At 67.3% G+C, this 56636-nt stretch carries 50 protein-coding genes and 1 other RNA gene (1 of these 51 running past the window's edge); 39 read left to right on the top strand and 12 right to left on the bottom strand.

Going from position 1 to position 56636, the window contains the following annotated elements; translation table 11 throughout:
• Both QUV35_RS13415 and QUV35_RS13410 read left to right on the top strand, forming a co-directional pair.
• Positions 1-787 carry the 3' portion of a crotonase/enoyl-CoA hydratase family protein gene (locus QUV35_RS13415; RefSeq protein WP_300874837.1) on the top strand. It extends 5 nt beyond the left edge of the window, so the window shows 787 of its 792 coding nt (coding positions 6-792); its start codon lies beyond the left edge, outside the window; the stop codon is at positions 785-787.
• Between the two features lie 134 nt (positions 788-921).
• Positions 922-1662 carry a type 1 glutamine amidotransferase gene (locus QUV35_RS13410; RefSeq protein ID WP_300874834.1) on the top strand — a complete coding sequence of 247 codons (741 nt, stop codon included), beginning with the start codon at positions 922-924 and terminating at the stop codon, positions 1660-1662.
• 14 nt (positions 1663-1676) lie between these two features.
• Here the strand turns inward: QUV35_RS13410 and QUV35_RS13405 are convergent, their stop codons facing one another.
• Complete coding sequence (locus QUV35_RS13405) at positions 1677-2117, bottom strand: acyl-CoA thioesterase (protein WP_300874832.1); 441 nt, start codon at positions 2115-2117, stop codon at positions 1677-1679.
• Positions 2118-2151: 34 nt separating this feature from the next.
• Here QUV35_RS13405 and QUV35_RS13400 point away from each other — a divergent pair, with 34 nt between their 5' ends.
• Positions 2152-4158 carry an ABC transporter transmembrane domain-containing protein gene (locus QUV35_RS13400; protein WP_300874830.1) on the top strand — a complete coding sequence of 669 codons (2007 nt, stop codon included), beginning with the start codon at positions 2152-2154 and terminating at the stop codon, positions 4156-4158.
• 85 nt (positions 4159-4243) lie between these two features.
• On the opposite strand, the gene QUV35_RS13395 is transcribed toward QUV35_RS13400, so the two are convergent.
• Positions 4244-6229, bottom strand: a complete 1986-nt coding sequence (locus QUV35_RS13395) for an SDR family oxidoreductase (protein ID WP_300874828.1) — start codon at positions 6227-6229, stop codon at positions 4244-4246.
• 207 nt (positions 6230-6436) lie between these two features.
• Between QUV35_RS13395 and QUV35_RS13390 the strand changes: the two genes are divergently transcribed.
• From QUV35_RS13390 to htpX, 8 genes are all read left to right on the top strand, one after another.
• Positions 6437-7006, top strand: coding sequence for a phasin family protein (locus QUV35_RS13390; protein WP_300874825.1), 570 nt, complete (start codon positions 6437-6439; stop codon positions 7004-7006).
• Positions 7007-7211: 205 nt separating this feature from the next.
• A complete protein-coding gene (locus QUV35_RS13385) occupies positions 7212-8381 on the top strand; it encodes a patatin-like phospholipase family protein (RefSeq protein ID WP_300874823.1) in 1170 nt (389 codons plus the stop codon).
• A gap of 5 nt (positions 8382-8386) precedes the next feature.
• Positions 8387-9046: a TetR/AcrR family transcriptional regulator gene (locus QUV35_RS13380; protein ID WP_300874821.1), complete on the top strand. Its 660-nt coding sequence runs from the start codon at positions 8387-8389 to the stop codon at positions 9044-9046.
• Between the two features lie 16 nt (positions 9047-9062).
• Positions 9063-9836, top strand: coding sequence for a hypothetical protein (locus QUV35_RS13375; RefSeq protein WP_300874818.1), 774 nt, complete (start codon positions 9063-9065; stop codon positions 9834-9836).
• Between the two features lie 22 nt (positions 9837-9858).
• Positions 9859-10785 carry a LysR substrate-binding domain-containing protein gene (locus tag QUV35_RS13370; protein ID WP_300874815.1) on the top strand — a complete coding sequence of 309 codons (927 nt, stop codon included), beginning with the start codon at positions 9859-9861 and terminating at the stop codon, positions 10783-10785.
• A gap of 53 nt (positions 10786-10838) precedes the next feature.
• Positions 10839-11894: a dihydroorotase gene (pyrC, locus tag QUV35_RS13365; RefSeq protein ID WP_300874811.1), complete on the top strand. Its 1056-nt coding sequence runs from the start codon at positions 10839-10841 to the stop codon at positions 11892-11894.
• Positions 11894-12664 carry a DUF3025 domain-containing protein gene (locus QUV35_RS13360; protein WP_300874809.1) on the top strand — a complete coding sequence of 257 codons (771 nt, stop codon included), beginning with the start codon at positions 11894-11896 and terminating at the stop codon, positions 12662-12664. Before pyrC ends, QUV35_RS13360 begins: the two co-directional genes overlap by 1 nt.
• Positions 12665-12848: 184 nt before the next feature.
• Positions 12849-13718 carry a protease HtpX gene (gene htpX / locus QUV35_RS13355; RefSeq protein WP_300874787.1) on the top strand — a complete coding sequence of 290 codons (870 nt, stop codon included), beginning with the start codon at positions 12849-12851 and terminating at the stop codon, positions 13716-13718.
• Positions 13719-13893: 175 nt separating this feature from the next.
• On the opposite strand, the gene QUV35_RS13350 is transcribed toward htpX, so the two are convergent.
• Together QUV35_RS13350 and QUV35_RS13345 are read right to left on the bottom strand one after the other, a co-directional pair.
• The gene (locus tag QUV35_RS13350) at positions 13894-14640 is read right to left on the bottom strand and encodes a glycine zipper 2TM domain-containing protein (RefSeq protein WP_300874781.1); all 747 of its coding nucleotides are present in this window, start codon (positions 14638-14640) and stop codon (positions 13894-13896) included.
• Between the two features lie 75 nt (positions 14641-14715).
• On the bottom strand, positions 14716-16575 hold the full coding sequence (locus QUV35_RS13345; protein WP_300874779.1) for an NAD(P)/FAD-dependent oxidoreductase: 1860 nt from the start codon (positions 16573-16575) through the stop codon (positions 14716-14718).
• A gap of 108 nt (positions 16576-16683) precedes the next feature.
• Here QUV35_RS13345 and rnpB point away from each other — a divergent pair.
• Positions 16684-17073: RNase P RNA component class A (gene rnpB / locus QUV35_RS13340), an RNA gene on the top strand.
• A 3-nt stretch (positions 17074-17076) separates the two neighbouring features.
• Here rnpB and QUV35_RS13335 read toward each other — a convergent pair.
• On the bottom strand, positions 17077-17757 hold the full coding sequence (locus QUV35_RS13335) for a Crp/Fnr family transcriptional regulator (RefSeq protein ID WP_300874778.1): 681 nt from the start codon (positions 17755-17757) through the stop codon (positions 17077-17079).
• A gap of 327 nt (positions 17758-18084) precedes the next feature.
• Between QUV35_RS13335 and QUV35_RS13330 the strand changes: the two genes are divergently transcribed.
• Complete coding sequence (locus QUV35_RS13330) at positions 18085-18744, top strand: Crp/Fnr family transcriptional regulator (protein ID WP_300874777.1); 660 nt, start codon at positions 18085-18087, stop codon at positions 18742-18744.
• 22 nt (positions 18745-18766) lie between these two features.
• On the opposite strand, the gene QUV35_RS13325 is transcribed toward QUV35_RS13330, so the two are convergent.
• Positions 18767-20488, bottom strand: coding sequence for an MBL fold metallo-hydrolase (locus QUV35_RS13325; protein WP_300874776.1), 1722 nt, complete (start codon positions 20486-20488; stop codon positions 18767-18769).
• Positions 20489-20555: 67 nt separating this feature from the next.
• On the opposite strand from QUV35_RS13325, the gene dapF reads away from it, so the two are divergent.
• The 26 genes from dapF (at position 20556) to QUV35_RS13195 (ending at position 50391) form a co-directional block, all read left to right on the top strand.
• Positions 20556-21431 (top strand): diaminopimelate epimerase, encoded by an 876-nt coding sequence (dapF, locus tag QUV35_RS13320; protein WP_300874775.1) that lies wholly within the window; start codon positions 20556-20558, stop codon positions 21429-21431.
• 24 nt (positions 21432-21455) lie between these two features.
• Positions 21456-22136, top strand: coding sequence for a DUF484 family protein (locus tag QUV35_RS13315; RefSeq protein WP_300874774.1), 681 nt, complete (start codon positions 21456-21458; stop codon positions 22134-22136).
• 30 nt (positions 22137-22166) lie between these two features.
• Positions 22167-23120, top strand: a complete 954-nt coding sequence (locus QUV35_RS13310; RefSeq protein ID WP_300874773.1) for a tyrosine recombinase XerC — start codon at positions 22167-22169, stop codon at positions 23118-23120.
• 31 nt (positions 23121-23151) lie between these two features.
• Positions 23152-24336, top strand: coding sequence for a class I SAM-dependent methyltransferase (locus QUV35_RS13305; RefSeq protein ID WP_300874772.1), 1185 nt, complete (start codon positions 23152-23154; stop codon positions 24334-24336).
• Positions 24337-24413: 77 nt separating this feature from the next.
• Positions 24414-25484, top strand: coding sequence for a GTP-binding protein (locus QUV35_RS13300; RefSeq protein WP_300874770.1), 1071 nt, complete (start codon positions 24414-24416; stop codon positions 25482-25484).
• An 871-nt stretch (positions 25485-26355) separates the two neighbouring features.
• Positions 26356-26931, top strand: coding sequence for an RNA polymerase-binding protein DksA (gene dksA, locus QUV35_RS13295; protein WP_366945437.1), 576 nt, complete (start codon positions 26356-26358; stop codon positions 26929-26931).
• A 46-nt stretch (positions 26932-26977) separates the two neighbouring features.
• A complete protein-coding gene (locus QUV35_RS13290; RefSeq protein ID WP_300874768.1) occupies positions 26978-28825 on the top strand; it encodes an STAS domain-containing protein in 1848 nt (615 codons plus the stop codon).
• A gap of 86 nt (positions 28826-28911) precedes the next feature.
• Complete coding sequence (gene hslV, locus QUV35_RS13285) at positions 28912-29460, top strand: ATP-dependent protease subunit HslV (RefSeq protein WP_300874766.1); 549 nt, start codon at positions 28912-28914, stop codon at positions 29458-29460.
• Positions 29461-29467: 7 nt separating this feature from the next.
• Complete coding sequence (hslU, locus tag QUV35_RS13280) at positions 29468-30802, top strand: ATP-dependent protease ATPase subunit HslU (RefSeq protein WP_300874764.1); 1335 nt, start codon at positions 29468-29470, stop codon at positions 30800-30802.
• Between the two features lie 316 nt (positions 30803-31118).
• Positions 31119-31544: a division/cell wall cluster transcriptional repressor MraZ gene (mraZ, locus tag QUV35_RS13275; protein WP_300874865.1), complete on the top strand. Its 426-nt coding sequence runs from the start codon at positions 31119-31121 to the stop codon at positions 31542-31544.
• Positions 31545-31549: 5 nt separating this feature from the next.
• A complete protein-coding gene (rsmH, locus tag QUV35_RS13270; RefSeq protein ID WP_300874762.1) occupies positions 31550-32476 on the top strand; it encodes a 16S rRNA (cytosine(1402)-N(4))-methyltransferase RsmH in 927 nt (308 codons plus the stop codon).
• Positions 32477-32561: 85 nt separating this feature from the next.
• Positions 32562-32855, top strand: a complete 294-nt coding sequence (gene ftsL / locus QUV35_RS13265; protein WP_300874760.1) for a cell division protein FtsL — start codon at positions 32562-32564, stop codon at positions 32853-32855.
• Positions 32852-34585, top strand: coding sequence for a penicillin-binding protein 2 (locus tag QUV35_RS13260; RefSeq protein ID WP_300874758.1), 1734 nt, complete (start codon positions 32852-32854; stop codon positions 34583-34585). The genes ftsL and QUV35_RS13260 overlap by 4 nt, the downstream gene beginning before the upstream one ends.
• The gene (locus QUV35_RS13255; RefSeq protein ID WP_300874756.1) at positions 34585-36096 is read left to right on the top strand and encodes a UDP-N-acetylmuramoyl-L-alanyl-D-glutamate--2,6-diaminopimelate ligase; all 1512 of its coding nucleotides are present in this window, start codon (positions 34585-34587) and stop codon (positions 36094-36096) included. Before QUV35_RS13260 ends, QUV35_RS13255 begins: the two co-directional genes overlap by 1 nt.
• A complete protein-coding gene (gene murF / locus QUV35_RS13250; protein ID WP_300874753.1) occupies positions 36093-37511 on the top strand; it encodes a UDP-N-acetylmuramoyl-tripeptide--D-alanyl-D-alanine ligase in 1419 nt (472 codons plus the stop codon). The genes QUV35_RS13255 and murF overlap by 4 nt, the downstream gene beginning before the upstream one ends.
• On the top strand, positions 37501-38679 hold the full coding sequence (gene mraY, locus QUV35_RS13245; RefSeq protein WP_300874751.1) for a phospho-N-acetylmuramoyl-pentapeptide-transferase: 1179 nt from the start codon (positions 37501-37503) through the stop codon (positions 38677-38679). The genes murF and mraY overlap by 11 nt, the downstream gene beginning before the upstream one ends.
• A gap of 115 nt (positions 38680-38794) precedes the next feature.
• The gene (gene murD / locus QUV35_RS13240; protein ID WP_300874749.1) at positions 38795-40633 is read left to right on the top strand and encodes a UDP-N-acetylmuramoyl-L-alanine--D-glutamate ligase; all 1839 of its coding nucleotides are present in this window, start codon (positions 38795-38797) and stop codon (positions 40631-40633) included.
• A gap of 125 nt (positions 40634-40758) precedes the next feature.
• Positions 40759-41949, top strand: coding sequence for a putative lipid II flippase FtsW (gene ftsW / locus QUV35_RS13235; RefSeq protein WP_300874862.1), 1191 nt, complete (start codon positions 40759-40761; stop codon positions 41947-41949).
• Positions 41950-42034: 85 nt separating this feature from the next.
• A complete protein-coding gene (murG, locus tag QUV35_RS13230; RefSeq protein ID WP_300874747.1) occupies positions 42035-43111 on the top strand; it encodes an undecaprenyldiphospho-muramoylpentapeptide beta-N-acetylglucosaminyltransferase in 1077 nt (358 codons plus the stop codon).
• On the top strand, positions 43108-44517 hold the full coding sequence (gene murC / locus QUV35_RS13225) for a UDP-N-acetylmuramate--L-alanine ligase (protein WP_300874745.1): 1410 nt from the start codon (positions 43108-43110) through the stop codon (positions 44515-44517). Before murG ends, murC begins: the two co-directional genes overlap by 4 nt.
• A gap of 106 nt (positions 44518-44623) precedes the next feature.
• The gene (locus QUV35_RS13220; RefSeq protein WP_300874743.1) at positions 44624-45568 is read left to right on the top strand and encodes a D-alanine--D-alanine ligase; all 945 of its coding nucleotides are present in this window, start codon (positions 44624-44626) and stop codon (positions 45566-45568) included.
• Positions 45569-45583: 15 nt separating this feature from the next.
• On the top strand, positions 45584-46378 hold the full coding sequence (locus QUV35_RS13215; protein WP_300874741.1) for a cell division protein FtsQ/DivIB: 795 nt from the start codon (positions 45584-45586) through the stop codon (positions 46376-46378).
• A 13-nt stretch (positions 46379-46391) separates the two neighbouring features.
• Positions 46392-47621: a cell division protein FtsA gene (gene ftsA, locus QUV35_RS13210; protein WP_300874739.1), complete on the top strand. Its 1230-nt coding sequence runs from the start codon at positions 46392-46394 to the stop codon at positions 47619-47621.
• Between the two features lie 228 nt (positions 47622-47849).
• The gene (gene ftsZ / locus QUV35_RS13205; protein ID WP_300874737.1) at positions 47850-49058 is read left to right on the top strand and encodes a cell division protein FtsZ; all 1209 of its coding nucleotides are present in this window, start codon (positions 47850-47852) and stop codon (positions 49056-49058) included.
• A 224-nt stretch (positions 49059-49282) separates the two neighbouring features.
• Positions 49283-50206 carry a UDP-3-O-acyl-N-acetylglucosamine deacetylase gene (gene lpxC / locus QUV35_RS13200; RefSeq protein WP_300874735.1) on the top strand — a complete coding sequence of 308 codons (924 nt, stop codon included), beginning with the start codon at positions 49283-49285 and terminating at the stop codon, positions 50204-50206.
• 8 nt (positions 50207-50214) lie between these two features.
• On the top strand, positions 50215-50391 hold the full coding sequence (locus QUV35_RS13195) for a hypothetical protein (protein ID WP_300874733.1): 177 nt from the start codon (positions 50215-50217) through the stop codon (positions 50389-50391).
• Between the two features lie 107 nt (positions 50392-50498).
• Here QUV35_RS13195 and ruvC read toward each other — a convergent pair whose 3' ends face one another.
• From ruvC to QUV35_RS13165, 6 genes are all read right to left on the bottom strand, one after another.
• Positions 50499-51047: a crossover junction endodeoxyribonuclease RuvC gene (gene ruvC / locus QUV35_RS13190; protein WP_300874731.1), complete on the bottom strand. Its 549-nt coding sequence runs from the start codon at positions 51045-51047 to the stop codon at positions 50499-50501.
• Entirely contained in the window at positions 51044-52033 is a 990-nt protein-coding gene (locus QUV35_RS13185) for a phosphatidate cytidylyltransferase (protein WP_300874729.1), read from the bottom strand. Before QUV35_RS13185 ends, ruvC begins: the two co-directional genes overlap by 4 nt.
• Positions 52034-52211: 178 nt before the next feature.
• Entirely contained in the window at positions 52212-52829 is a 618-nt protein-coding gene (locus QUV35_RS13180) for a lysophospholipid acyltransferase family protein (RefSeq protein ID WP_300874727.1), read from the bottom strand.
• Positions 52826-53572 carry a monofunctional biosynthetic peptidoglycan transglycosylase gene (gene mtgA / locus QUV35_RS13175; protein WP_300874725.1) on the bottom strand — a complete coding sequence of 249 codons (747 nt, stop codon included), beginning with the start codon at positions 53570-53572 and terminating at the stop codon, positions 52826-52828. The genes QUV35_RS13180 and mtgA overlap by 4 nt, the downstream gene beginning before the upstream one ends.
• Positions 53573-54442: an energy transducer TonB gene (locus QUV35_RS13170; RefSeq protein ID WP_300874723.1), complete on the bottom strand. Its 870-nt coding sequence runs from the start codon at positions 54440-54442 to the stop codon at positions 53573-53575.
• A gap of 28 nt (positions 54443-54470) precedes the next feature.
• The gene (locus QUV35_RS13165; protein WP_300874721.1) at positions 54471-56552 is read right to left on the bottom strand and encodes a ribonuclease catalytic domain-containing protein; all 2082 of its coding nucleotides are present in this window, start codon (positions 56550-56552) and stop codon (positions 54471-54473) included.
• Positions 56553-56636 lie beyond the last annotated feature (84 nt).

Here is a 56636-nt window from a genome sequence, read left to right as displayed (position 1 = left end):
CGCCGTCACCACCGAACAGCAAGACGGCATCTGGATCGTCACCCTCGACCGCCCCGAGGTGCGCAACGCGGTGGACAGCCCGACCGCGCGCGCCCTGCACCAGGCCTTTCTGGCGTTCGAGGACGACGCCAGCGCCCGGGTGGCCGTGTTCCACGGCGCGCATGGCCACTTCTGCGCAGGTTGGGATCTTCAGTACGGCGCGAAGCTCGCCGCCCGGGGAGAAACCGGGGGCCTCGATCTCGACTTCGACGCGGGCGACCCGCGCGCCCTCGGCCCCATGGGCCCCTCGCGACTGCAACTCGGCAAACCGGTGATCGCTGCGGTCAGCGGCGCGGCCGTGGCCGGCGGCATGGAGCTCGCGCTGTGGTGCGACATGCGCGTGATGGAGGCAGACGCGTACTTCGGCGTGTACTGCCGCCGTTTCGGCGTGCCGCTGATCGACGGCGGCACGGTGCGACTGCCGCGCCTGATCGGCATGGGCCATGCCATGGACCTGATCCTCACCGGGCGCAAGGTGGAAGCGACCGAAGCGCTGCAGATGGGTCTGGCCAACCGCGTGGTGCCCACCGGGCAGGCACGCGAGGCCGCCATCGCGCTGGCGCGCCAGCTCGCGGCCTTTCCCCAGGCCACGATGCGCGCCGACCGCGAGAGCGCGCTGGCCCAGTGGGACCTGCCGCTGGGCGAAGCGCTGCGACAGGAATGGCAGCGCGGCAAGGCCCGCATTCCCGATGCGCTCGAAGGGGCCACGCGTTTTGCCGCCGGGCAGGGGCGACACGGCGAGTTCTGACCCGCTGGCCGACGAGGCGTCGGTGCGCGCCGCCACCGAGGCCTGCTTCGAGGCCGTGTTCGCGCTGCGGCCGGTGCCGCGCAGGTGTTGTCGACAGCCGCCTGAGCTCTGTTGCCCCTTCCTATGATGGCGGCATGACACCGAACGACTTCTCCGCCCCGGCCGACGTGCTGGTGCTGCAACACCTGCTGGAAGACGGCCCCGGATACCTGGGCCAGTGGCTGGGTGCCCAGGGCATTGCCTGGCACCTGCGCTGCGCCGAAACCGGCGAAGACTACCCGGCTTCGGTGCGCGGCTACCGCGCTCTGGCGGTGCTCGGTGGCGCCTGGAGCGCCGACGACGACCGCCCCACGCTGCGCCAGGCCGAGGCCCTGATCCTCGAGGCCGACGCGCTGGGCGTTCCCGTGATCGGCCATTGCCTGGGCGGCCAGCTCATGGCACGGGCCTTCGGCGGCCGGGTGGAGCGCCTGCCGCAGCCCGAGGTGGGCTGGTGGCCCATTCGCCGGACCGGCAGCGCCGCCGCCCGCGAATGGCTGGGCGAGGCCGAACAAGCCACGGTGTACCAATGGCACCAGGACGGCTTCACAACGCTGCCGCCGGGCGCCGAGCTGCTCGCATCGTCCGGTCCGTGCGCGCACCAGGCGTTTGCCCTGCGCCAGCACCTGGCCATGCAGTTCCACATCGAGATCACGCCGGCCAAGATCGATGAATGGATGGACCAACCCGGACCGGCCTACCCGGTGCATGTGTTGCTGCACCGGGACAGCGTGCAGGACCCGGCATCGATGCAGGCCGCCACACGGCAGCACCTGGGTGGCAGCGAAGCCATGGCCGATGGCATCTACCGGGCCTGGCGTTCGCGCTGGCCCGCCTGAGCGGCCCAGCGGCCTCAGCGGCCTGTGCGCGGCAGGTCCAGGTTGTCCTTCGGGATCGGGCGAGGCCGGCCTTCCATGTCGATCGCCACGTAGGTCAGGCTGGCTTCGGTCACCTTCACATACTGGCCCTGGGCCGAAAAGCGCTCGGCGAACACCTCCACCTGCACCGTGATCGAGGTGTTGCCCACGCGCGTGACGTGGGCGAAGAAGCTCAGGATGTCGCCCACGCGCACCGGCTGCTTGAAGATGAACTGGTTGACCGCCACCGTGGCCATGCGCCCGCGCACATAGCGCGCCGGCAGCACGGCACCGGCCAGGTCGACCTGGGCCATGACCCAGCCACCGAAGATGTCGCCATTGGCATTGCAGTCGGCCGGCATCGGAATGACCTTGAGCACCAGTTCCCTGTCGTGCGGCAGGGTGGTTTCGGGGTTCGGGCTTGTTTTGCTTGTCATGGTCACAATCTCCAGTTGCTCACGATTCTCACGCATGCGCCCAGACACCCCCTCCCCATCCGCCATTGCCTTGCCCGCCGCCCCCGGCGCGCCGGCCAGCAAACCACAGCGCTCCGACTGGGCCACGCTCAAACGCCTGCTGCCCTACCTGTGGCAATACAAGGTGCGGGTGGTGCTGGCGCTGGCCTTCATGGTGGCTGCCAAGATGGCCAACGTGAGCGTGCCGCTGCTGCTCAAGCAGCTGGTCGACGCCATGAGCATCAAGCCCGGCAGCGTGGAGGCCATGCTGGTGGTGCCGCTGGGCTTGCTGCTGGCCTACGGCGGCTTGCGTTTGTCGACCAGCATCTTCACCGAGCTGCGCGAACTGGTGTTTGCCAAGGCCACCGAAGGCGCCACGCGCAGCATCGCACTGCAGGTGTTCGGTCATCTGCACGCGCTCAGCCTGCGTTTTCACCTCGAACGCCAGACCGGCGGCATGACGCGCGACATCGAGCGCGGCACGCGCGGTGTCCAGTCGCTCATTTCGTACTCGCTCTACAGCATCATTCCCACCCTGATCGAGGTGACCATGGTGCTCGCGCTGCTGGGCACCCAGTTCGACATGGGCTATGTGTGGATCACGCTGGTGGCGCTGGTGCTCTACATCAGCTTCACCGTGGTGGTGACCGAATGGCGCACCAAGTTCCGCCGCGAGATGAACGAGCTGGAGTCGACCAGCCAGACGCGTGCCATCGACTCGCTGCTGAATTACGAGACGGTGAAGTACTTCAACAACGAAGCGTTCGAGGGCCGGCGCTACGACGAGGCGCTGGAGAAACTGCGCCGCGCCCGCATCAAGAGCCAGACCACGCTGTCCCTGCTCAACGCCGGGCAGCAGGTGGTGATTGCCGTGGCACTGGTGCTCATGCTCTACCGCGCCACGCAGGGCGTGGTGAGCGGCGAAATGACGCTGGGCGATCTGGTGATGGTCAACGCCTTCATGATCCAGCTCTACATTCCGCTGGGCTTTCTGGGGGTGCTGTACCGCGAGATCAAGCAGAGCCTGACCGACCTCGACAAGATGTTCGTGCTGCTGGAGAAGGAACGCGAGATTGCGGATTCACCCGGCGCCCCGCCACTGGCGCTGACCGGGCCGCCCGCAGTGAAGTTCGAGAACGTGCGTTTCTCCTACGAGCCGGCGCGCGAGATCCTGCACGGCGTCAGCTTCGAGATTCCACCCGGCAAGACAGTGGCGGTGGTCGGACCGTCGGGCTCGGGCAAGAGCACGCTGGCCAGGTTGCTGTACCGCTTTTACGACGTGACGAATGGTGAGCCCCCACGCTCCCCCGCTGCGCGAGATCCGCTGCCCCCCGAGGGGGCTGGCCCCGCCCTGGGGCGGCCCGACGGCTGGGCCGCTTCGCCCCCACGCTCCCCCGCTGCGCGAGGTCCGCTGCCCCCCGAGGGGGCTGAAGCCGGCTTGGGGCGGCCCGGCGCCGACTTCGGTCGCATCACCATCAACGGCCAGGACATCAGGGCGGTGACGCAATCCAGCGTGCGCCAGGCCATCGGCATCGTGCCGCAGGACACCGTGCTGTTCAACGACACCATCGAATACAACATCCTCTACGGCCGCCCCGAGGCCGGGCACGAGGCGGCGGTGCAGGCGGCGCAGGCGGCGCACATCCACAGCTTCATCGACAAACTCCCGCTGGGCTACCGCACCATGGTTGGCGAGCGCGGCCTCAAGCTCTCGGGCGGTGAAAAGCAGCGCGTGGCGATCGCCCGCACCCTGCTGAAGAACCCCCCGATCGTGATCTTCGACGAAGCCACCTCGGCGCTGGATTCGGCCAACGAACGCGCCATCCAGGCCGAGCTGAAATCGGCCGCCCGCAACAAGACCACGCTGGTGATCGCGCACCGGCTGTCCACGGTGGTGGACGCGCACGAGATCCTGGTGTTGGTGAATGGGGAGATCGTGGAGCGGGGGAACCACTCGGACCTGGTGGCCAGGGATGGGATTTATGCGGGCATGTGGGCTTTGCAGCAGAGCGGGACTGACTGATTCTTGTTGTTGCTGGTTGGCTCTGGTGGCTGGCCGGGTCTCGACCCGGCCAGCCACGAAAGAACGCACACAAGAAAAGAAGAGATCAGAAGTGAATGCCCCGCATCATCTGCTGCATCGCCACCGCCTCGGCCGACAACTGCGACTTGGCTCCCTTGTCGCCCTTGGCCGCCGACGAATCGGGGAACATGCGGAAGCTGGTGTTCATCACGATCTGTGCCACGCGCGGCACCATGGCGTGCAGCATCTGGCCGGTGATGCCCAGGCGGGTGGCGATGCGCACCGGTTTGAAGATGCAGGCCTGCGCGATCATGTCGGCGGCTTCTTCGGGTGAGAGCGTGGGCACGTTCTTGTAGATCTGCGTCGGCGCGATCATGGGTGTGCGCACCAGCGGCATGTTGATGGTGGTGAAGCTGATGCCCTGGTCGGCAAACTCGCTGCTCGCGCAGCGCGTCCAGGCGTCCAGTGCGGCCTTGCTGGCCACGTAGGCGCTGAAGCGCGGCGCGTTGGTGAGCACGCCGATGGAGCTGATGTTGACCACATGCCCCTTGCGCCTGGCCACCATGCCGGGCAGCAGGCCCATGGTCACGCGCAGGCAACCGAAGTAATTGAGCTGCATGGTGCGTTCGAAGTCGTGGAAGCGGTCGTAGCTGCCCTCGATGGCGCGGCGGATCGAGCGGCCGGCGTTGTTGATCAGGAAATCCACGCCGCCGTGGTTGGCGATCAGCACCTGCACGAAGCGGTCGGCGTCCGCCATGTCGGCGATGTCGGCCGGGTAGGCGATGAAGGTGTAACCCTTGTCTGTCGCTTCCTTGCAGGCTTCGTCGAGCTTGTCCTGGTCGCGTCCGCAGATGATGGTGGTGGCGCCGGCTTCGGCGAACTTGTGCGCTGCAGCCAGACCGATGCCCGAGCTGCCGCCGGTGACCAGCACCACCTTGCCCGCCACCGTGCCCTTGAGGCTGCGGTCGATGTGCAGGTCGGGGTCGAGGTGGCGCTCCCAGTAATCCCACAGGCGCCAGGCGTAGTCCTTGAAGTTGGGGCAGGCGATGCCGCTGCCCTTGAGGGCGGCCAGCGTCTCGCGGCAGTCGAAGCGCGTGGGGTAGTTGACGAAGGTCATCATCTCCTCGGGCAGGCCGAGGTCGTGCATGATGGCCTTGTAGACCCGCCGCACCGGCGCCAGCGCCATCAGTCCCTTCTTCACGCTCTTGGGAATGAAGCCCATCAGCGCCGCGTTGATGAACAGGTTCATCTTCGGCGCATGTGCGGCCTTGCTCAGGATGTCGAGCACGTCGCCGACGCGGTAGCCCATGGGGTCGACCAGGTGGAAACACGCACCGCTGCTGCGCTTGAGGTGGCTGATGTGGTCCAGCGCAGCCACCACGAAGTCCACCGGCACGATGTTGATGCGCCCGCCTTCGAGGCCCACGCTGGGCATCCACGGCGGCAGGATCTGGCGCAGGCGCTGGATCAGCTTGAAGAAGTAATAGGGCCCGTCGATCTTGTCCATTTCGCCGGTCTGGCTGTCGCCCACCACGGCCGCCGGCCGGTACACGCTCCACGGCACCTTGCATTCCTGGCGGACGATCTTCTCGCTCTCGTGCTTGGTCATGAAGTAGGGGTGGTCCAGACCCTCGGCCTCGTCGAACATGTCTTCGCGGAACACGCCTTCGTACAGGCCGGCGGCGGCGATCGATGACACATGGTGAAAGTGACCGGCCCCGATGGCCTTGGCAAACTCCACCGTGTTGCGCGTGCCGTCCACGTTGACCGCGATCTGGCTCTCGGCATCGGCTTCGAGGTCGTACACCGCCGCGAGGTGGTAGAAATGATCGATCTGGCCCTTGAGCGCTTTCGTCTCGTCGACCGAGACGCCCAGCTTCTTGCTGGTGAGGTCACCGAACACCGGCACGGCACGCGCCGCCGTCACCCCCCAGTGCTCGCGCAGCCCGGCCACCTTGCCCTCGCTCTCCTTGCGGATGAGGAAGTGCACCACCGCACCCTTGCGCTGGAGCAGCTTGCCCACCAGCCGCTTGCCGATGAAGCCGGTGGCACCGGTGACGAAGTAATGCATGGAGTTCTCCTGGATCAGATGGGGTGGAAGCGATGTGAAGTGCCTTGCATTCTTGTCCACGAAGCAGGTCGCTCCATTCCGCAAAAACCCGCGTACGCCGCGCCGGCATTAGTCTTGCGCCCCTACACAGAGCCCGCGGCCTCCCCTTACAGTGGGTGCACTCGGGCTCGCAGCCTGTCCATCCATTTCAATCCACAGGAGCATTCCATGGTCAAGAAGATCCAGAAGAGCAGCGGCGACAAGAAGACATCGGCCCAGGCTTTCAACTCCCCGCTGTCCGGTGCGATCAAGGATTCTGCCCAGCAGATCTGGCTGGCCGGTCTTGGGGCATTCTCCAAGGCACAGGAAGAGGGCGGCAAGGCCTTCGACACGTTGGTCAAGGAAGGCCTGTCGATCCAGCGCAAGACGCAGGCCGTGGCCGAAGAGCGCATCTCGGAGGCCACCAACAAGGTCAGCAACATGGCCACCGACATTTCTTCCAAGGCATCGGGCCAGTGGGACAAGCTGGAGTCGATCTTCGAAGAGCGCGTGGCCAAGGCGCTGAACAAACTGGGCGTGCCGTCGGCGCGCGACGTGGATGCGCTGATCAAGCGCATCGATGCGCTCAACCAGCATGTGCAGCAACTCGGCGGCAAGGCTCCCGCCAGGAGCGCTGCCCGCAAGGCAGCGCCGGCCGGGAAGGCGGCTGTCAAAGCCGCCCCCGCGAAAGCCGCCGTCAAGACCGCGCCGGCCAAGACCCCAGCCCGCAAGTCCACCCGCAAGGCCGCCGCGGCCTGAACACCGTGAGGCCTGAGGGCATCTCGCAAAGCAGGGGCCATCGAGCCCCTTTTTTGTGTCTGCTTCACATGCTGCAACGCAGCATGCCGGGCCACACCTGCGGTCTACACTCGAACGCATGAAGAGCCCGCGCAACATTACCCCCGCACCGTTTCCACGGACCGCGGGCAGCCGCGCAAACAAGGGGAAGCGGCCCCGCATCGCCTTGGCGCTGGCCGGAGGCGGGCCGCTCGGCGCAATCTACGAAATCGGTGCGTTGTGCGCCCTGGCCGACAGCCTCAAGGGTCTGGACCTCAACCATTGCGATCACTACGTCGGGGTGTCCGCCGGTGGCTTCATCGCGGCCGGGTTGGCCAACGGCATCAGCCCGCGCGCGCTGTGCGAAGCCTTCATCGAAGACCGCAACGGCACCGACAACTTCGACCCGGCCTGGCTGCTCAAGCCCGCCTGGGCCGAATTCGGCGGCCGGTTGCGACGCCTGCCCGGCCTGCTGGGCAGCGCGCTGTGGGCCTGGGGCGTGCAGGGCAAGGCCTTCACCAACGCGTTCGAGCGCCTCGGGGCGGCGCTGCCCACCGGTGTGCTCGACAACGAGGGCATCCACCACCAGATCGAGCGGCTGTTCAGCCAGCCGGGTCGCAGCAACGACTTCCGTCAGCTGCGCGCCCGCCTGACGCTGGTGGCCACCCAGCTCGACACCGGCGAAGCCGCGCCGTTCGGCAAGACCGGCTGGGACCATGTGCCGATCTCGCGTGCGATCCAGGCCAGCGCGGCATTGCCGGGCCTGTTTCCACCGGTGGAGATCGACGGTCAGCACTATGTCGACGGCGCGCTCAAGAAGACCTTGCACGCCACCGTGGCGCTGGACGATGGCGCGGAGTTGCTGCTGTGCCTGAACCCGCTGGTGCCGTTTCGCGCACATGCCATGGGCGAGCGCAACGAGCACATCCCCTCGCTGGTCGAGGGCGGCTTTCCGGCGGTGATGAGCCAGACCTTCCGCTCCATGATCCACTCGCGCCTCGAGCTGGGAATGAAGAACTACGAGCGCCTGTATCCGGGCTGCGACATCGTTCTCATCGAGCCCGACCAGCACGATGCCAAGCTGTTCACGGCCAACACCTTCAGCTACCGCCAGCGCCGCGAGATGGCCGAACACGCCTACCAGCAGACCCGGCAGATGCTGCGCGAGCGGCAGGCCGAGCTGGCGCCCAAGCTGGCGCGCCATGGCGTGAGCCTGGACCTGGCCTCGCTGCACAACCCCGATCTCAAGTTGGTGAACGAACCATCGGTGGCTGCCCAGACGGTGTTCGGCCGACAGCTGCACACCACCCTGGACGACCTGCAGCGCCAGCTGGGCAAGCCGGTCGTGAGCCGCTGAGCGCCATGGCCAGGAAAGCTCCGCGCCGCACCGCCGAGCGCATCCTCGAGGTCACCCTCGAGCTGTTCAACCGCTTCGGCGAGCCCAACGTGTCGACCACGCTGATCTCGGCCGAGCTGGGCATCAGCCCGGGCAACCTCTACTACCACTACCCGGCCAAGGACGAGCTGATCAACTCGCTGTTCGAGCGCTACGAGAAGGCGCTGGGCGAGTTGCTCGGCGCCAGCGAGGGTGTGCGCAATGTGGAGGACGCCTGGTTCTTCCTGCACTCGCTGTTCGAAATCATCTGGGAATACCGTTTTCTCTACCGCGACCTGAACGACCTGCTGTCGAAGAACCGCATGCTGGAGACCCATTTCCAGACCGTTCTCAAGGACAAGACGCGCGCCATCCGCAGCCTGCTCGCGGCCCTGAGCCGCAACAGCGCGGTGACCATCGATGCGCGCGAGGTCGAGCCGACCGCCGACAGCATGGTGGTGGTTCTGACCTACTGGCTGAGTTTCGAATACGTGCGCGACCCGCGCCACGCGCTGGAGCCGGACAACGCGCAGCAGGCCCTGATGCGGGGCGCCTGCCACGTGCTCAACCTGCTGGTGCCCTACCTCGAGAAGTCGCAGCGACAGCACCTGATACAGCTCACCTCGGCCTACGGGCCGGGCGCCTGAGCACCCGGAGACAACAATGGAAACGTGGACCCCTTTTCCCTGGACGGTGAACCCCCGGTTCGACGCTGCACTGCTGCAGCAACCGTGGGGCCGCCTGCACACGGGTGATGCCGAGCCCTGGCCCGAGCGCACCGATCTGCTGCAGGCCTGGATTCACTTTCACAACGGCGAATTCCAGCGCGCCGCGCGCGACGGCCTGGCGCTGGGTGACGCGGGCCTGAACGTGGCCAACAAGGCCACCTGCATCTACGCCAACTACCTCGAGCCGCGCGAAGACGTGCGCCAGCGGTTGTTGCTGGAAGCCGCCACGCGGGCCGAAGAACTGCAAAAGCGGCAGCCCGACAACGCCGGGGCCTGGTACTGGCAGGCCTACGCCCTGGCCAGATACAGCCAGTGCATCAGCGTGGCCAAGGCGCTCTCGCAAGGCCTGGGCGTGAAGATCCGGCAGGCGCTGGAGACCACCATCGCGCTGTCGCCACGCCATGCCGACGCACACCTCGCGCTGGCTGGCTACCACGCCGAAGTGATCGACAAGGTGGGCGCGCTGGTGGGCGGCATGACGCACGGCGCCAGCAAGGACGCGGGCCTGGCGCTCTACCAGAAGGCGCTGGCCCTCAACCCCGACTCGGCCATCGCGCTGTCTGAATACGCCAACGGCCTGATCATGCTGGAGGGCCAGAAGCGGATGGAGGAGGCGCGCCACCTGCAGGACCGGGCCGCGGCGGTGCAACCGCTGGATGCGATGGAGCAGCTGTATGTGGCCTCCATCCGCCTGGTTCTCGAAGGCTGACGCTCCACCATCTTCACGACCTATGGAAACCAAGTGGCTCGAGGACTTTGTCAGCCTGGCTGAAACCCGCAGCTTCAGCCGCTCCGCGCAATTGCGTCATGTCACGCAGCCCGCTTTCTCGCGGCGCATCCAGTCGCTGGAAGCCTGGGCCGGAACCGATCTCGTCGATCGCTCTTCCTACCCCACCCGACTGACCCCCGCCGGCAGGACGCTGTACGACCAGGCGCTGGAAATGCTGCAGGCCCTGCAAAGCACCCGGGCCATGCTGCGCGCCCACACCGCCGCCGCCCAGGACGTGATCGAGTTCGCGGTGCCGCACACGCTGGCGTTCACCTTCTTTCCCTCCTGGCTGTCCAGCCTGCGCGAGACCTGCGGTCCGATCAAGAGCCGCCTCATCGCCCTGAACGTGCACGACGCCGTGCTGCGGCTGGTCGAGGGCAGCTGTGACCTGCTGATCGCCTACCACCACGAGGCGCAACCGATCCAGCTCGACGCCAACCGCTACGAGATGCTGCCCCTGGGCCGCGAGCTGCTGGCGCCGTATGTGAAACCCAATGCCTCGGGTGGGCCCAGCTTTGCACTGCCGGGCCTGGTCAGCCAGCCGCAGCCGTACCTGGCCTATGCGCCCGGCGCCTACCTCGGCCGTGCGGTGGACCAGGTGCTCAAACAGAGCAGCACGCCGGTCCACCTCGACCGCATCTACGAAACCGACATGGCCGAAGGGCTGAAGGCGATGGCGCTGGAAGGCCACGGCATTGCCTTCCTGCCGGCCAGCGCGGTGCGCAACGAAGTCGCCGCGCGCAAGCTGGTGTCGGCTGGCGCCGGACTGGAGATCACGCTGGACATCCGCATCTACCGGGCCCGCCCGCTCGACGCGCAGAAAAACAAGCGCGCTGTGCAGACCTTCTGGAGCCGGCTGGGCGAAAGCCTGGACGCGGCACCCGCGTAAGGGCGCGCGGCTCGCTGGCGGCGCAGCCTGCTGCGGTTTGCGACAATCGGGGCATGAACGCACCAGCCCCTTCGCGCCCCGACGCCCTGACCCTCACCCGCCCCGACGACTGGCACCTGCACGTTCGCGATGGCGAGGCATTGGCCACCGTGGTTCCGCACACCGCCGCGCAGTTTGCCCGGGCGATCATCATGCCCAACCTCAAGCCGCCGGTGACCACCGCGCTTCAGGCGCTGGCCTACCGCGACCGCATCCGCGCGGCCGTGCCGCCCGGCATGCGTTTCGAGCCGCTGATGACGCTCTACCTCACCGACAACCTGCCCGCCGACGAGATCGCGCGCGCAAAAGACGCCGGTGTGGTCGCCCTCAAGCTCTACCCGGCCGGCGCCACCACCAACAGCGATGCCGGCGTGACCGACCTCCGCAAGACCTACAAGACCTTGGAGGCCATGCAGCGCGCCGGCCTGTTGCTGCTGGTGCACGGTGAAGTCACTTCACCCGACATCGACCTGTTCGACCGCGAAGCCGTCTTCATCGAGCAGCAGATGATTCCGCTGCGGCGCGACTTCCCGGAACTCAAGGTGGTGTTCGAACACATCACCACGAAAGAGGCCGCACAGTATGTGAACGAGGCCGATCGTTTCACCGCCGCCACGCTCACCGCGCACCACCTGCTGTTCAACCGCAATGCCATCTTCACCGGCGGCATTCGACCGCACTACTACTGCCTGCCGGTGCTCAAGCGCGAAACGCACCGTCAGGCCCTGCTGGCGGCGGCCACCGGCGGCAGCGACCGCTTCTTCCTGGGCACCGACAGCGCGCCCCACCCGGCCCACCTGAAGGAGCACGCCAGTGGCTGCGCCGGTTGTTACACCGCGCACGCCGCCATCGAGATGTACGCCGAAGCCTTCGACTCGGTCGGGGCGCTGCACCAGCTCGAAGCCTTTGCCAGCTTCAACGGGCCGGCTTTCTACGGCCTGCCGCGCAACAGCGGGACCATCACGTTGCGCCGCGAGAGCTGGACCACTCCCGAGAGCTTTCGCTTCGGCGAAGCCGACCTCAAGCCGCTGCGCGGTGGGGAGGCCTTGCCCTGGCGTCTGCAGGCCTGATGCGCCCGGGCGCCGAGCCGGACTGGTCCGAAGCCTGGTTCGCACCGGTGGCCGCTCAGGGGCGGGCGGTGCAGCGGATGCTGGCGGCTGGTCACAGCTTGCCGCAGGCACTCAACGCGCAGGCACCCGGCCCGGTGCACTTCGTGCCGCAGGCCGAACTGGCCGCCGGCCTGGCCTATGAACAGTTCATCTTCGACACCGGCCAGGTGCCCACCCGCGAAAACCTGCACGATTGCTTCAATGGCCTGTGCTGGCTGCGTTTTCCGCTCTCCAAGCAGTGCTTGAACCAGCTGCAGGCGGCGCAGATCGCAACGGCTGGCGTCGGTGCCGTGCGCGGCCCGGTGCGCGATGCGCTCACCCTGTTCGATGAAAATGCCGCGCTGTTGCAGGCGCCCGCGCCGCTGTGGGACGCCCTGGGTGAGCGCGACTGGCACCGGCTGTTCATCACGCTGCGCCCCATGTGGGCGCAGGCCCGGCTGGTGCTGTTCGGTCATGCCCTGATGGAAAAACTGGTGACGCCCTACAAATCGATCACCGCCCATGTGCTGCACACGCCGGTGCCGATGTCGATCGGGGACGACGCCGGCGCCTGGGATGCGTGGCTCGCCCGGCACCTGAGCGCGGCCCGGCTCGCCGCCAAGCCCTTCACCCCGCTGCCGGTGCTGGGTGTGCCGGGCTGGTGGGCCGCCAACGAGGAGCCCGGCTTCTACGCCGATGCGGCTGTGTTCCGCGCGCCCCGGCCGGTCCATCCGGCAAGCTGCAAGCCCTGAGGTGCGGTCCGCATGCCTTGATTTGTGACCTGCCAGCCCCATACTGGATTCTCGGTATCATCCGCCGGCGCCTGGGGCTGTGTTCGCCCGGAACGCCGCCGCAGAGGCGGGAACCCGCGAGACCTGCCCGGGTCTCAAGCGCAGTCCGGTCGCCCTTCGGCACCGCTGCACCACTGGAGAAAACATGAAACGCATCTTGCTGTTCGTTCTGACCAACTTTGCCGTCATGGCGGTCTTGTTGATCACCACCCGCATCCTGGGTGTGGACCGCTTCCTCACGGCGAACGGCCTGGACATGACGGCGCTGGCCGGGTTCTCGCTGGTGATCGGTTTTGGTGGTGCCATCATCTCGCTGCTCATCAGCAAGCCCATGGCCAAGTTCAGCACCGGCGCGCGCGTGATCAACCAGCCGCAGACGGCCGATGAAGCCTGGATCGTGGAGACTGTGCGCCGCTTCGCCGACAAGGCCGGCATCGGCATGCCCGAGGTGGCGATCTTCGAGGGCGCGCCCAACGCCTTTGCCACCGGCGCCTTCAAGAACTCGGCACTCGTGGCCGTGTCCACCGGCTTGCTGCAGAACATGACCAAGGAGGAAGTGGAAGCCGTGATCGGCCACGAGGTGGCGCACGTGGCCAACGGCGACATGGTCACCATGACGCTGATCCAGGGCGTGATGAACACCTTCGTGGTGTTCCTCAGCCGGGTGATCGGCTATGCGGTCGACAGCTTCCTGCGCAAGGGTGACAGCAACTCTTCGGGCCCGGGCATCGGCTACATGGTCACCACCATCGTGATGGACATCGTGCTGGGTTTCCTGGCCGCCATCATCGTGGCCTGGTTCAGCCGCCAGCGCGAGTTCCGCGCCGACGCGGGTGCCGCCGGCCTGATGGGTCGCAAGCAGCCCATGATCAACGCGCTGGCCCGCCTGGGCGGTCTCACGCCGGGTGAACTGCCCAAGACCATGCAGGCACTGGGCATCACCGGCGGTCTGGGCAAACTGTTCTCCACGCACCCGCCCATCGAGGAACGCATCGCGGCGCTGCAGAAAGGCTGAATCGGGTCGCCCATCCGCTTCGCCCTGGTCGCCATCCCCTGGCCGGGGGCGCCCTGGCGGCCCGTCCCGAGCTGGTCGAAGGGCGTTTTCGCAGGTGCCTTGACTGGCGGCACGCGCTCCGGCCACAAAAAGAAAGCGACCCTCGGGTCGCTTTCTTTTTGTGTGTTCGGTGGATTCAGCGGTGGCCGTCCCAGCGGTCGGTGCCCCGATGGCCATCGCGGTATTTGTAGCCGTCATGCCGTTTGTGCCCCGGGTGGTACGGACGGTGACCGTTGATGAAGATCACACCGGGCGAGACCTGGTAGCGCGGGTAGAACTGCGTGCCGATGGTGATGCGGGTGTTGGACGGGTAGTACCCGGTCTGCGGGCGGTAGACCGGCGCGTTGTAGTAAGTTGGCGGGGCGTATCCGGGAGGCGGGTAGGCGGCCGGCGGCGCAACCATGTCTGCCGGCGACACGTTGAGGCGGATGAACTGCCCCGGGTCCTGAGGCATCTGCACGTTGTACTGGCGCCCGGCGTATTCGTAGACCACGTTGTAGGCCACGGTGCGGTTTTCGTAGTGCGTCTGGGTGCTGCACTGGCGGTAGGTCTCGGTGTAGGGCTGGCCCGGGCCTTCGATGCGGTTGCCCAGAATGGCACCGCCGACCAGTCCGATCACGGTGGCAGCAGCCCGGCCGCTGCCATTGCCGATGGCGTTGCCGGCCGCACCGCCGGCGATCCCGCCGAGCAGGGCGCCTGCGCCCGAGGGCTGGCCCTGGAAGGTCACGCGCTCGTCGCTGCACACCTCCCGGGGCACGGCCACCTGCTGCACCACCGGCGTGCTGCTGATGACACGGCCTTGTTCTTCCTGCGCCTGGGCCAGGCCACTGCCGGCCAGGGCGAGCAGGCCGGTCAGCACGGGAACGAGAACGGGGGTTTTCATGGGAATCTCCTGAGGCAAGTGGCCCGAGTCTGCAACGGCGGCGTCAATCGGTGATGCACGGCGTGTAAAGAATCGTCACGCGACCGTGGTTTTTTCGACTTTCGCCGGGGGTTTTCGGGGCTCGAGCAGGTCCCGCACCAGCGCTTCGGCCACCTTCAGCCCGTCAACCCCGGCCGAGAGGATGCCGCCCGCATACCCCGCCCCTTCACCGGCCGGGTACAGGCCGCGGGTGTTCAGGCTCTGGAAGTCGTCGCCGCGGGTGATGCGCAGCGGTGCCGAGGTGCGTGTCTCCACGCCGGTGAGCACCGCATCGGCCATGTCGTAGCCGCGGATCTTGCGGCCGAACACCGGCAGGGCTTCACGCATGGCGGCGATCGCGTACTCGGGCAGGGCGGGCGCCAGATCTCCCAGCTTCACGCCCGGCTGGTAGGACGGCACCACCTCTCCCAACGCGGCTGAGGGGCGCTGCGCGAGGAAGTCGCCCACCAGCTGTCCCGGCGCTTCGTAGGTGCCGCCACCGAGCTGCCAGGCGCGGGCTTCCAGCGCGCGCTGCAGCACGATGCCGGCCAGCGGATGGGTTTTTCCGGCCATGGCGAGCTCGCTGGCCTGTGCGGCGTAGCGGCCGCCGTCCTGTTCGCCGAAGGCCGCTGCCCACAGCGGCCCGTCCTGGGGGAAGGACTGCGGGAAATCGGCCGGCTCGATGCCCACCACCAGGCCGGCGTTGGCGTTGCGTTCGTTGCGCGAGTACTGGCTCATGCCGTTGGTGACCACGCGGCCGGGTTCCGAGGTCGCCGCCACCACCATGCCACCCGGGCACATGCAGAAGCTGTAGACCGCACGGCCGTTGTTCGCGTGGTGCACCAGCTTGTAGTCGGCCGCACCCAGCAAGGGGTGGCCGGCGTGTCGCCCCCAGCGGGCGCGGTCGATCACGCCCTGCGGGTGTTCGATGCGAAAGCCCACCGAAAAGGCCTTGGCTTCCATGAAGACACCCGCGTCCCACAGCTGCGCGAAGGTGTCGCGCGAACTGTGCCCGAGCGCAAACACCACGTGCCGCACCGGCAGGTCGACGGTGTCGCCGGTGGCCAGGCGCCGCACCTGCAGCGACGCGATGCGCCGTTCGCCGCCGTCCCGGGTGACGCCGAGGCCGCACACATGGTGCTGAAAGCGGATCTCGCCGCCGAGCGCGATGATCTTCTCGCGCATGGCTTCAACCACCCGCACCAGCTTGAAGGTGCCGATGTGCGGGTGCGCGGTGTAGAGGATCTCGGGCGGCGCGCCGGCGTCGACGAACTCCCTCATGACCTTGCGTCCGAGGAAGCGCGGGTCCTTGATCTGGCTGTAGAGCTTGCCGTCGGAGAACAGTCCGGCGCCGCCTTCGCCGTATTGCACATTGCTCTCGGGGTTGAGCACGTGTTTGCGCCACAGGCCCCAGGTGTCCCGGGTGCGTTCGCGCACCGGTTTGCCGCGTTCCAGCACGATGGGCCTGAACCCCATCTGCGCCAGGGCCAGGGCGGTGAACAGCCCGCAGGGCCCCAGGCCCACCACCACCGGACGCTCGCTCTCCTCGTGCGGCCAGCCCGCGGGCGCGTGCCCGGGTGGGTGCCAGGCCATGTCGGGCGAGGGCTGGATGTGGGGCTTGCCGGCGTGCTGCGCCAGCAGGGAGGCCTCTTGTGCGGGATCGGCCAGCGTCACGTCGACGATGTACACCGCCAGCAGGTCGACCTTGCGCGCGTCGAAGCTGCGCTTGAAAACCTGCAGGCGTGCGATCTGCGAGGCGGGCACCACGAGTGCGGCTGCGGCCAGGCGCAGCAGCGCGTCCACCGGGTGCGGCGGGGGTTCACGGTCGCGGTCGGATTCGGTCGGCGCATCGGCCGCGCGGCGGTGCTCGGTGGGCACATCGGCCAGCGGCAGTTTGAGTTCGGAGATCCGGATCATGGCAAAGGGTGGCTTGTGGCGATCAGGCCATCCAGGGCAAAGCCGTGATTGTCCGACACCTTCGGGGTGGCCGGCGCCGGTGCGCGCGAAGCGGGATAATGCGCGGGTGAAGCGCGCCAGGCCGTCGCTGGCACTGGCCCGAAAGGGCACCCGAAAGGGGGTGCTGGAGGAACGTCCGGACTGCACAGGACAGCGTAGGAGGTAACACCTCTCCACCGACAGGCCGCAAGGCCCCAAGGTGAGGATCAGAGCAACAGAGACGAGCCGCTTGAGTGCGGGTGAAACGGGCAATCTCTACGCGCAGCAATACCAAATAGGCCAGTCTGAAGCGACGCGGTTCGCCGCGTCGCGAATCCTTGTGGTTCCGCAAGGCGAGCTGGCGGGTAGGTAGCACCGAGCCGGGTGGGCGACCCCCGGCCCAGATGAATGGCGGTCACATCCGGGTCTTCGCAAGAGGGTCCGGATGCACAGAATCCGGCGTAACGGCGCGCTTCACACTATTCACGCATGCGGCAGGCCGTTGCTCAGGGCCGGCCGCCGGGCCACCGCGCGCAGCCCGTCCATGTCCAGGATGTGGATGCGCCCACGCTGGTAGTCCACCAGGCCCATTTCCTTGAGCTCGACGGCGGCCAGCGTCACACCGGCGCGGCGCACGCCGAGCATGTCGGCGAGATGGGCGTGGGTGAGGAACAGATCGTCATGCCCGTTGCGGGCATGGCTCAGCAGGATCCAGTTCGCCAGGCGGGCCTTGATGTCGTGCGTCTGGGACGCCGCAGCCAGCGATGCCACCTCCTGCGACAAACCCCACAGGTAGATGGCGAACGCGCGCAACAGGTGGGCGCGGCGCGCAATCAGTCGCTGCATCGCCTCGCCGTCGGCACTGAAGGCGGTACCGCCGCGCTGCACATGCAGGGTGAGATTGCCCGAACCCATGCCCAGGGCGTGCTGGAGGCCCACGACGCCCTCATGACCGGTCAGGCCCACCGCCAGCCCGCTGCCGTCGGAGTGGCGAACCACGAGTGCCACGCAGGCGGTGGTCAGGAAATACACATGCCCGTTGGGCATGTGCGGGGCCGACAAGGTGTCGCCCGTGCGCAGTTCAACGGGCTTGCAGCGACGCTCGATCAGCCGCTGGTCTTCCGTGGCCAGCTGGGCCACGAGGCCATTGTGCTTGAGGGTCAATGAGTCTCCCGTTCAGGTTTCAGGGTTCAGCGTCGGCGGGAGTTCCGTGACCACAGGGCCGCTGCAAGTGTGAGCCTGTCCACGCGAAGTGTACGTGGCGAGCGGGCTGCGACCAGCAACTGGCTGAGGGATGCTTGCGCCATCCGCTGCGTTGTGCGAACGGCCATGGGCAAGTTGGGTGGCGGGGTTTTCCGCCATGTGTTCGGTATCGAACATTTCATCCGGTCTTTGGGCATACACTGTCTGCCGCCCGGTCATGTCGGCCCCGCACCCAAGCACGCCTGCGGGCGGGAGCACACATTGCCAGCCGATTCTCCTTCCAACCGAGTGCTTGCCACCCTGGCACAAGGTGGCCCGCTGCCCTGGCCAGAGCAGCTCGAACGGGTCGAACTGTTCGCGCGCCAGGAGCTGCATGCGCAAGGAGCCGGCGCCTCGCACGTCTATTTCCCGACCAGCGCCCTGGTGGTGTTGATCCAGACCCTGGCCGGCGGCGCCGAGGCACCGGTCGCACTCGTCGGCAACGACGGTCTGGTGGGCGTGGCGGCCTTCATGGGAACGGGGCTGGAAACCAACCGCGCCGTGGTCCTGCAGCCGGGGTGGGCCTGGCGGCTGCCCGCCAGCGCCGTGCACATCGGCGGACCGGATGGCGTGCCCCTGGTCAGGGCGGCGGTGGGCCATCTGCTGTCGCTCACCTCCCAGATCTCTCAGACGGCCTTCTGCCAGCAGCACCACAACATCGAGCAGCGCCTGGCGCGCTGGCTGCTCACTGCGCTGGACCGTTTGCCCGGCCAGGAGGTGGCCATCGATCTGCCGGAGCTGGCGCCCTTGCTGGGCGTGACGGCCGAAGTGCTGGCACCGGTGGCGAAGCGCCTGGGCGCCCAGGGCGCCCTGGTGTGCGAGCCAGGGCGCGTGGTGGTGCCCAACTGCAAACTGCTCCGCTCCTTCTCCTGCGGTTGCCAGGCCCACGCGCCGGGCATGGGGCACTGACCGCCACGGCCAGCGCCGGACCTCATTCGTTGAACCCACCCAGGCTCTGCAACCGGTCGACGTGCGCCATCAGGGAGCGCCTGGCGATCGGCCACAGCCGCTCCGGCACATCGTCGTAGGCCAGCCGGACCCAGTCGTCCAGGGTGCCCTCGGGAGTCGCCTGCATCGCGCGGGCCACCTTGGCTTCGCGTTGCAACCGGTGCGCCTTGAGCTTTGCAATGGCCACCAGTGCGCCGCCCTCGGCGGGCGCGCTCGCGTTGTCGGCGCTGGCCCGGAGATCGCCCAGCACGTAGCCGTGTGCCGGCAGGATGAAGTCGACGCCGTGTTGACGGCAGCGGTCGGCCAGCTTGTCGAGCGAGTCGAGGTAGGCGCCCATGCTGCCGTCGGGCGGATCGATCACGGTGGTGCTGCCGTTGAGGATGTGGTCGCCGGTGAACAGCAGGCCGTCTTCGACCAGCAGCAGACACAGGTGGTTGGCCGCATGGCCCGGTGTGTGAATCACCGCCAGCGTGTGGCAGACGGGGGTCTCGCCCGACGGTCCGGTCAACACCAGTTGCTCGCCATCGGCCAGCGCACGCTCGGGCACGAAACGGCTGTTTTCGCGGGCGGTGGGCAGGCTGGGCAGACCCAGGATGGGTGGTCGGCCAAGCCCCGCCGCCACACAAAGCGCCTGCAGCCGGGGTGCGCCGGGTGAGTGGTCGGGGTGCGAATGGGTGCAGACAATGGCCTGGATGCGACCACCGGCGGCGCGCCACAGCCGTTCGATGTGTGGTGCGTCGTCCGGGCCGGGGTCGATGACGATGTGGCCGGTGGCCGGATCACCCACCACATAGCTGTTGGTGCCCGGGCCGGTCATGAAGCCCGGGTTGGGGGCGGTCAGGCGCTGCACGTTCCTGAGCAGGTGCACGGGCTGCTCGTGTTGCCAGTCGAGACTGTGTGCGATCTGCCCGTCGGGGCACACCAGGGCGAGTTCTCCAAAGGGCGGCTCGTGCTCCATGTGGCGCGACTCACGTCCGGCCAGCACACCGGCCCGCGGGCAGCTGGTCCACAGCGGTTCATCGTTCACGGCGCAGGCGTCCAGCACCGCCTGGACGTTGGCAAACGCCTGCAAACGCTCCAGCGTGCGGATGGTCGGGAAAATGATGAAGAAGGCGCCGGCCTCGTGGCGCTCCAGCGCCTCGGCCGGACGCACCCACACCGGCTCGAACTGCTCGGCCTCGTCGGCCACCGGTTGCTGGGCCTCGGGCATGCGGGCCACCAGAAAGGGCACGTCGAAGCGGCGCGGCAGGTCACGATCGGTGATCCAGTGCGCCAGCACGAACACGCCGCAGGCGTCCAGCATGAGGCCGCTGGCCCGGCACTGCGCGGCAAACGGCGCCTGGCGATCGAGGGTGGCGATGTCGCTGTCGTCCACGGGCGAACCGTCGGCCCGGTGGGCCAGCAGCACGCCCAGCTCTTCAAAACTCTCGCGGATGGCGGCGATGGCCTGCGTGAGGTGCAGGTCGCCCTGGGTGGCGCGGCGCGTGGCGATGTCGTGCGACTGTGCGTCGGCTGCATCGATGCCACCGCCGGGAAACACATAGGCCCCGGGCGCGAAGCTCGCGGTCATGGAGCGCCGCGTCATCAGCACCTCGACGCCGGGGCGGTCGGGATCGGTGCTGTCGCGCAGCAGCAGAACGGTTGCCGCCGTGCGCAGGGCGGCTGGCGGGCGCTGGGGATGCAGGAGTTGTGTGTGTCTGACCATGACGGCATTTTGCGGGATGTCGTCCATCCGGTGGTGTCGGCCGCGGGTCAGCATTGATAATTGCACGATGCACATCCGATTCACCAAGATGCAGGGCGCGGGCAACGACTTCGTGGTGCTCGATGAAACGCGCGGGCGCCTTGGGCTCTCCACCGCCCAGTACCGATTCCTCGCCGACCGGCACTTCGGCGTGGGGGCCGACCAGATCCTCAGTGTGCGGGCGTCCAACGAACCCGACATCGACTTCGAGTACGCCATCCACAACGCCGACGGCGGCGAGGTGGAGCACTGCGGCAATGGCGCGCGCTGCTTTGTGCGCTTCGTGCACGACAAGGGTCTGAGCCAGCGCAATCCGCTGCGGGTGAAGGTGGCCAGGGGCGAGCTCGAATTGCACGCCCACCCGGACGGACGGGTGACGGTCGACATGGGGCCGCCGGTGTTTGCGCTGGAGCGGGTGCCCTTCAACTCCCACGGCCTGCAGGCCGAGGCCATGGGCCATTTCGAGCGCTGGCCGCTGGCCTTGCCCTATGCGGGCGATGTGCCGGTGGCGGTGCTGTCCATGGGCAATCCCCATGCCGTTCTGCTGGTGGACGACATCAGGACCGCACCGGTGCAGGCCTGGGGCCCCATGATCGAGCGCCATGAGCGCTTTCCCCAGCGGGTCAACGCCGGCTTTTTGCAGGTCGTGAGCCGGACCGAGGTGAAGCTGCGGGTGTTCGAGCGCGGCGCCGGCGAAACCCTGGCCTGCGGCACCGGCGCCTGTGCGGCCGTGGTGGCGGGCATCCGCCTGGGCCTGCTCGATGCGCGGGTGGACGTGCACACCCACGGCGGCTTGCTGAGCGTCGAATGGCAGGACAACCGCCGCCATGACGGCGCGGTCCTCATGACCGGACCGGCCACCACCGTGTTCGAAGGCGAGATCGACATACCCGACATGGGCTGAACCCAACCCCGAACCCACCGACCCATGAACACCAGCAACATCCCACCCATCACCGAAGACGACATCGCCAACTACCTGGCCAACACGCCCGATTTTTTCGAGCGCCACGCCAGTCTGCTCGCCGCCGTTCAACTCACCAGCCCGCACGGCCACCGGGCGGTGAGCCTGCAGGAGCGCCAGGCCGAGATGCTGCGCGAGAAGATCAAGGGGCTGGAACTCAAGGCCGCCGAGATGATCCGCAACGGCCACGAGAACACCACCATCGCCGACAAGCTGCAGCTGTGGACCCGCGCGCTGCTGCTCACCCGCGAGCCGGCCGAACTGCCGCTGGTGGCGGTGCGCGAAATCGCGAACCAGTTCATGGTGCCGCAGGTGGCGATCAAGGTCTGGGGTGTGTCGCCCGAGTACGAGCACCACGCCTTTGCGCAGGGAGCCAGCGACGATGTGCAGGCTTTTGCCTCCTCGCTCAGCCGTCCGTACTGCGGTGCCAACCCGGGGCTGGAAGCGGCGGGCTGGCTGGACGATCCTTCAAGTGCCGCGTCGCTGGCGCTCATCCCGCTGCGCGCCGGCATTGCGCCGCAGGCGTTCGGCCTGCTCGTGCTGGCGTCGGCCGACCCGCAGCGTTTCGCCAGCGACATGGGCACCGATTTCCTGGAACGCATCGGCGAGATCACCAGCGCGGCCTTGTCGCGCCTTCGGCCCTGAACGGGTCGTTCCGGCCGCGGAGATGAGCAGATGAACCTGTCCGCCAGCGCCGACGACGCCGCGCTGGTGCAGGCCTACCTGAACCATGTGAGGGTGGAGCGCCGCCTGGCCGAGCGCACGCTGGAGCTGTACACGCTCGACCTGCAACGGCTGTGCGCCCACGCCGCCGAGGCCCGCATCGGCCTCAGGGACATCCAGAACGCCCACATCCGCCGCTGGATCGCGAAGATGCACGGCGCGGGGCGCAGCGCGCGCGGCATCGCACTCATCCTCTCGGGCTGGCGCGGTCTCTATGTGTGGCTGGGCCGCCAGGGCCTGATCGGACACAACCCGGTGCAGGACGTGCGCGCGCCCAAGGCCGGCAAACCCCTGCCCAAGGCACTCGGCGTGGACGAAGCGGTGCAGCTGGCCTCGCATGTGCAGGAGGCCGACCACCCGGCGCTGGAGGCGCGCGACGCCTGCATCACCGAACTGCTGTACGGCTGTGGCCTGCGCATCGGTGAACTGGTCGGGCTGGACGTGGCTGCCAGCGGCACGGCGCGCGGCTGGATCGATGCGCAGGATGGCGAGGCGCACGTGCTCGGCAAGGGCTCCAAGCGGCGCAGCGTGCCGGTGGGCAAGGCCGCGCTGGCCGCGCTGGCGCGCTGGCTCGAACAACGCCCCGCCTGGGCAGGTGACGACGCCGCCTTGTTCATCGGCTCGCGCGGCCAGCGCCTCACGCCGCAGCACATTCGTGTGCGCCTCAAGCGCCGCTCCCGCCTGGCCGGCCTGGCCACACCGGTGCACCCGCACATGCTGCGCCATTCGTTCGCCAGCCATGTGTTGCAGTCCAGCGGCGACTTGCGCGCGGTGCAGGAACTGCTGGGCCACGCCAGCATCAGCACCACGCAGGTCTACACGCGGCTGGACTTCCAGCACCTGGCCAAGGTGTACGACGCCGCGCACCCGCGCGCGCACGCCAAGGGCAAACCGCCCAAAGGATGAGGCGGTTGAAAGCGGGGCCGACAATACCCGCATGAAAATCATTCGCCTCAAGCCCGGCAAAGACCGCTCCCTCCTGCGCCGCCACCCCTGGGTGTTTGACGGCGCCATCGCCAAGGGCGGCGGCGATGCGGGCGAAACCGTGCGTGTGGAGAGCGCCGAGGGCCAGTTCCTCGCCTGGGGCGCGTTCTCGCCCGCCTCGAGCATCCGCGTGCGCGCCTGGAGCTTTGACGAAGCCCAGCGCATCGACGCCGACTTCCTGCGTGCCACGCTGGCGCGCGCCATCGCCTTGCGCACGCGCTTGGGGCTGGAGAGCGACGGCGTGCGCCTGGTGCACGGTGAGTCCGATGGTGTGCCGGGTCTCATCGTCGACCGCTACGGCGACACGTTGGTGGCCCAGTTCACCGCTTGCGGCGTGGAACGCCACAAACAGGTGATCGCCGACGCGTTGATCGAGCTCACCGGCTGCCCGCGCCTGTACGAGCGCTCCGACACCAGCAGCCGCAAGCTCGAAGGCCTGCCCGAAGTCACCGGATGGCTGCGCGGCTCCGGCCCCACCGCGCTGGTGCTGCACGAACACGGCTGGCAGCTCGGGCTGGACATTGCCCAAGGCCACAAGACCGGCTTTTACCTGGACCAGCGCGACAGCCGGCTCGTCTGCAGCCAGTACGCGCGCCGCCTGAACTTCGGTCAAGTGCTCAACTGCTACAGCTACACCGGCGGCTTCACCGTGGCGGCGCTGGCGGGTGGGGCGGGGCATGTCACGTCCATCGATTCGTCGGCCCCCGCCTTGCAGCAGGCTGCGACCAACGTGGCACTCAATGGCTTTGGCGCAGAGCGAGCCACCTTCATGGACGCTGACGTGAATGCCTCGCTGCGCAAGTTCGTGGCCGAAGGCCGCCAGTTCGACGCGATCGTGCTCGATCCGCCCAAGCTGGCTCCCACGGTGGCGCACGCCGAGCGCGCGGCCCGCGCCTACAAGGACATCAACCGCCTGGCCTTCAAGCTGCTCGTGCCCGGTGGTGTGCTGTTCACGTTTTCCTGCTCGGGCGGCATCGGCGTGGAGTTGTTCCACAAGATCGTCGCGTCGGCCGGGCTCGATGCCGGTGTCGATGGTGCGATCCTGCAGCGCCTGGGCGGAGCCGCCGATCACCCCATGACGGTGAATTTTCCCGAAGGTGAGTACCTCAAGGGCCTGATCGTCATGAAAAGGCAGTAGGGTGTGCATGTGAAGAAAGGCTCGCATACACTTGCGCGCTTCTTTCGACCGCCCTTTTCCGACACCAACGCACCGCCATGTCACTCATCCCCGCCACCATCCTCACCGGTTTCCTCGGGTCGGGAAAAACCACGCTGCTCAAGCGCGTGCTCAGCGAGGCCCACGGGCAGAAGATCGCCGTGATCGAAAACGAATTCGGCGAAGAGAACATCGACAACGAGATCCTGGTGGCCGACACCACCGAAAACATCATCCAGATGAGCAACGGCTGCATCTGCTGCACCATCCGCGACGACCTTCGCGCCACGCTGCACGATCTGGCCGAGAAAAAGCGCAAGGGCGAACTCGACTTCGACCGTGTGGTGATCGAGACCACCGGCCTGGCCGATCCCGGCCCGGTGGCGCAGACCTTCTTCATGGACGACGAAGTGGCCGAGCAGTATCTGCTCGACTCCATCCTCACGCTGGTCGATGCCAAGCACGCCGCGCAGCAACTCAACGACCGCCAGGAAGCGCGCCGACAGGTGGGTTTTGCCGATCAGATCTTCATCAGCAAGTCGGACCTCGTCAGCGCCGAAGAGCTGGACGCGCTGACGCACCGTCTCAAGCACATGAACCCGCGCGCGCCCATGCGGGCCACCCACTTTGGAGAAGTGTCGTTGAAGGAGGTGTTCGACCTGCGCGGCTTCAACCTCAATGCCAAGCTCGACATCGACCCCGATTTCCTCAAGGCGGAGGAGCACGCTCAGGAACACGCCGGACATGAACATGGCGAACATTGCGACCATCCCTCGCACCAGCACCAGCACGGGCACGGGCACGAAGGGCAGGGTCATCACCATCACCATGACGACGACGTGAAGAGCTTCGTCTACCGCGCCACCCGCCCGTTCAACCCGGCCAAGCTGGAAGATTTCCTGGGCGCCATCGTGCAGGTTTACGGTCCGCGCATGCTGCGTTACAAGGGCGTGCTCGACATGGAAGGCACCGAGCGCAAGGTGATCTTCCAGGGCGTGCACCAGCTCATGGGCAGCGACCTGGGTCCGCCCTGGGCGCCGGGCGAACAGCGCACCAGCAAGATGGTGTTCATCGGCATCGACCTGCCGCGCGACATCCTCGTGCAGGGTCTGGACCAGAGCCTGGTCTGAGGTCTCCGCAACCGTGCTCTTTGTCTCGCTTCTCCAACGTCTGGGCTTCCCCTCGCGGCCGGATTCCGGGAGCGATGCCGCCACCTCGTTACAATCGCGCCCCATGCCGGTGGCCCGGCGGTCTCCCAGTGCAGGTGCTCTCCAGCGGAAGAGCCCCGGTTCCGGTAGGGGTATAACCTCGCATCCGTCGGCCACGCCGACACAGGTTGATGCGGCCCACCCCCGCACACCGGACCCGGATCAAGCACCGTCAGGCACTGAGAGGAGACCCGTTGTGAAAGCCCCGGCTACCAAGTCAGCGAAACCAGCCAAGTCCGCAGCAGCGGGCGCGAAAGGGCGCTCGTCGGCGGCCAAGGCCCCGGTGCCTGCCGCGCGCAAACCTGCGGCCAGGGCCGCGGCGAAGCCGGCACCCAAGGCGCCGCCTGCCAAGCCTGTGGCCAAAGCGCCGGCCAAGACCGCTGTGGAGGCGGCTGCCAAGGCCCGCAAACCCGCTGCCAAGGCGCCTGTGAAATCGAAAGTGACCGCACCGATCAAGAAAACCGCTTCGCCGGTGGCGAAAGCTCCAGCCAAGCCCGCAGCCAGACCCGCTGCCCCCAGCAAACCCGCCGTCGCTGCCCGCAAACCTGCTGCAGTGGCCAAACCCACGCCTTCCCGCACTCCCGCGGTCAAGCCCATTCCGGCGACTCCCGCCAAATCCAAGGCACAGCCCGCCGCCAAGGCGGCTGTACCCATCGTGACCCCTTCTGTACCCCGGGCGGCCGCTGCCGCTCCCGCTCCCAAGGTGACCAGCGCCAAGCGTGCGCCAGTGCCAGCTCCCGTGGTGGTTGAGCCAACGCCTCGCCCACTGGGAAAACGGGCTGCCAAAAAAGTCATGATGGAACAGATGACCCAGGCCGCGGTGGTGCCCACCCATGCCCCGGACGCTGCCAAGGCGACCTTTTCCCACACGAACGAACGTGCCGTCATGACCCCTCCCGTGCCATCTTCGATCCAGAAGGACCCCAAACGGGCCAACAACTGGAAAACCCTGCCCGCCGATCAGTTGACCGATCAGGACGTGCAGGCCATGCCCGACAGCGAATACATGAGCGACCTGCAGCTGGCGTACTTCCGCCGCAAGTTGTCGCTGCTCAAGGCCGACATGCTGGCCAACGCCGGCGAGACCACCGAGCACCTGCGTGAAGACACCGTGGTGGTGCCCGATCCCGCCGATCGCGCCACCATTGAAGAAGAACATGCGCTTGAGTTGCGCACCCGCGACCGCGAACGCAAGCTGCTCAAGAAGATCGAACAGGCCATTGCGCGCATCGATTCGGGCGACTACGGTTACTGTGAGGAAACCGGTGAACCGATCGGTGTGGGTCGCCTGATGGCGCGTCCGACCGCCAGCCTGTCCCTCGAGGCCCAGCAGCGTCGCGAACTCAAGCAGAAGATGTTCGGGGACTGAGCACCGCCTTCTTCCTTTCCCGCTTCCATTCCGGCAACAACCACCCATGTCCAAGGACGATTCCAACGGCGGCTTTCTCTCGAAGGTGGTGAAGTTCGTGCGTCATCCGACCACGAGCTGGGCCGATCTGGACACGCGCCAGGCCGACCGCGAAAGCGAGTACAGCAAGGCGGCGCTCAAGGAAATGATCGAGCGCAAGCGACGCAACGACTTCGTTCGCAAGCGCGAATTCGACATGCTGCGCAAGATCCGCAGCCGCGAAGGCACCAGCCCCGAAGGTCCCGGCATGCGGCCCTCGTTCTTCCAGAGCAGCCTGCCTTCCAAGCCCGACGACCGTGCCGAGACCTTGAAGAAGATCGACGAGATCGAGGCCCAGATGTCGATGCAGTGGTGGAAGACCAAGGGACCAGACTCCCTGGTCAGCACCGGCTCCAGCCTTCACACCGGCGCCCAAAGCCCCGGCGGCACCCCTCTGAAGGCCAAGGAAGACATGCGACCGGGCGCTGCGGTGCCGGATCCCCAGGCGCGTCAGCGTCAGGCCCAATACGACGAGACCGAGCCGTCGCCGCTGCCGATGACCGCCGGCAAGGCGGCCATGGCCCCACCGGAGTCCGGCGTGCAGGACACCGTCCCTGCAGCGATGTCTGCGCAGGCGCAGGGCAAGCCGGCCCAGGGCGCGCAGGTCGGGGCGTCCCGCACGGGACTGATGGTGCCCACGCGGCCCAGCGAGCTTGACAGTGTCGCTTCCAGCGGCGGATCGTTTTCTGCATCGCACTTTTATTCGCTCGATGTGCAGGAGATCGTGCAGGATCCCGACGTCGAGGAGGCCGCGATCCGGTTCGCCAACGGAGACGATGCGGGCGCCGAACAGGGCCTGATGGAGGTGCTGGGCGAAGGGGGTGCGAAGATCGACCAGATCGACGACTGGCTCGCCCTGTTCGACCTCTACCGGGCCACCGGTCAGCTGGCTCCTTTCGAAAGCCGTGCGGTCGATTTTGCGAACCGTTTCAACCGCTCGGCGCCGCAGTGGTACGACATGCCCGGGACGGTCTCTTCCATGACCGGCAAGACCTTCACGCCGACCGCGTCGAACAACCGTGCGGTCTGGGTGAGCGAGGCCGAACTCGACGCCCATGCGGTGGGCACCCTGCAGAACGTGCTGCTGCGCGCCAAACAGCCCTGGGTGCTCGACTGGACGCCCATGGAATCCATGGACCTGAAGGCCGCGCGTGCCTTGCTGGGCATCTTCACGCTCTGGGGTGATCAGGACGTGGAGTTGCGTTTTCTTGGGTCCGCCGTGTTTCGCGACCTCCTGAAGCACTACACGCCGTCGGGCCGGCGGGATGTGGAGCAACTCTGGTGGGAGCTTCGCATGGCGGTGTTGCGGGTGATGAACCGGCCCGACGAATTCGAGCTGACCGCGCTCGATTTCTGCGTGACCTACGAAGTGTCCCCGCCCGGCTGGGAAAAGCCCCGTTGCCACGTCACGTCCATCGCGGCCGACCGGCCCGAAGAGGCGGGGCAGTCCGTGTTGAGCGAGGCGGTGCTGGAAACGGTGCCTTCGGCCTACCCGAGCGATTCCACGCTCGAAGGACACTCGTCGGAGTTCAACCAGCTTGGACTGGTGGAGCTCTCCGGTGAGATCCGCGGCGACCCCCAGGCCACGCTGGACATGCTGGAGCGCCGTCTCGAGGGTGCCGATGTGTTGATCATTTCCTGCCGCAACCTGATACGGGTCGACTTCTCTGCCGCGGGCACGCTGCTCAACTGGGTGTCGCAGCACCATGCCGAACGCCGTCTGGTGCAGTTCGTGGACGCGCACCGCCTGGTCTCTGCCTTCTTCCACGTCATCGGCATCACCGAATACGCCAAGGTCGTGGTCCGCAACGACTGAACTCCGTCGGGTGGGTCACACACGTTGTTTCAAACAACGAAGCAGGGTGCTGTTGCAGGCCCCCGCATCAACCCCAACTGAGAGCCATGGAATCATTTCACGGAACCACGATCGTCTGTGTGCGCCGCCAGACGCCCCAGGGTGTGCAGGTCGCCATCGGAGGTGACGGGCAGGTCACGCTGGGCAACATCATCGTCAAGGGCACGGCCCGCAAGGTGCGCAAGCTGCACCACGACAAGGTGCTGGCCGGCTTTGCCGGCGCCACCGCCGATGCCTTCACGCTGTTCGAACGCTTCGAAGCCAAGCTGGAGAAGCACCAGGGCCACCTGGTGCGTGCGGCCATCGAGCTCACCCGCGACTGGCGCACCGACCGCGTGCTGCGCCGCCTGGAGGCCATGCTCGCCGTGGCCGACCACAGCGCTTCGCTGATCATCACCGGCAATGGCGATGTGCTCGAACCCGAGCACGGGATCGTGGCCATTGGATCGGGCGGTGCCTATGCGCAGGCGGCTGCCAAGGCCTTGCTCGACCACACCGAACTCAGCGCCGAGGACATCGTGCGTCGTTCACTCGGCATCGCGGGCGAGCTGTGCATCTACACGAACATGAACCACACGATCGAAACGCTGGATTGAGCCCTTTATGTCTTCAATGACCCCACAAGAGATCGTCTCCGAGCTTGACCGTTTCATCATTGGCCAGCAGGGTGCCAAGCGCGCCGTGGCCATCGCGCTGCGCAACCGCTGGCGGCGCCAGCAGGTCGACGAGAAGCTGCGGCCCGAGATCACGCCCAAGAACATCCTCATGATCGGCCCGACCGGCGTGGGCAAGACCGAAATTGCGCGCCGCCTGGCGCGCCTCGCCGATGCGCCTTTCATCAAGGTCGAGGCCACCAAGTTCACCGAAGTGGGCTATGTGGGCAAGGACGTGGACAGCATCATCCGCGACCTCGCCGAGATCGCCATCAAGCAGACGCGCGAGGTGGAGATGCGCAAGCAACGCGTGCGTGCCGAAGACGCGGCCGAAGACCGCATCCTCGACATCCTGATTCCGCCCGCCAGAAGCGCCGAGCCGGCGGCCAACGTGGTGCCGCTGCCCGAGAGCACGGCCCGGCAGAACTTCCGCAAGAAATTGCGTGAAGGCGATCTGGACGATCGCGAGATCGAGATCGATCTGCTGGAGTCGCGGCCGGCCATGGAAGTCATGGGCCCGGCCGGCATGGAAGACATGGCCGAACAATTGCGTGGCATGTTCAGCCAGATGGGCGCCGGCAAGCGCCAGACCCGCAAGCTCAGAATCGGCGAGGCCATGAAGCTGCTGATCGACGAAGAGGCGGGCAAGCTGGTCAATGAAGACGAGATCAGGACGCGCGCTTTGCACAACGCGGAGCAGAACGGCATCGTCTTCATCGACGAGATCGACAAGGTCACCTCGCGCAGCGACTCCGGCAGCGCGGAGGTGTCGCGCCAGGGCGTGCAGCGCGACCTGCTGCCGCTGGTCGAGGGCACGACCGTGACCACCAAGTACGGCGTGATCAAGACCGACCACATCCTGTTCATTGCCAGTGGGGCGTTCCACCTGGCCAAGCCGAGCGATCTGATTCCGGAGTTGCAGGGACGTTTTCCCATCCGGGTGGAGCTGCAGTCGCTGTCGGTGGACGATTTCGAGGCGATCCTCACGCAGACCCATGCCTCGCTGGTGCGCCAGTACCAGGCGTTGCTGGCCACCGAAGGCGTCACGCTGGAGTTTTCGCCCGAGGGCATCCGGCAACTCGCGCAGATCGCCTGCGACGTGAACGAGCGCACCGAGAACATCGGCGCGCGCCGTCTGGCCACCGTGATGGAGCACCTGCTGGACGAAGTGAGCTTCGACGCCACCCGGTTGCAGGGGCAGACCATCCGCATCGATGCGGCGTACGTGAACGGGCGCCTGGCCGCGCTCAGCCGCAACGAAGACCTCTCACGCTACATCCTGTGAGGGCGCCCGCGGCCGGCGACATGGCCTGCTGACGCTGACCCGCGCCCGTTCCGGCCGCCGGTCGGCTGCTCACCCCGCCGGCCAGCGCCCGGACGACCCCGGGCACGACAGGGTTTTGAAGCATCACATGCAAAGCTGGTTGTAAGTGCTTGCTTTTAATGCATTTTTAGCTCAAAAAGAGCTTCAGAATGTATCCTAAGTGGTTGATTTCATTGGGAAAGTTTTTCCTCCGCTGAGTTGCACGCTCTGGTTTTCCTGATAAAGTGGAAAAAAGTGCATTTAAGTGGTGAAAAGTGTTCTCCAAGGATTGATCGCGGTGTTTCAGGGTGCTTCTTCTCTCAGTCTCGACGCCAAGGGTCGGCTCTCGGTGCCAACCCGGCACCGTGACGCCCTGAGCGTGGGCGCGAGCCAGCTCACCATCACCAAACACCCCCACGGCTGCCTGATGATTTTCCCGCGCACCGCGTGGGAGCAGTTCCGCGATCGCATTGCGTCGCTGCCCATGCAGGCCCAGTGGTGGAAGCGCATCTTTCTGGGCAACGCCATGGACGTCGAGATGGACGGCACCGGCCGCGTGCTCGTTTCGCCCGAGCTGCGTGCTGGCGCCGGCATCAGCAAGGACGTGGTGCTGCTCGGCATGGGCGCCTATTTCGAACTGTGGGACGCCCAGGTCTACGCCGACCAGGAAGCTGAAGCCATGAAGGCCGACATGCCCGATGTCTTCAAGGACTTCTCTTTCTAAGGGCGATGGTGCAAGGCACATGGATTCACCAAACCGTCCTGTTGAACGAAGCCGTGACAGCGCTGGCGATCAACCCGGACGGCCACTACGTCGACGCCACCTTCGGTCGCGGCGGTCACTCGCGTCTCATCCTCGAGCAGTTGTCCCGTCAAGGGCGGCTGACTGTCTTCGACAAAGATCCGCAGGCGGTGCAGGCCGCACAGGTGCTGGCCGCCAACGATCCGCGCATCTCCATCCGTCACGAGGGCTTTGCCCATCTCGGCGAGCTGGGGGCGGCCAGTGTGGACGGGGTCCTCATGGACCTCGGCGTGAGTTCGCCGCAGATCGACGACCCCGAGAGGGGTTTTTCTTTTCGCCACGATGGTCCTCTGGACATGCGCATGGACACCACGCGCGGCCAGAGCGTGGCTCAGTGGCTGGAAACAGCCGATGTCTCAACCCTGTCGGAGGTCATCCGTGAATATGGCGAAGAACGGTTTGCTCAACCGATTGCAAAGGCGATTGATCGTCGCCGACAGGAACGGGGCCCTTTTCGAACCACCCGCGAGCTGGCCGAAGTCGTGGCTGGCGCGGTCAAAACCCGCGAGCCGGGCAAGGACCCTGCAACGCGCACATTTCAGGCTTTTCGGATTTTCATCAACGCCGAGCTTGAAGAGCTGCAACAAGCGCTAGCGGCGAGCCTGAACGTCTTGCGCCCCACGGGCCATCTGGTGGTGATCAGCTTCCATTCGCTCGAAGACCGCATGGTCAAGCAGTTCATGGCGCGCCATTCGCGCGCCGTGGTGGACCGCCGCGTGCCGTTTGCCGAGCCTGCGCCGATGGCGCTGCGCGGTTTGAAGCGGGTGATGCCCTCGGACGAGGAAGTCAAGGGCAACCCACGCTCGCGCAGCGCCGTGATGCGCGTGGCCGAGCGCACGGAGGCGGCAGCATGAGCGCAGCGCAAGACCGCCCCGGGCAAGCTCGCGCAACCTTGGGGGGCTGCGCAGTCCACGAAGTGGCCAGCGGGGGGGCGTTGCCATGATCAGGCTCAACCTCGTGCTGCTGCTGGGCGTGCTTGCCAGCGCGTTTTACCTGGTGCACACCCAGTACGAGTCGCGCCGGCTTTACGCCGCGCTGGACCGCACCCAGGCGCAGTCGCGCAAGCTTGACGCCGAGCACGAGCAATTGCAGGTTCAAAAGCGCGCGCAGGCCACGCCGGCCCGCGTGCAACAGCTGGCCACGCGCCAGTTGCAGATGCGCCCGGTCACCCCGGGTATCACGCAGTACGTGACCGTGTTCGAACCTGCTCCTGCGGCGGAGGGGTCGAAGTGACGCGCAGCATCAACTACAGCGCCAGCCCGCTGCTGGCCAGCAAGACACCGGTGTGGCGCAGCAAGTTCATCGTCGCGGCGCTGGCGATGGCGTTTGCGGGCCTGGCCGGGCGCGCTGCGTATGTGCAGGTGTTCGGGAACGACTTTTTCCAGCGCCAGGGCGAGGTGCGCTTTGCCCGCACGCTGGAGCTGCCGGCCAACCGGGGTCGGGTGCTCGACCGCAACGGCTTGATCCTGGCCTCCAGCGTGGTGGCGCAAAGCATCTGGGCGATCCCCGAAGACGTGGACCGCACCGACCCGAAGTTGCGCCAGCTGGCCAAGCTGCTGGAGATGCCGCTGGCCGACCTGCGCAAGCGCCTGGCGGTGGAAGACAAGACCTTCGTCTGGGTCAAGCGCCAGGTCGATGAACCGGTGGCCAGGGAGATCGCCGCGCTCGGCATCAAGGGCATCTACCAGCGCCGCGAGTACAAGCGCCAGTACCCCGAGGGCGAAGCGGCGGCGCACGTGGTCGGCTTCACCAATGTGGAAGACCGGGGCCAGGAGGGCGTGGAGCTGGCGTTCAACCAGCAGCTCTCGGGCAAGAACGGTTCGCGCCGTGTCATCAAGGACCGGCTCGGTCGTGTGGTGGAAGACGTTCGCGATGTGGTGCCGCCGGTCGATGGACCCGACCTTCAGCTCTCGATCGACAGCAAGGTCCAGTATTTCGCCTACCAGAAGCTCAAGGAAGCGGTGCAGACGCACAAGGCCCGTGCCGGCAGTGTGGTCGTGCTCGACACGCAGACGGGCGAGGTGCTCGCCCTGGCCAACTACCCCAGTTTCAACCCCAACCGGCGCGTGAACCTCAGTGGCGAGCAATTGCGCAACCGCGTGCTCACCGACAGTTTCGAGCCCGGCTCGACCATGAAGCCCTTCATTGCCGCGCTCGCGCTGGAGAAGGGGCTGGTCAAGCCCGGCACGCTGATCAACACGGCGCCGGGACGCATCATGATCGGTGGCTCCACCATCAGCGATTCGCACCCGAACGAGGTGCTGACCGTCGCCGAAGTCATCCAGAAGTCGAGCAACGTGGGCACCGTGAAGCTGGCGATGCAGATGAGCCCGCGCGAAATGTGGGAGAGCTATGCCCAGGCCGGCTTCGGACAGAAGCCGCAGCTGCCTTTCCCGGGCGCCGTGACGGGTCGCCTGCGACCCTACAAGACCTGGCGCCCGATCGAGCAGGCCACCATGAGCTACGGCTACGGCCTGTCGGCCTCGCTGTTCCAGCTCGCCCAGGCCTACACCGTCTTCGCGCGCGACGGTGAACTCATCCCGGTGACGCTGCAGAAGTCGGACGAGCCGGTCAACGGCGTGCGCGTGTTCAGCGAGAAGAATGCCGTGGCCGTGCGCGCCATGCTGCAGCTCGCCGCCGGCCCGGGCGGCACCGGCTCGCGCGCGCAGACCATGGGCTATTCGGTGGGCGGCAAGTCGGGCACCGCACGCAAGCAGGAAGGCAAGGGCTACGCCGACAAGAAGTACCGCAGCTTCTTCGTCGGGCTGGCGCCGGTGGAAGCACCGCGCATCGTGGTCGCGGTGATGGTGGATGAACCCGGCAACGGTCAGTACTACGGCGGCCTCGTGGCCGCGCCCGTGTTCAGCGAGACGGTGCAGCAGACCTTGCGCATCCTCGGTGTGCAGCCCGACATGAATGTGAAGCCGCAGATCGTCACCGAAGTGGTCGAGGAGTCGTTCTGATGCAGACGCTCCATCAGCCCCGGGACATCGCTGCGTGGCTGCGCTCGAGCGTGACCGGCGTGTTGCAGTGCGACAGCCGCCGTCTGCAGCCGGGCGACGGTTTTGTGGCCTGGCCTGGCGCGGCCTCCGACGGTCGCCGTTTCGTGGGCAGCGCGCTGGCGCAAGGTGCCGCCGCCGCCCTGGTCGAGCAGGCCGGCGTGCAGGCGTTTGCCCTGGACGATGCACGCGTGTGCGCGGTGCCCGGGCTCAAGGCGCTGGCCGGTGCGGTGGCCAGTGCCTATTGCGACGACCCGAGTCAGGCGCTCGACGTGCTGGCCATCACCGGCACCAATGGCAAGACATCGTGCGCCTGGTGGACGGCACAGCTGCTCTCCGTGTGCGCGCGGCCTTGCGCAGTGGTCGGCACCTTGGGCATGGGCCAGCCGGGCTCGGTGATGGTGCCCACCGGGCTCACCACACCCGACCCGGTGATGCTGCAGCAGCAACTGCGCTGCTTCGTCGACGAAGGCCTGAAGGCCTGTGCCATCGAAGCCTCCTCCATCGGCCTGGTCGAGGGGCGCCTGAATGCGACACAGGTGCGGGTGGCGGTGTTCACGAATTTCACCCAGGACCACCTCGACTTCCACGGCAGCATGGAGAACTACTGGGCCGCCAAGGACGCCTTGTTCGACTGGCCCGGCCTGGCCAGTGCGGTGGTCAACACCGACGATGCCCGTGGCCTCCAGCTGGCCGCGCGGCTGGATCGCCCGGGCCTGGACCTGTGGACCGTGGGTCTCGAATCGCCCGCACGCCTGAACGCCGTCGACATCGAGTTCACCCACGCCGGCATGGCCTGGAGCGTGGTCGAGCGGGACGCGCACGGTGTGGAACGCGAGCGTCATGCGCTGCAGGTGCCTCTGGTGGGTCGTTACAACGTGTCCAACCTGCTGTGCGTGATCGCCTCGGCCCGTGCACTGGGTGTGTCGCTGCAGCAGGCCGTGAAAGCCTGCAGCGCGCTCACGCCGGTGCCCGGTCGCATGGAGCAGGCCGAAGCCGCCACGCCCGACCAGCCGCTGGTGCTGGTCGACTACGCGCACAGCCCCGACGCACTGGAAAAGGCGCTCCATGCCCTGCAGCCGCTGGCGGCGCGGCGCGGCGGCGCGCTGTGGGTGGTGGTGGGCTGCGGTGGCGACCGCGATGCCGGCAAGCGCCCCCTGATGGCGGCGGTGGCCGAACGCGAAGCCGCCCGGACGGTGCTCACCAGCGACAACCCGCGCAGCGAAGACCCGGTCCATATCCTGGGCCAGATGGTCGCGGGCCTGACGAACCCCGGGGCGGCGCTGGTCGAACCCGACCGCGCGCAGGCCATCGCCCTGGTGGTGTCGCGTGCCGAGCCCGCCGACGTGGTGCTCATTGCCGGCAAGGGCCACGAGGCCTACCAGGACATCCAGGGCGTGAAGACGCCGTTCTCCGACCGGGTGCACGCGCGACAGGCGCTGGCCCGGCGCGCCGGATCGGGAGTGCACGCATGAAGACGCTCGCCCAGTTGCTCACCCGGCTCGACGGCGCCCGTCTGGTGGGTCAGCCCGACGTGGCGATCACCCGCGTGCACACCGACACGCGCAGCCTGCAGCCAGGGGACCTGTTCGTGGCGCTCAAGGGCGAACGCTTCGATGCGCACGACTTCCTGCCGCAGGCGGCGGCGCAAGGCGCCGTTGCCGCCATCGCCCACAGCGGCCTGGCCGACGCCGGTCTGCCGGGCGTGGAAGTGCCCGACACGCGCCGGGCGCTCGGTGAGCTCGCGCTCCTGTGGCGCCAGCAGTTCCAGCTGCCGCTGATCGCCGTGACCGGCAGCAACGGCAAGACCACGGTGACGCAGATGATCGCGGCCATCCTGCGCGCCGCGGTGGGCAACGCCGCCCATGCCACGCAGGGCAACTTCAACAACGACATCGGCGTGCCGCTCACGCTGCTGCGCCTGTGCGCCGCGCACCAGCTGTCGGTGGTCGAACTCGGCATGAACCACCCAGGCGAGATCGCCGAACTCGCCGCGCTCGCCCGGCCCACGGTGGCGCTGGTGAACAATGCGCAGCGCGAGCACCAGGAGTTCATGGCCACGGTGGAAGCGGTGGCGCTGGAAAACGGGCAGGTCATCCGGGCGCTGGCCGATGACGGTGTGGCGGTGTTCCCGTCCGACGACGCCTTCACGGCGCTCTGGCAGGGCCTCGCAGCGGGCCGCCGTGTCATGAGCTTCAGCGACACCGATCCCGCGGCCGATGTGGTGGCCCTCAAGACCGAATGGCAAGACGGCGCCTGGACGCTGTGCTTCGCCTCGCCCGCCGGCCAGGGCACGGTGCACCTGAAGATCGCCGGTCGCCACAACGTGCGCAATGCCCTGGCCGCCACGGCCTGTGCGCTGGCTGCAGGCGTGTCGATCGACGCCGTGGTGCGCGGGCTCGACGCTTTCGAACCGGTGGGCGGGCGCTCGCGCGCACTGGCCTTGCACCTCGATGGCCGCACGCTCACCCTGATCGACGACACCTACAACGCCAACCCCGACTCGGTGCGCGCAGCCATCGACGTGCTGGCCGAACTGCCGGGGCCGCGCCTGCTGGTGCTCGGCGACATGGGGGAGGTGGGCGAGCAGGGCCAGGCGTTCCACGAAGAGGTGTTGCGCCACGCACGCGATCGCGGCATCGAGGCCGTGCACGTGGCTGGCGACTGGATGCGCCAGGCCGCACCTGTGTGGCCCGCTGTGACCCACTGGAACGAAGTGCCCGCCATGGCTGGCGCGGTGTGCGCGGCCGTGATCGACGACCGCCCGGTGTTCCAGAGCGTGCTGGTCAAGGGCTCACGTTTCATGCGCACCGAGCGGGTGGTCAATGCCCTGCTGGCGCTCGACCCCGCACAGCACAACAACAAGAAGGACAACGCCCATGCTGCCTAGCCTGGCCCTCTGGCTGCAAGGCCTGTCGCCTGATTTCGGATTCCTGCGGGTGTTCCAGTACCTGACGTTTCGCGCCGTCATGGCCGCGCTCACCGCGCTGCTCATGGGGCTGGCCGCCGGCCCTTACTTCATCCGTCGGCTGGCGGCACTCAAGATCGGCCAACCGATCCGCGAATACGCGATGCAGACCCACATCAGCAAGGGTGGCACGCCCACCATGGGCGGTGTGCTGATCCTGTTTTCCATCGCTGTCTCCACCATCCTCTGGTTCGACCTGTCGAACCGCTTCGTCTGGATCGTTTTGCTGGTGACGCTGGGTTTCGGCGCCATCGGCTGGGTCGACGACTGGCGCAAGGTGGTGCACAAGGACCCCGAGGGCATGCGTTCGCGCGAGAAGTACCTCTGGCAATCGGTCATCGGACTGGTCGCCGCCTTCTACCTGGTGTTCAGCGTGTCCGAGACCAGCAACCTGCGCGTGCTGCAGTTGTTCTTTGCCTGGGTGTCGTCCGGCTTCACGGTCGACCTGCCGCCGCAGGCCGGGCTGCTGGTGCCGTTCTTCAAGGAGATCAGCTACCCGCTGGGCGTGTTCGGCTTCGTGGTGATGACCTACCTCGTCATCGTGGGTTCGAGCAACGCGGTCAACCTCACCGACGGCCTCGACGGCCTGGCCATCATGCCGGTGGTGATGGTGGGCTCTGCGCTGGGCGTTTTTGCCTACGCCACCGGCAATGCCGTGTTCGCGCGTTACCTGCTGCTGCCCCACATTCCCGGTGCGGGTGAACTGCTGATCTTCTGCGCCGCCATGGCCGGTGCGGGGCTGGCCTTCCTGTGGTTCAACACCCACCCGGCGCAGGTCTTCATGGGCGATGTCGGCGCACTCGCGCTCGGCGGCGCGCTGGGCACCATCGCGGTCATCGTGCGGCAGGAGATCGTGCTGGCCATCATGGGTGGCATCTTCGTGGTCGAGGCGCTGTCGGTGATGTTGCAGGTGACCTGGTTCAAGTACACCAAGCGCCGCTTCGGCACGGGTCGCCGGCTGTTCCAGATGGCACCGCTGCACCACCATTTCGAGAAAAAGGGCTGGAAGGAAACGCAGGTCGTGGTGCGTTTCTGGATCATCACCATGCTGTTGTGCCTGGTGGGTTTGTCCACCTTGAAATTGAGATGAAACACCCCCCGCGCCGCTTCGCGTCTCCCCCCTCTCTCGCCTTCGGCGGGAAGGGGGCGGCATCTCGGGCCGGCGAAGCCGGACCCTCGATGCTCCTGATTGAAGGCGCTCGACCATGAACGGGCAGGCTGTTCTCATCCTCGGTCTGGGCGCCTCCGGCCTGGCCATGGCGCGCTGGTGCGTGCGCCAGGGTGCGCGCGTGACCGTGGCCGACACCCGTGAGCAGCCGCCACAGCTGGCGGCCTTGCGCGCCGACTGCCCTGAAGCGACTTTCGTGAGTGGGGCGTTCGACGATGCCTTGATGGCGCGAGGCGAATGGACACTGATTGCACGCAGCCCGGGACTGGCTCCCGCTTCGCTGCAGACCGTGTTCGTGTGGGCCCGGACGCACCAGGTGGCCGTGCTCGGCGAACTGGGCTTGTTCGCCCGCGCGTTGATGACGCTGGCCGAGCGCGAGCGCCTGCCTTACCGCCCCCGGGTGCTGGCCATCACCGGCACCAATGGCAAGACCACCGTGACCGCGCTCACCACCCTGCTGCTGCAGCGTGCCGGCGTGAAGGTGGCGATGGCGGGCAACATCGGCCCGGCCCTGCTGGATGTGTTGTCTGCCGCGCTCGACGCCGAGGCCGAGGCCCAGCAGGCCGACGACGAACGCGCCGCCGCTGCACCGCTCGAGGCGCCGGCCCCGGCTGTCCCGGTGACGGGGGTCATCGACGATGCATCGGACTTGGTCGAGCCCGGAGACGACGAGGCCCTGCCTTCGCCGGGCGAGGCCGACGAAGACGGCGCCGTCATGCGGGTGCCGCCGCCCATCGAGCCGCCGCAGCCGGCCCACCTGCCACGCGTCTGGGTGCTCGAGCTCTCCAGCTTCCAGCTCGACGGTGCGGCCGGCAGCGACTGGGACGCCGTGCCCACCGCTGCCAGCGTGCTCAACATCACCGAAGACCACCTCGACTGGCACGGCAGCATGGCCGCCTACACGCAGGCCAAGGCGGCCGTGTTCGGCAGCCGTGCCCTGATGCTGCTCAACCGCGACGATCCGCAGGTCATGGCACTGCAGCCCGGCCTGGTCACGGTGAAGGTGGGCAACCGCAACCGCCAGCAGAGCGCCCGGCCGTGGGCCAGCTTCGGGCTGGATGCGCCCACGCGCGCCGGCGACTGGGGCATCGAAACGCTCAACGGCATGGCCTGGCTGGTGCGTGCGCTGGCGCTGGACGAAACGCGTTCGACAGGTCGCCGTGCCGCCGGGCCGTCCCAGGGCGCGGCAGTCCCTTCGGGGGGCAGCGCAGTGCGCGCAGCGGCCGGCGTGGGGGCTCCAGCACTTCACGACGAGGTCTATTTCCAACGGTTGATGCCTGTGGAGGCCTTGCGCATCCGCGGCCGGCACAACGCCGCCAACGCCCTGGCCGCGCTGGCGCTGGCCACCTCCACCGGCGCCGCGCTCGGCCCCATGCTGCACGGCCTGCGCGAGTACCGCGGCGAGCCGCACCGCGTGGAGCCCGTGGCCATCATCGACGAGGTCGAGTACTTCGACGACAGCAAGGGCACCAACGTGGGCGCCACGCTGGCGGCGGTCTGTGGCCTGGGCGCCGAGCGCCGCCTGGTGGTGATCCTGGGTGGCGACGGCAAGGGGCAGGACTTTGCGCCGCTGGCCGAACCGCTCGCGCGTTTTGCGCGCGCCGTGGTGTACATCGGTCGTGATGCGGCGCGCCTGCGCGCAGCGGTGGGCGGAGCCCTCGAAGCCGCCGAAGTGCGCCAGCTCGATGCCGGCACGCTGCCCGAGGCGGTGGCGCTGGCCGCGCAGCAGGCCCGCTCGGGCGACGCGGTGCTGATGTCGCCGGCCTGCGCCAGCCTGGACATGTTCGACAACTACGAACACCGGGCCCGCGTGTTCGTGGGCGCGGTCGCCGATCTGGCCGCCGAACAGGGCATGAGCCTGGAGGGCGGTCTGTGAAGAAAAAAGCCGTGCCCACCCTGACATGGCCGCAGCGCCTGCGCGAAGGCCTCGCGGCCCTGACGCCCAGACTGCCGGGCCGCGACCTGGCCGGCTCGCTGGCCGGCGGCGGCTCGCGCGACGGGCTGCCGGTGCGCCTGTCCAACCGGACCTACGCCGGCACGCGCAACGTGGCGGTGCGCGAACTCGGCTTCGACCAGCCGCTGCTCTGGGTGGTGGTGGCACTGCTGGCCTGGGGTCTGGTGATGGTGTATTCGGCCTCGATCGCACTGCCGGACAACCCGCGATTTGCCAACTACGCGCACACGCACTTCGTGATGCGCCACGCCATCTCCATGACCATCGGGCTGGTGGCGGCGATGGTCGCCTTCCAGTTTCCGATGCGCAGCTGGGAAAAGATGGCGCCCTGGATGTTCGCCGTGGCGCTGGTGCTGCTGGTGCTGGTGTTGTTTCCCTTCATCGGCAAGGGCGTCAACGGCGCCCGCCGCTGGATCTCGCTGGGCGTCATGAACTTTCAGCCCTCCGAGCTGGCCAAGCTGGCCGTGCTCTTGTACGCGGCCGACTACATGGTGCGCAAGATGGAGGTGAAGCAACGCTTCTTCCAGGCGGTCACGCCCATGGCGGCGGCGGTGGCGGTGGTGGGCATGCTGTTGCTGGCCGAGCCCGACATGGGCGCCTTCATGGTGATCGTGGTGATCGCCATGGGCATCCTCTTTCTCGGGGGTGTCAATGCGCGCATGTTCTTCCTGATCGCGGCGGTGGTGGTGGCGGCCTTCGCGCTGATGATCATGGCCAGCGACTGGCGCCGCGAACGCATCTTTGCCTACCTCGACCCCTGGAGCGTGGAACACGCGCTGGGCAAGGGCTACCAGCTCTCGCACTCACTGATCGCTTTTGGCCGTGGCGAAATCTTCGGCGTGGGTCTGGGTGGCAGCGTGGAAAAACTGCACTGGCTGCCCGAAGCCCACACCGACTTCCTGCTCGCCGTGATCGGCGAGGAATTCGGCCTGATCGGTGTGCTGGTGCTGATCGGCCTGTTCATGTGGCTCACGCGCCGCATCATGCACATCGGCCGCCAGGCCATCGCGCTCGACCAGGTGTTTGCCGGTCTGGTGGCGCAGGGCGTGGGCCTGTGGCTGGGCTTCCAGGCCTTCATCAACATCGGCGTGAACCTCGGTGCACTGCCCACCAAGGGCCTGACGCTGCCTTTGATGAGCTACGGCGGCTCGGCCATCCTGCTGAACCTGGTGGCGATTGCGATCGTGCTGCGGGTGGATTACGAAAACCGCCAGATGATGAAGGGTGGCCGGGCATGACCATCTGGCGGTTTGTTCAAAACAGCCAGCCAGGCGCGCAGCGTCCGGGGATGCGGCACGCATCCATGATGAAGGGTGGCCGGGCATGACCGCACCATGCGCACTCATCATGGCTGGCGGCACCGGCGGCCACATCTTTCCCGGCCTCGCCGTGGCCGAGGCCCTGCGCGAACGGGGTTGGCGCGTGCACTGGCTGGGCGCACCCGCCAGCATGGAAAGCCGGCTGGTCCCGCCGCGCGGCTTCGCGCTGGAGACCATCGACTTCGGTGGCGTGCGCGGCAAGGGCGTGGTCACGCTCGCCCTGTTGCCGCTGCGCCTGCTGCGCGCCTTCTGGCAAGCGTTGCAGGTGGTGCGCCGCGTCAGGCCCGACGTGGTGGTGGGCCTGGGTGGGTACATCAGTTTTCCTGGCGGCATGATGGGCGTGCTCGCGGGCAAACCGCTGGTGCTGCACGAACAGAACTCGGTGGCCGGCATGGCCAACAAGGTGCTGGCCGGCGTGGCCGACCGGGTGTTCACCGCGTTCCCGAATGTGTTGAAGAAGTCGCAGTGGGTGGGCAACCCGTTGCGTGCGCCGTTCCTGCACCAGCCCGCGCCAGCCGAGCGGTTTGCCACTCGCAGCGGCGTGCTTCGCCTGCTGGTGGTGGGTGGCAGTCTGGGTGCGAAGGCCCTCAACGACGTGGTGCCGCAGGCACTCGCTCTGATCCCCGAGCCCCAGCGCCCCGTGGTCATCCACCAGAGCGGTGAAAAGCAGATCGACGCGCTGCGCGCGAACTACCTGGCTGCCGGCGTGCACGCCGAACTCACGCCCTTCATCGACGACACGGCACAGGCCTTCGCCCATGCCGACCTCATCGTCTGCCGCAGCGGGGCCAGCACCGTGACCGAAATCGCCGCCGTGGGTGCGGCCGCGCTGTTCGTGCCGTTCCCGTCTGCGGTGGACGACCACCAGACCACCAACGCGCGATTTCTGGTGGACGCGGGCGCCGCCTGGCTGGTGCCGCAGAACGAACTCAGCCCGCAGCAACTGGCCCACCGCCTGCAAAGCGTGCAGCGCGAGCAACTGGCGGCGATGGCCGGCAAGGCCAAACAGATGCAGAAAACAGAAGCCGTGGCGGCCGTGGTGTCCGCCTGCGAGCAACTCGCGAAAGTCCAGCACCCATGAAACACGCCATCCGTCACATCCACTTTGTCGGCATCGGGGGAGCGGGCATGAACGGCATCGCCGAGGTGCTGCTCAACCAGGGCTACCGCATCTCCGGCAGCGACCTGGGCGAGAGCACGGTCACGCGCCGTCTGGTGGCGCTCGGCGCCGAGGTGTTCATCGGCCACGACGCCGCCCACATCGAAGGGGCCGACGCCATCGTCACGTCGACGGCGGTGAAGGAGGACAACCCCGAGGTGGTGGCCGCCCATGCCAGGCTGGTGCCGGTGGTGCCGCGCGCGGTGATGCTGGCCGAGCTGATGCGCATGAAGAAGGGCGTGGCGATTGCCGGCACGCACGGCAAGACCACCACCACCAGCCTCGTGGCCAGCGTGCTGGCCGCGGCCGATCTCGATCCGACCTACGTGATCGGCGGGCGCCTGAACAGCGCGGGTGTGAACGCCGCGCTGGGCTCGGGTGAGTACATCGTGGTCGAGGCCGACGAATCGGACGCCTCGTTCCTGAACCTGTTGCCGGTGCTGTCGGTCGTGACCAACATCGATGCCGACCACATGGACACCTACGGCCACGACTTCGGGCGGCTCAAGGCCGCCTTCGTGGAGTTTCTGCACCGCATGCCTTTTTACGGTGCGGCCGTGGTCTGTGTGGACGATGCCGCGATCCGCGAGATCCTTCCGCTGATCGCGCGTCCCATCACCAGCTACGGATTCTCCGAGGACGCGCAGGTGCGTGCCGTCAATGTGCGCGCGGTCGGCACGCAGATGCACTTCACCGTGCAGCGGCGCAACGGCGTGGAGCTGCCCGACCTCGACGTCGTGCTCAATCTGCCGGGAGAGCACAACGTGCTCAATGCACTGGCCGCCATCGGCATTGCGGTGGAGCTCGGAGTGGACGACGCGGCGGTGGTGCAGGCGCTCGCCGATTTCAAGGGTGTGGGCCGGCGCTTCCAGCGATACGGCGAGGCCGCGCTGCCCCACGGTGGCCATTGCACGGTGGTGGACGACTACGGCCACCACCCGGTGGAGATGGCGGCCACGCTGGCCGCTGCACGCGGCGCCTACCCTGGCCGCCGCCTGGTGCTGGCCTTCCAGCCGCACCGCTACACCCGCACGCGCGATTGCTTCGAGGACTTCGTGAAGGTGATCAACCACGCCGATGCGGTGCTGCTGGCCGAGGTGTACGCCGCGGGGGAGAGCCCGATCGTGGCGGCCGACGGCCGCTCGCTGGCCCGCGCGCTGCGCGTGGCCGGCAAGCTCGAACCGGTGTTCGTGGACGACATCAACGCGATGCCGCAGGCCGTGCTGGACAACGCGCAGGACGGCGACGTGATCCTGTGCATGGGCGCAGGCACCGTGGGCGCCGTGGCCGCTCGGGTGATCGAACTGGCACAGGGAGTGAGTCAATGAGCCCCCACGCTCCACCGCTGCGCGGGTCGCTGCCCCCCGAGGGGGCGGAGCCGGCTTGGGGCGGCCCGGCGCCGGCTCACATGAACACAAAACAAAGGACAACGCAGTGATCGATGTGAAAGCGCTGGGCAAGGTGGCGGTCTTGATGGGCGGGCGTTCGGCCGAGCGCGAGGTCTCGATGATGTCGGGCAGCGGCGTGCTGGCGGCACTGAAGTCCAAGGGGGTCGATGCGCACCCCTTCGACCCGGCCGAGCGTGGCCTGGACGAGCTCAGGCGCGAAGGCTTCGAGCGCTGCTTCATCGCGCTGCACGGCCGCTTCGGTGAAGACGGCACGGTGCAGGGCGCACTCGAACTGCTGGGCATTCCCTACACCGGCCCCGGCGTGATGGCATCCAGCGTGGCCATGGACAAGCTCATGACCAAGCGCATCTGGCTCGCCGAAGGTCTGGCCACGCCGGCCTGGCGCCAGGTGCACAGCGCCGCGCAGACCGTGGATGCCTACCGCGCCCTGGGCTCGCCCATGATCGTCAAGCCGGTCCGCGAAGGCTCGACGATCGGACTGACCAAGGTGACGAGCGAAGCGCAGTGCGCTGCCGCCTACGAGCTCGCCGCCAGGCAGGACCCGCTCGTCATGTGTGAGCAGTTCATCGCCGGCGACGAGGTGACCTGCCCGGTGCTGGGCACCGGTGAGGACGCCCGCGCGCTGCCGGTGATCCGCATCGTCGCACCCGACGGCAACTACGACTACCAGAACAAGTACTTCACCGACGACACGCAGTACCTGGTGCCCTGTGGTCTGCCCGACGGTGAAGAGGCGGTGATCCAGGCGCTGGTGCTCAAGGCATTCCGCACCCTGGACTGCCGCGGCTGGGCACGCGCCGACGTGATGATCGACGCCAAGACCCGCGCGCCGTACCTGCTGGAGATCAACACCTCGCCCGGCATGACCGGCCACTCGCTGGTGCCGATGTCGGCGCGTGCGACCGGACTGTCGTACGAAGACCTGTGCCTGGCCGTGCTGGCCGGCGCAGCCCTGGACAACCCGGCCTGACCTGCCCACCCTCCCATGGCCACCACTCCCTTGCCACTGGACGTCAAGCTCATGACAGCGCTCACGCAAGCGCTGCTCGTGCTGTTTGTCGCGCTGTGCCTGGGCGCGCTGGGGACCTGGCTGGTGCGCCATCCGGTCTGGACCGTCAAGGCCATCACGGTGCAGGGTGACGTGGTGCACCAGAACGCGGTGAGCTTTCGCGCCCAGCTGGCCACGCAGATGAAGTCGCGCCTCTCGAGCAGCTTCCTCACGGTGGATCTGCAGCAGGTGCGCGAACTGTTCGAAGCGGTGCCCTGGGTGCGCCAGGCGGTGGTGCAGCGCGAGTTTCCCAACCGCTTGCGCGTGACCCTGCAGGAGCACCAGGCCGTGGCGTGGTGGGGTGAGTCTGGCTCGGGCCGGCTGGTGAGCGAACTCGGCGAGGTCTTTGAAGCCAGCCCCGACGACAGCGACAACCTGCCCGAACTGGCCGGGCCGGCCGAACAGTCGGCCCAGGTGTGGACCGTGTACCAGCTGCTGCTGGCCGAACTGGCCCCGCTCGAACTCGGCCTCGAGCGGCTCGAACTCAACGAACGCGGCAGCTGGCGAGCCCGGCTGGACAACGGCGCGCTGGTCGAACTCGGGCGCGGCACGCCCGACGAACTGGTGGCGCGCGCGCGCCGCTTCAGCGCCACCCTGTCCCAGCTCACCGAGCGTTATGCCGGCGCGCTGCAGTCGGTGGACCTGCGCTATCCCAACGGTTACGCCCTGCGCCTGCGCGGCGTGACCACCGTCACCGACATCGCCCCCAACGCAACGCAACCCACACGGTAATCAAGAAGCAATCATGGCCAAGGAATACAAGGATTTGGTGGTCGGACTCGACATCGGAACCGCCAAGATCATGGTGGTGGTCGCCGAGGTCCAGCCCAACGGCGAGCTCAAGCTCGCAGGCCTGGGCGTGGCCGCCAGCCACGGCCTCAAGCGCGGCGTGGTGGTCAACATCGACGCCACCGTGCAGAGCATCCAGCAGGCCTTGAAAGAGGCCGAGCTGATGGCCGACTGCCGCATCGCCCGCGTCTACACCGGCATCACCGGCAGCCACATCCGCGGCATCAACTCCAGCGGCATGGTGGCCATCAAGGACCGCGAAGTCAGTGCCACCGACGTGGCGCGCGTGATCGAGACGGCCAAGGCCATCAACATCTCGACCGACCAGCGCCTGCTGCTGGTGGAGCCCCAGGAGTTCGTGATCGACGGCCAGGAAGTGAAGGAGCCGATCGGCATGAGCGGCATCCGCCTGGAGGCCAAGGTGCACATCGTGACCGGCGCACAAAGTGCTGCGGAAAACATCATCAAGTGTGTGCGCCGCTGCGGCCTGGAGGTGGACCAGCTCATGCTCAACCCGCTGGCCAGCAGCCAGGCGGTGCTGACCGACGACGAAAAGGAACTCGGCGTCGCCCTGGTCGACATCGGCGCGGGCACGACCGATGTGGCGATCTTCTCGGGCGGGGCCATCCGCCACACCGCGGTGATCCCGATCGCCGGTGACCTGATCACCAGCGACATCGCCATGGCGCTGCGCACGCCCACCAAGGACGCCGAGGACATCAAGGTCGAGAGCGGTTGCGCCAAGCAGTTGCTGGCCGATCCGGACACCCAGGTGGAGGTGCCCGGCCTGGGCGACCGCGCACCGCGCATGCTCAGCCGCCAGGCGCTCGCCGGCGTGATCGAGCCGCGGGTGGAAGAAATCTTTTCGCTGGTCCAGCAGGTGCTGCGCGACTCGGGTCACGAGGAAATGTTGTCCTCGGGCATCGTGCTCACTGGCGGCAGCGCCGTCATGCCCGGCATGGTCGAGCTCGGCGAGGACATTTTCCTCAAGCCGGTGCGCCGTGGCATTCCGAACTACGCCAGCGCCCTGTCCGACATGGTGGCGCAGACGCGCGCAGCCACGGTGATGGGCTTGCTCGAAGAAGCGCGCCTGGCGCGTGTGCGCGGGCACAAGGTGTCGCAGAAAGCAGGCTCCGTGCAAGGTGCATGGGAGCGCATGAAAAACTGGTTCGTGGGGACGTTCTGATGAAACATCCGATACCCCCCCGCCGAGCGGCACGCGACCCCCTCAAGGGAGCGACACCGGCGGCCTGGCAGAGCCAGTTTCGCGGTGTCCCATGGTTGGACCCGGGCATTCGATGGCGACGACGAGGACGGTGTGCCGAACACACCGGACCGCCTGGATGACCCCGACCCGAATCCGAGACGTTTTTGAATCACCAGCGCCCCCCAGCGGGCACACAAGGAGCAGACCATGAGCATCGAAATGATTGAAGTCGAAGAATTCAACCTGGGCACCCAGATCAAGGTGATCGGCGTGGGCGGCGGCGGCGGCAACGCGGTCGAACACATGATCGCGCGCAGCGTGCAGGGCGTGGAGTTCATCTGCGCCAACACCGATGCGCAGTCGCTCTCGCGCAGCGCAGCCCACAAGACCATCCAGCTCGGCACCACCGGCCTGGGCGCCGGCAGCAAACCCGACAAGGGCCGCGACGCTGCCGAAGTGGCGGTGGACTCGATCCGCGAAGCCATCGCAGGCGCCCACATGCTGTTCATCACCGCCGGCATGGGCGGCGGCACCGGCACCGGTGCGGCGCCCGTGATCGCGCGCGTGGCCAAGGAGATGGGCATCCTCACCGTGGGCGTGGTCACCAAGCCGTTCGACTGGGAAGGTGGCCGTCGCATGACCAATGCCGACCACGGTCTGGCCGAACTCGAGGCCAACGTGGACTCGCTGATCGTGGTGCTCAACGAAAAGCTGCTCGAAGTGCTGGGTGACGATGTGACGCAGGACGAGGCCTTTGCCCACGCCAACGATGTGCTGAAAAACGCCGTGGGGGGCATCGCCGAGATCATCAACGAGTACGGCAATGTGAACGTCGACTTCGAAGACGTGCGCACCGTGATGGGTGAGCCCGGCAAGGCCATGATGGGCACGGCCGTGGCCGCCGGTCCCGACCGTGCACGCATCGCCGCCGAGCAGGCCGTGGCCTGCCCGCTGCTGGAAGGCATCGACCTCTCGGGCGCCAAGGGCGTGCTGGTGCTGGTCACCGCGGCCAAGGGCTCGCTCAAGCTGTCCGAATCCAAGCTCGCGATGAACACCATCCGCGCCTATGCCTCGTCGGAAGCGCATGTGATCTACGGTGCGGCCTACGACGACAGCCTGGGTGACGAGATGCGCGTGACCGTGGTGGCCACCGGCCTGTCGCGCCAGGGCGTGCGCCGCACCGCCCCGCCGCTGCAGGTGCTGCGCACCGGCACCGACAACGTGCCGTTCAACGTGCCCACCGTCAACGCCGCTGTCGGTGGCCCGGGCGCTTCCCAGCCCGACTACAACTCCATGGCCGTGCCCAGCGTGTGGCGCACCAACCGCACCCAGGCCGCGGCCAAGGTGGACGCATTGGCGTCGGGCGGCATGGACGACTTCGAGATCCCCGCCTTCCTGCGCAAGCAGGCGGATTGAGGGGCCCCCCCTGCGCGCCTGACGGCGCTTCCCCCCCCGAGGGGGGGACGGAGCCTGCGGTCTGGCGAAGCCAGTCCCGCGGCTCCCCTGGGATGAAGTCACGTCCTCCGGCGTTCGTGTCTTGTTTCAGGGATGCCGTGGAACCGGCTTTGCCGGGCCACAGGCATCGTCCCCCCTCAGGGGGGAAGCGGCGCAGCCGCGCAGGGGGGAACTAAAATGTTTTTATGCTCGCGCAACGCACCCTCAAATCCCTGACCAAAGCGGTGGGTGTCGGTCTGCACAGCGGTCAGCGGGTGGAGCTCACCTTGCGCCCGGCCCCGCCCGACACCGGCATCGTGTTCCGGCGCGTGGATCTGCCCGAGCCGGTGGAGATTGCGGTCAATGCCCTGGCCGTGACCGACACGCGGCTGGCCTCCACCATTTCCAATGGCAACGTCAAGGTGCACACCATCGAGCACCTGATGAGCGCCTGCGCCGGCCTGGGCCTGGACAACCTCTGCGTCGACATCACCGCAGAAGAAGTGCCCATCCTCGATGGCTCTTCGGCCTCGTTCGTGTACCTGCTGCAAAGCGCCGGCATCGTCATGCAGAAGGTGCCCAAGCGCTTCATTCGTGTCACCAGGCCTGTGGAAGTGCGTGAAGGCGAGGGCAGGAACGTGAAGTGGGCGCGACTCGACCCGTTTCATGGCTACAAGCTCGCCTTCGAGATCGAGTTCGACCACCCGGCCGTGAACTCCACCGGCCAGCGCGTGGAGTTCGACTTCGGTGGCGGCCAGTACGCCCGCGAGATCGCGCGTGCACGCACCTTCGGTTTCACCAAGGACGTGGAAGCGATGCGCTCGCACGGCCTGGCGCTCGGTGGCGGACTGGACAATGCCATCGTGATGGACGACGTGAAGGTGCTCAACGCCGACGGCCTCCGGTACCAGGACGAGTTCGTCAAGCACAAGATCCTCGATGCCATGGGCGACCTGTACATCGTGGGCAAACCGCTGCTGGCCGCCTACAGCGCGTTTCGCAGCGGCCACGCGATGAACAACCAGCTGCTGCGCGCCCTGCTGGAGCGCACCGACGCCTGGGAGATCGTGAGCTTCGAGCAGGAGCGGGATGCCCCGGCCGGCTTCACCCAGCTCGCGCCGGCCTGGTGACCTGACCCATGCTGCTGTTTCGCTGGACCGTCCTGTTGTTGCTGATCGCCGCCGGTGTGTGTTTTGCGTTCTACGTCGGCACCGGTCAGGCCCACTTCCGCACCTGGGGCGTGGTCATCCTGAAGTGGACGGTGATCGCTGCACTGGGATTTTTTGCGGTGCTGGTGCTCGAACGCCTGCTCTGAACCCCTGACGCACGAACCTCAGGCGGGCTCGCCTGTCCCTGCCGGGCGCAGCGCGCGGGCGCCGGCCAACGGTGCCCAGTCCACCGGCCCTGCCCGACGCCCCGTGCTCAGTAGATCCTGCCGGCCTTGTAAGAGGCGCTGGAGCGTGCCTGCAACGGCGACACCTGGTTGATCGCCTGCAGGGTGCGGCTGACTTGTGCGTGCGTGATCGCCAGCCCCAGCGCGTCGGCCGCGTCCTTGCCCGGCAGGCCGGGCAGTTTCAACAGGCGCCTGACCATCTCCTGCACCTGCGGCTTGGCGGCCTTGCCGTAGCCGACCACCGCTTTCTTGAGTTGCAGCGCGGTGTACTCGGCCACCGGCAGGTGGTTGGCTACCAGGGCGGTAAGGCAGGCGCCGCGCGCCTGGCCCAGCAGCAGGGTGGCTTGCGGGTTGACGTTGACGAACACGATCTCGCACGCCGAGACCTCGGGCTGGTAGCGCGCCACCACCTCGGTGATGCCGTCGAACAGGATCTTCAGCCGCGCGGGCAGCAGCGCGCCGTCCTTCGGACTGGTCTGGATGGTGCCGCTGGCCACGTAGTGCAGGTTCGCGCCATCGGTGTCGATCACGCCGAAGCCGGTGCACTGAAGGCCGGGGTCGATGCCGAGAATTCTCATAGGTCGAAGGTCCAGCGCACCGAGTGGAAGAACACCGGCGCGGCGAAACACAGCGCGTCCACGCGGTCGAGCAGGCCGCTGGCGCCTGTGGTGGAGCGGCCCGCAGAGCCCCAGTGGGTCACGCCGCGGTCGCGCTTGATGGCTTTCATGACCAGGTGGCCCAGCGACCCGGCCACACAGGCCACCAGCGCCATGGCAAGAGCCGGCAGTGGATTGAAGGGGGTGAGGCCGGCGAGCAGCGCACCGAGCAGGCCGCCGGCCGCCAGGCCCATGGCCCAGCTGCGCCAGTGAAAACTCCCGCTGATGGCGGGCGCCACCGGCGTGCCCAGGCGGCGTGCGGCCAGGTGCTGCACCAGCATGCAGGTCTGCACCACCAGCACCAGAAAGAACACCAGGAAGGCGGTGCGGCCGGCGAAGCCGGGAAAGTTCAGCAACAGCAAGGCGGGCACATGGCTCATGCCGTAGACGCAGACCATGATGCCCCACTGCAGCTTGGCGTTGCGCTCCAGGAACCGCTGTGGGTCGTTGCCCAGCGCACTGACCACGGGAATGGCGAGGAACACATACACCGGGATGAACACGGTGAAGAGGTTGAAGTGTTCGTTCCAGACCAGCGCATATTGCAGTGGCAGCACGACAAAGAAGGCCAGCACCAGGCTGCGGTGGTCGCCGCGCCGAGTGGGCGAGAGGCTGATGAATTCGCGCAGGATGAAAAAGGACACGAAGCCGAACAGCACGATGGCCACCCCTTCGCCCATGGCCCAGCCGATCCAGAACACCAGCGCCATGCCCCACGAGCTGCGCAGCAGCGCCTGGTTGTCACGCAGTCTCAGTGCGCGTTCGCCGGATTCGTCTTCACCGGCACGCCGTTCACGCACCGAGAGCAGCACGCTCAGGCCGCTGGCAATGAACAGCAGGCCGAACAGCAGCACGAACAACAGGCTGACCTGTTGTTCGCCGGTGAGGCTGCGCAGGAAGGAGCCCATCAGACCGCCCGCCGGGCCGCCCCAAGGGCGGTCTGTGCCCCCCTGGGGGGCAGCGAGGTCACGAAGTGACGAAGATGGGGGCTCATGTTCAGACCGCCCGCCGGGCCGCCCCAAGGGCGGTCTGTGCCCCCCTGGGGGGCAGCGAGGTCACGAAGTGACGAGGGTGGGGGCTCATGTTTCAGACTTCCCTCAGCGCCATGACGGCTTCGCGAGCGCGTTTCAAAAAGTCGGCGCGGGGTTCCTCGGCCCCGAGCGCCACCGGTTCACCAAAGGTCACCGAACACAGCACCGGCACCGGCACCACTTCGCCCTTGGGCATCACGCGCTGCACGTTGTGGATCCAGGCCGGCACCAGCACCACGCCGGGAAAACGCCGGGCCAGGTTGTACAGGCCCGACTTGAAGGGCTGCGGATCTTCCTCAAAGCCGCGCGTGCCTTCGGGAAACAGGATCAGCGAGTCGCCGCTCTCGAGTGCGTTGATCAGCGGCTGCAGCGGATCTTCGTCACCCTTGCGCTCGCGCTCCACGTAGACCGCATTGAAGACCTCGGTGGTGATCCAGCGCTTGAAGTTCGATGCCGTCCAGTAGTCCCTGGCGGCGATCGGGCGCGTGATGCTGCGCAGCTCTTGCGGCAGCGCGGCCCAGATCAGCACCAGGTCGGCGTGGCTCTGGTGGTTGGCGAAGTAGATGCGTTGTTCGGCCTTGGGCGGGCAGCCGTGCCAGCGCGCCTGCGCACCGGTGAGCAGACGCACCAGGGCGAGCAGGAACACGCTCATGGCGCTGGCGCGAATGTTCATGGAATGCGCACATCACCCATGCGGGCGACGATGGTGCCGGTGCGCCGCGCCAGGTAGGCCGATCCCTGGCGCGTTTCGAAGAACTTGGGCGAGGGCAGCATCACCGCCAGTCGCGCGGCCTCCGAGGCGCTGAGCTTGCTGGCGGGTTTCCTGAAGTAGCGCTGAGCGGCGGCCTCGGCGCCGAACACGCCCTCGCCCCATTCCACGCTGTTGAGGTAGATCTCGAGGATGCGCTCCTTGCTCAGCAGCGCCTCCAGCGCCAGCGCCAGCACGAGTTCCTGGCCCTTGCGCAGAAACTGCCGTTCGCCAGAGAGCAGCAGGTTCTTGGCCAGTTGCTGGGTGATGGTGGAGCCGCCGACGACCTTGGGTTCGCGCACCGGCCTGTCGGGCCGGGCGGCGGCGCGCTTGTCGGCCTGCTGCTGGCGCTTTTCGTTCTTCTGCCACGCGGTCTCGATGGCATCCCAGTCGACCCCGCCGTGCTCCAGGAAACCCGCGTCCTCCGAGGCGATCACCGCGCGCTTGAGGTTCGGGCTGATCTGGTCGCCCGCCACCCATTGATGGGACCAGCGCCAGCGCTTGTCGGTGGTCGTGCTTTCCTTGCCGACGCGCCAGGCCTCCGAGCGCATGAAGGCGGTGCTGGTCGGGTCGATCACCACCATGGCAGCGATGCGCAGGACAAAGAACAGTTGCAGCGCCACCCCGGCCAGGACGATCCACAACAACCAGCGCCCGAACGACCTCATCTACTGGCCAGACAACTGCGTCTGCAGCGTCTCGTCACGCGTGAAGCGGAAACGCGAGACCACCACGATCTGGTCGGCCTGGCGGCGCATGGCATCGTTGAACTGGCCGAAGGCCAGGCTGCGCACGATGGCCTGGGCGCGACGATCGAGCAGGTTGTTGCCCGATGTCTGCACGATCTCGGTGTCGAGCACGCCACCGGTGTGGTTGACCGTGATGATCATGGTGAGCTCGCCGTAGAGCTTGCGCCCTGCGGCCTCGGGGAAGTTGGTGGTGCCGCGGTCTTCGATCTTGCGACGCAGTTCGTCGTAGTAGATCGCGTACACCGCCTCGCGGGTGGCCGGGCTGATGTAGCGCTTCTTCGGCCGTGCGCTTTCCTCGTTGATGCGCCGCTCGATCTCGGCCAGGATCTTCACCAGGGCCTTGCGCTTTTCTTCCCGCTCCACCATCTCTCGGCTCGGGTTCACGGCCTCTGTGTCGGGCGCCGGCATCCTGGCAAGTTCGCGCCGCACCTGCGCCAGCAACTGGTTCTGCTGTTCGCGCAGTGCCTCGATCCGGCGTTCGTCTTCTTCCGGTGTGTCACCCACCCGGGCCACCGTGGTGGGTGGCAGCGGCGAGGTGGATCGGCCGCGCACCGCATCACCGCCGCCCGCCAGCGATGCCTGCGCGATGGCGGTGGCCTTTTCCGGCTTCTCGTTGCTGCGCGCGTTCACCAGGATCACCTCGAGGGGTGTGTCCTGGAACGCCCGGTTGAAACCTTCGGGGTTGACGAAGCGCACAGTGAGCACGGCGGCGTGCAGCGCGATGGAGATGCCCAGCGCCAGCTGCAGCGTGCTCAGGCCTTTCAGGAACGCGAGGAAGGTGGTCTTCACGCCGTGATTATGGTTGTGGCCGGTGTCTTCAGGCCGAATGGCCCGCCGGGTCGGTGTCCCCGGGCGGCTGGGCGGCTGCGGTGCTTTCGGCCTCGTCGACATCGATGGCCAGCGCCAGCGGCGCGGACAGTTCCTCGTCTTCCCCGTCCTCGCCCGCACTGTCGTCCACCGCCTCGTCCACCGGCAGGTCCAGCCGCTCGATCACGGTGCCGTGCACGTCGAGCGTGATGTCGTCGATCTCACCGAGCCGGATGCGAACGTGCGCGCCACGCGGCAGGCCCTCGGCGCCCATCACGGGCAACACCAGCGGCAGCGCATCGGCGCGCACCAGGTTGTCCTTCACCAGGGTGGCGGTGAATTCGGTGGTGCCGCTTTGCTGCAAGTGCTTGAGCGTCCAGTACCGTTCCATGCCGTTCTGGAATCCGTTGTAGGCGGTGTAGGCGGCGTCGAAGGCGCTGATGATGGAGAACAGGTTGGCGTCCTTGGGCTTGAAGGGCGCCGCCAGTGCCGCTGTCTTGCCATGGCGCGCGCAGGCAATGATCTGCCACTGGTTGACCATGTCCACATAACGGCGCAGGGGCGAGGTGCTCCAGGCGTAACTTTTGACGCCGATGCCGGCGTGTGGCTGGGCCTTGGTGCCCATGCGCACCTTCACACCCGGCGCCATGCTGACCTGGCTGCGGTAGATGCCGGGCACGCCGCAGTCGTTGAGCCAGTTGCCCCAGGTGCTGTTGGCCAGGATCATGGCCTCGGCCACCATCAGGTCGAGCGGGGCGCCGCGCTGGCGCGTGCCGATCACCACCACCTCGTCGCCCACCGGTTCGTCTCCGGTCTTGCCTTCCAGGCGGAAGGTGTAGTCGGGCCGGGTGAAGTTCTCGGGCTTGCCGCGCACCACCTCGCGCCGGGCCTTGAGGTGTCGTGCCAGCGTGAAGATGAAGGACAGCGTGGGTTGCAGCGCAGCGATCTCGGGCGCGGCGTTGTCGGCCGGGGCATCGCCCGCGAGCCAGGCTTCGGTGATCACGGTGTCGAGCTGGTCGTGGCGCAGGTTGAGCGCAATCGGCACGCGCTCCAGCGCCGTGCGGGTGTCGGTGACGGCCAGCGTGGCCTCCTCAAAGGTCACGTACAGCGAGACCGCCGGGCAGTCGCGTCCGGCCATCAAGGTGTAGGCCTGCACCACCTCGTCGGGCAGCATGGTGATCTTGTGGCCAGGCATGTAGACGGTGGACAGGCGGTGGCGCGCCACCTGGTCGATGGCGCTGTCGGGGGCGATCGCCAGACCCGGTGCGGCGATGTGGATGCCCAGCGTGACCGAACCACTGCCCAGGCCCTGCAGCGAGAGCGCGTCGTCGATTTCGGTGGTGTGCGAGTCGTCGATGGAGAACGCCTGCACCGCGGCCAGCGGCAACTCGTCGGTGATCACCGGCGCCTGCAGCGCGGGGAAGCCGGTTCCCTTGGGGAACTGGTCGAACAGGAAACGCTGCCAGTGGAACTGGTAGGCGCTGCGGATCGCGCCCGCGTTTTGCAGCAGGGTGAGCGGTGCGGTGTGGCTGTTGCGCGCGGCCTCGACCACGGCCTTGTACTCGGGTGCGTTCTTGTCGGGCTTGAAGAGGATCTTGTAGAGCTGTTGCAACACCGGCTCGGGGCAGCTGCCGCTGGCCAGCTCGGCCGCCCAGGCCTCGATCTGCGCCTGCACCTGCTTCTTTTTCTCGATGCCGGCCAGCGCCTGGGCCAGGATGTCGGCCGGCGCCTTCTTGTAGCGGCCCTTGCCGGCGCGGCGAAAGTAGTGCGGTGCGCCTTGCAGGCACAGCAGGGCCGCCACCTGCTCGGCGGTGCCGGCGCTGCTGCTGAAATACTCGCGCGCCAGGTCGGCAAAGCCGAACTCGTCTTCGGGTGCGAATTCGTAGGCCAGGGCCAGGTCCATCTCGTTGGACAGCGCGGTGGCGGCGCTCATCAAGGCGGCGGGGGCGGGTTTTTCAAACCGCAGCAGCGCGTTGACCGCCTTGACCTTCACGCGCTTGCCGGAATCGAGCTCGACTTGCAGGGAACTTTCAGCCTCGGACAGGAGGCGGCCGGTCAACAACTTGCCGGCTTCGTCAAACAGAATGTGCATGGGCGGGATTGTCCCATGGGCTGGATCTGTTGCCCCCACGCTCCACCGCTGCGCGGGTCGCTGCCCCCCGAGGGGGCTGGGCCT

It is taken from the genome of Hydrogenophaga sp. (assembly GCF_030373225.1).
Classification (GTDB): domain Bacteria; phylum Pseudomonadota; class Gammaproteobacteria; order Burkholderiales; family Burkholderiaceae_C; genus Hydrogenophaga.
Note: the sequence above shows the minus strand (reverse complement) of the source record. Positions and strands in the feature narration are given on the sequence as shown.

What these genes read in the sequence shown, in the direction of transcription:
- QUV35_RS13255 (WP_300874756.1), top strand. Translation starts at nt 34,585, where the DNA reads ATGCAGACGCTCCATCAGCCCCGGGACATCGCTGCGTGGCTGCGCTCG.
- htpX (WP_300874787.1), top strand. Translation starts at nt 12,849, where the DNA reads ATGAAACGCATCTTGCTGTTCGTTCTGACCAACTTTGCCGTCATGGCG.
- QUV35_RS13370 (WP_300874815.1), top strand. Translation starts at nt 9,859, where the DNA reads ATGGAAACCAAGTGGCTCGAGGACTTTGTCAGCCTGGCTGAAACCCGC.
- QUV35_RS13405 (WP_300874832.1), bottom strand. Translation starts at nt 2,117, where the DNA reads ATGACAAGCAAAACAAGCCCGAACCCCGAAACCACCCTGCCGCACGAC.
- QUV35_RS13325 (WP_300874776.1), bottom strand. Translation starts at nt 20,488, where the DNA reads ATGGTCAGACACACACAACTCCTGCATCCCCAGCGCCCGCCAGCCGCC.
- QUV35_RS13400 (WP_300874830.1), top strand. Translation starts at nt 2,152, where the DNA reads ATGCGCCCAGACACCCCCTCCCCATCCGCCATTGCCTTGCCCGCCGCC.
- mraY (WP_300874751.1), top strand. Translation starts at nt 37,501, where the DNA reads ATGCTGCCTAGCCTGGCCCTCTGGCTGCAAGGCCTGTCGCCTGATTTC.
- QUV35_RS13360 (WP_300874809.1), top strand. Translation starts at nt 11,894, where the DNA reads ATGCGCCCGGGCGCCGAGCCGGACTGGTCCGAAGCCTGGTTCGCACCG.
- QUV35_RS13345 (WP_300874779.1), bottom strand. Translation starts at nt 16,575, where the DNA reads ATGATCCGGATCTCCGAACTCAAACTGCCGCTGGCCGATGTGCCCACC.
- QUV35_RS13350 (WP_300874781.1), bottom strand. Translation starts at nt 14,640, where the DNA reads ATGAAAACCCCCGTTCTCGTTCCCGTGCTGACCGGCCTGCTCGCCCTG.
- QUV35_RS13300 (WP_300874770.1), top strand. Translation starts at nt 24,414, where the DNA reads ATGTCACTCATCCCCGCCACCATCCTCACCGGTTTCCTCGGGTCGGGA.
- murG (WP_300874747.1), top strand. Translation starts at nt 42,035, where the DNA reads ATGACCGCACCATGCGCACTCATCATGGCTGGCGGCACCGGCGGCCAC.
- dapF (WP_300874775.1), top strand. Translation starts at nt 20,556, where the DNA reads ATGCACATCCGATTCACCAAGATGCAGGGCGCGGGCAACGACTTCGTG.
- murF (WP_300874753.1), top strand. Translation starts at nt 36,093, where the DNA reads ATGAAGACGCTCGCCCAGTTGCTCACCCGGCTCGACGGCGCCCGTCTG.
- pyrC (WP_300874811.1), top strand. Translation starts at nt 10,839, where the DNA reads ATGAACGCACCAGCCCCTTCGCGCCCCGACGCCCTGACCCTCACCCGC.
- QUV35_RS13290 (WP_300874768.1), top strand. Translation starts at nt 26,978, where the DNA reads ATGTCCAAGGACGATTCCAACGGCGGCTTTCTCTCGAAGGTGGTGAAG.
- QUV35_RS13390 (WP_300874825.1), top strand. Translation starts at nt 6,437, where the DNA reads ATGGTCAAGAAGATCCAGAAGAGCAGCGGCGACAAGAAGACATCGGCC.
- ftsZ (WP_300874737.1), top strand. Translation starts at nt 47,850, where the DNA reads ATGAGCATCGAAATGATTGAAGTCGAAGAATTCAACCTGGGCACCCAG.
- QUV35_RS13195 (WP_300874733.1), top strand. Translation starts at nt 50,215, where the DNA reads ATGCTGCTGTTTCGCTGGACCGTCCTGTTGTTGCTGATCGCCGCCGGT.
- QUV35_RS13410 (WP_300874834.1), top strand. Translation starts at nt 922, where the DNA reads ATGACACCGAACGACTTCTCCGCCCCGGCCGACGTGCTGGTGCTGCAA.
- QUV35_RS13380 (WP_300874821.1), top strand. Translation starts at nt 8,387, where the DNA reads ATGGCCAGGAAAGCTCCGCGCCGCACCGCCGAGCGCATCCTCGAGGTC.
- QUV35_RS13310 (WP_300874773.1), top strand. Translation starts at nt 22,167, where the DNA reads ATGAACCTGTCCGCCAGCGCCGACGACGCCGCGCTGGTGCAGGCCTAC.
- QUV35_RS13305 (WP_300874772.1), top strand. Translation starts at nt 23,152, where the DNA reads ATGAAAATCATTCGCCTCAAGCCCGGCAAAGACCGCTCCCTCCTGCGC.
- QUV35_RS13165 (WP_300874721.1), bottom strand. Translation starts at nt 56,552, where the DNA reads ATGCACATTCTGTTTGACGAAGCCGGCAAGTTGTTGACCGGCCGCCTC.
- dksA (WP_366945437.1), top strand. Translation starts at nt 26,356, where the DNA reads ATGATGGAACAGATGACCCAGGCCGCGGTGGTGCCCACCCATGCCCCG.
- mtgA (WP_300874725.1), bottom strand. Translation starts at nt 53,572, where the DNA reads ATGAGGTCGTTCGGGCGCTGGTTGTTGTGGATCGTCCTGGCCGGGGTG.
- ruvC (WP_300874731.1), bottom strand. Translation starts at nt 51,047, where the DNA reads ATGAGAATTCTCGGCATCGACCCCGGCCTTCAGTGCACCGGCTTCGGC.
- hslU (WP_300874764.1), top strand. Translation starts at nt 29,468, where the DNA reads ATGTCTTCAATGACCCCACAAGAGATCGTCTCCGAGCTTGACCGTTTC.
- lpxC (WP_300874735.1), top strand. Translation starts at nt 49,283, where the DNA reads ATGCTCGCGCAACGCACCCTCAAATCCCTGACCAAAGCGGTGGGTGTC.
- ftsL (WP_300874760.1), top strand. Translation starts at nt 32,562, where the DNA reads ATGATCAGGCTCAACCTCGTGCTGCTGCTGGGCGTGCTTGCCAGCGCG.
- murD (WP_300874749.1), top strand. Translation starts at nt 38,795, where the DNA reads ATGAACGGGCAGGCTGTTCTCATCCTCGGTCTGGGCGCCTCCGGCCTG.
- QUV35_RS13215 (WP_300874741.1), top strand. Translation starts at nt 45,584, where the DNA reads ATGGCCACCACTCCCTTGCCACTGGACGTCAAGCTCATGACAGCGCTC.
- hslV (WP_300874766.1), top strand. Translation starts at nt 28,912, where the DNA reads ATGGAATCATTTCACGGAACCACGATCGTCTGTGTGCGCCGCCAGACG.
- QUV35_RS13185 (WP_300874729.1), bottom strand. Translation starts at nt 52,033, where the DNA reads ATGGGCTCCTTCCTGCGCAGCCTCACCGGCGAACAACAGGTCAGCCTG.
- QUV35_RS13375 (WP_300874818.1), top strand. Translation starts at nt 9,063, where the DNA reads ATGGAAACGTGGACCCCTTTTCCCTGGACGGTGAACCCCCGGTTCGAC.
- murC (WP_300874745.1), top strand. Translation starts at nt 43,108, where the DNA reads ATGAAACACGCCATCCGTCACATCCACTTTGTCGGCATCGGGGGAGCG.
- ftsA (WP_300874739.1), top strand. Translation starts at nt 46,392, where the DNA reads ATGGCCAAGGAATACAAGGATTTGGTGGTCGGACTCGACATCGGAACC.
- QUV35_RS13180 (WP_300874727.1), bottom strand. Translation starts at nt 52,829, where the DNA reads ATGAACATTCGCGCCAGCGCCATGAGCGTGTTCCTGCTCGCCCTGGTG.
- QUV35_RS13315 (WP_300874774.1), top strand. Translation starts at nt 21,456, where the DNA reads ATGAACACCAGCAACATCCCACCCATCACCGAAGACGACATCGCCAAC.
- rsmH (WP_300874762.1), top strand. Translation starts at nt 31,550, where the DNA reads ATGGTGCAAGGCACATGGATTCACCAAACCGTCCTGTTGAACGAAGCC.
- QUV35_RS13395 (WP_300874828.1), bottom strand. Translation starts at nt 6,229, where the DNA reads ATGCATTACTTCGTCACCGGTGCCACCGGCTTCATCGGCAAGCGGCTG.